Annotated in this window: 45 protein-coding genes, 1 tRNA gene and 2 pseudogenes; 8 read left to right on the top strand and 40 right to left on the bottom strand. The window is 66.7% G+C overall.

Features of this window, described 5'->3' with window-relative positions; genetic code table 11:
• From U9983_RS05095 to U9983_RS05070, 6 genes are all read right to left on the bottom strand, one after another.
• A partial coding sequence (locus tag U9983_RS05095; protein WP_322752906.1) for a WD40 repeat domain-containing protein occupies positions 1-2,589 on the bottom strand: 2,589 nt, incomplete at its 3' end.
• 108 nt (positions 2,590-2,697) lie between these two features.
• Complete coding sequence (locus tag U9983_RS05090; protein WP_322752905.1) at positions 2,698-3,669, bottom strand: effector-associated domain EAD1-containing protein; 972 nt, start codon at positions 3,667-3,669, stop codon at positions 2,698-2,700.
• A gap of 125 nt (positions 3,670-3,794) precedes the next feature.
• Positions 3,795-4,523 (bottom strand): flavodoxin family protein, encoded by a 729-nt coding sequence (locus U9983_RS05085; protein ID WP_322749949.1) that lies wholly within the window; start codon positions 4,521-4,523, stop codon positions 3,795-3,797.
• 199 nt (positions 4,524-4,722) lie between these two features.
• Positions 4,723-5,637, bottom strand: a complete 915-nt coding sequence (locus U9983_RS05080; protein WP_322752904.1) for a hypothetical protein — start codon at positions 5,635-5,637, stop codon at positions 4,723-4,725.
• 326 nt (positions 5,638-5,963) lie between these two features.
• Positions 5,964-6,770 (bottom strand): hypothetical protein, encoded by an 807-nt coding sequence (locus tag U9983_RS05075; protein ID WP_322752903.1) that lies wholly within the window; start codon positions 6,768-6,770, stop codon positions 5,964-5,966.
• Positions 6,771-7,051: 281 nt separating this feature from the next.
• Positions 7,052-7,564: an NUDIX hydrolase gene (locus U9983_RS05070; RefSeq protein WP_322752902.1), complete on the bottom strand. Its 513-nt coding sequence runs from the start codon at positions 7,562-7,564 to the stop codon at positions 7,052-7,054.
• Between the two features lie 167 nt (positions 7,565-7,731).
• Between U9983_RS05070 and U9983_RS05065 the strand changes: the two genes are divergently transcribed.
• Together U9983_RS05065 and U9983_RS05060 are read left to right on the top strand one after the other, a co-directional pair.
• On the top strand, positions 7,732-9,912 hold the full coding sequence (locus U9983_RS05065; RefSeq protein ID WP_322752901.1) for an MMPL family transporter: 2,181 nt from the start codon (positions 7,732-7,734) through the stop codon (positions 9,910-9,912).
• Between the two features lie 114 nt (positions 9,913-10,026).
• The gene (locus tag U9983_RS05060) at positions 10,027-10,692 is read left to right on the top strand and encodes a phosphate signaling complex PhoU family protein (protein ID WP_322752900.1); all 666 of its coding nucleotides are present in this window, start codon (positions 10,027-10,029) and stop codon (positions 10,690-10,692) included.
• On the opposite strand, the gene U9983_RS05055 is transcribed toward U9983_RS05060, so the two are convergent.
• The 13 genes and pseudogenes from U9983_RS05055 to U9983_RS04995 form a co-directional block, all read right to left on the bottom strand.
• Positions 10,689-11,114 carry a carbamoyltransferase C-terminal domain-containing protein gene (locus U9983_RS05055; RefSeq protein ID WP_322752899.1) on the bottom strand — a complete coding sequence of 142 codons (426 nt, stop codon included), beginning with the start codon at positions 11,112-11,114 and terminating at the stop codon, positions 10,689-10,691. The two genes, U9983_RS05060 and U9983_RS05055, sit on opposite strands and share 4 nt — an antisense overlap.
• Entirely contained in the window at positions 11,111-11,674 is a 564-nt protein-coding gene (locus U9983_RS05050) for a hypothetical protein (protein ID WP_322752917.1), read from the bottom strand. Before U9983_RS05050 ends, U9983_RS05055 begins: the two co-directional genes overlap by 4 nt.
• A pseudogene (locus U9983_RS27720) lies at positions 11,643-11,891 on the bottom strand (ATP-binding cassette domain-containing protein); the annotation flags it as partial. The pseudogene U9983_RS27720 and the gene U9983_RS05050, both read right to left, overlap by 32 nt.
• Complete coding sequence (gene nodC, locus U9983_RS05040; RefSeq protein ID WP_322752898.1) at positions 11,888-13,204, bottom strand: chitooligosaccharide synthase NodC; 1,317 nt, start codon at positions 13,202-13,204, stop codon at positions 11,888-11,890. The pseudogene U9983_RS27720 and the gene nodC, both read right to left, overlap by 4 nt.
• Before the next feature lie 59 nt (positions 13,205-13,263).
• The gene (locus U9983_RS05035; RefSeq protein WP_322752897.1) at positions 13,264-14,043 is read right to left on the bottom strand and encodes a hypothetical protein; all 780 of its coding nucleotides are present in this window, start codon (positions 14,041-14,043) and stop codon (positions 13,264-13,266) included.
• A 349-nt stretch (positions 14,044-14,392) separates the two neighbouring features.
• Positions 14,393-16,303, bottom strand: coding sequence for a N,N-dimethylformamidase beta subunit family domain-containing protein (locus U9983_RS05030; protein ID WP_322752896.1), 1,911 nt, complete (start codon positions 16,301-16,303; stop codon positions 14,393-14,395).
• A gap of 15 nt (positions 16,304-16,318) precedes the next feature.
• Positions 16,319-16,546: a hypothetical protein gene (locus U9983_RS05025; protein WP_322752895.1), complete on the bottom strand. Its 228-nt coding sequence runs from the start codon at positions 16,544-16,546 to the stop codon at positions 16,319-16,321.
• 123 nt (positions 16,547-16,669) lie between these two features.
• Positions 16,670-17,479, bottom strand: coding sequence for a helix-turn-helix transcriptional regulator (locus U9983_RS05020; RefSeq protein ID WP_322752894.1), 810 nt, complete (start codon positions 17,477-17,479; stop codon positions 16,670-16,672).
• Positions 17,480-17,757: 278 nt separating this feature from the next.
• On the bottom strand, positions 17,758-20,979 hold the full coding sequence (locus U9983_RS05015; RefSeq protein WP_322752893.1) for a type I polyketide synthase: 3,222 nt from the start codon (positions 20,977-20,979) through the stop codon (positions 17,758-17,760).
• A gap of 434 nt (positions 20,980-21,413) precedes the next feature.
• Positions 21,414-22,511 carry a hypothetical protein gene (locus U9983_RS05010; protein WP_322752892.1) on the bottom strand — a complete coding sequence of 366 codons (1,098 nt, stop codon included), beginning with the start codon at positions 22,509-22,511 and terminating at the stop codon, positions 21,414-21,416.
• A 210-nt stretch (positions 22,512-22,721) separates the two neighbouring features.
• Positions 22,722-23,279, bottom strand: coding sequence for a TetR/AcrR family transcriptional regulator (locus tag U9983_RS05005; RefSeq protein WP_322752891.1), 558 nt, complete (start codon positions 23,277-23,279; stop codon positions 22,722-22,724).
• Complete coding sequence (locus U9983_RS05000; protein WP_322752890.1) at positions 23,276-23,740, bottom strand: nitroreductase family deazaflavin-dependent oxidoreductase; 465 nt, start codon at positions 23,738-23,740, stop codon at positions 23,276-23,278. Before U9983_RS05000 ends, U9983_RS05005 begins: the two co-directional genes overlap by 4 nt.
• A 243-nt stretch (positions 23,741-23,983) precedes the next feature.
• Positions 23,984-24,907, bottom strand: coding sequence for an AEC family transporter (locus U9983_RS04995; RefSeq protein ID WP_416211275.1), 924 nt, complete (start codon positions 24,905-24,907; stop codon positions 23,984-23,986).
• A gap of 173 nt (positions 24,908-25,080) precedes the next feature.
• Here U9983_RS04995 and U9983_RS04990 point away from each other — a divergent pair, with 173 nt between their 5' ends.
• Positions 25,081-25,782: a DedA family protein gene (locus U9983_RS04990; RefSeq protein ID WP_322752888.1), complete on the top strand. Its 702-nt coding sequence runs from the start codon at positions 25,081-25,083 to the stop codon at positions 25,780-25,782.
• 271 nt (positions 25,783-26,053) lie between these two features.
• Here U9983_RS04990 and U9983_RS04985 read toward each other — a convergent pair whose 3' ends face one another.
• The 13 genes from U9983_RS04985 to U9983_RS04925 form a co-directional block, all read right to left on the bottom strand.
• Positions 26,054-26,269: a hypothetical protein gene (locus U9983_RS04985; protein ID WP_322752887.1), complete on the bottom strand. Its 216-nt coding sequence runs from the start codon at positions 26,267-26,269 to the stop codon at positions 26,054-26,056.
• Between the two features lie 84 nt (positions 26,270-26,353).
• A complete protein-coding gene (locus U9983_RS04980) occupies positions 26,354-26,785 on the bottom strand; it encodes a hypothetical protein (protein WP_322752886.1) in 432 nt (143 codons plus the stop codon).
• Positions 26,786-27,642: 857 nt separating this feature from the next.
• Positions 27,643-27,840, bottom strand: a complete 198-nt coding sequence (locus U9983_RS04975; RefSeq protein WP_322752885.1) for a hypothetical protein — start codon at positions 27,838-27,840, stop codon at positions 27,643-27,645.
• Positions 27,841-28,124: 284 nt separating this feature from the next.
• Entirely contained in the window at positions 28,125-28,328 is a 204-nt protein-coding gene (locus U9983_RS04970; RefSeq protein ID WP_416211274.1) for a hypothetical protein, read from the bottom strand.
• Between the two features lie 312 nt (positions 28,329-28,640).
• A tRNA-Ala gene (locus tag U9983_RS04965) sits at positions 28,641-28,713 on the bottom strand.
• A gap of 1,290 nt (positions 28,714-30,003) precedes the next feature.
• The gene (locus U9983_RS04960) at positions 30,004-30,135 is read right to left on the bottom strand and encodes a DLW-39 family protein (protein WP_322750450.1); all 132 of its coding nucleotides are present in this window, start codon (positions 30,133-30,135) and stop codon (positions 30,004-30,006) included.
• A gap of 113 nt (positions 30,136-30,248) precedes the next feature.
• Positions 30,249-30,791 carry a YbhB/YbcL family Raf kinase inhibitor-like protein gene (locus U9983_RS04955; protein WP_322752883.1) on the bottom strand — a complete coding sequence of 181 codons (543 nt, stop codon included), beginning with the start codon at positions 30,789-30,791 and terminating at the stop codon, positions 30,249-30,251.
• Positions 30,792-31,448: 657 nt separating this feature from the next.
• On the bottom strand, positions 31,449-31,853 hold the full coding sequence (locus U9983_RS04950) for a DUF4232 domain-containing protein (RefSeq protein ID WP_322752882.1): 405 nt from the start codon (positions 31,851-31,853) through the stop codon (positions 31,449-31,451).
• A 375-nt stretch (positions 31,854-32,228) separates the two neighbouring features.
• Positions 32,229-33,932 carry a serine/threonine-protein kinase gene (locus U9983_RS04945; protein ID WP_322752881.1) on the bottom strand — a complete coding sequence of 568 codons (1,704 nt, stop codon included), beginning with the start codon at positions 33,930-33,932 and terminating at the stop codon, positions 32,229-32,231.
• A gap of 97 nt (positions 33,933-34,029) precedes the next feature.
• Complete coding sequence (locus tag U9983_RS04940; RefSeq protein ID WP_322752880.1) at positions 34,030-34,305, bottom strand: hypothetical protein; 276 nt, start codon at positions 34,303-34,305, stop codon at positions 34,030-34,032.
• 12 nt (positions 34,306-34,317) lie between these two features.
• Positions 34,318-35,100 (bottom strand): hypothetical protein, encoded by a 783-nt coding sequence (locus tag U9983_RS04935; RefSeq protein WP_322752879.1) that lies wholly within the window; start codon positions 35,098-35,100, stop codon positions 34,318-34,320.
• A gap of 413 nt (positions 35,101-35,513) precedes the next feature.
• Complete coding sequence (locus tag U9983_RS04930; RefSeq protein WP_322752878.1) at positions 35,514-35,738, bottom strand: hypothetical protein; 225 nt, start codon at positions 35,736-35,738, stop codon at positions 35,514-35,516.
• 85 nt (positions 35,739-35,823) lie between these two features.
• Positions 35,824-36,096: a hypothetical protein gene (locus tag U9983_RS04925; RefSeq protein WP_322752877.1), complete on the bottom strand. Its 273-nt coding sequence runs from the start codon at positions 36,094-36,096 to the stop codon at positions 35,824-35,826.
• Between the two features lie 379 nt (positions 36,097-36,475).
• On the opposite strand from U9983_RS04925, the gene U9983_RS04920 reads away from it, so the two are divergent.
• Positions 36,476-37,984, top strand: coding sequence for a peptide deformylase (locus U9983_RS04920; protein ID WP_416211276.1), 1,509 nt, complete (start codon positions 36,476-36,478; stop codon positions 37,982-37,984).
• Positions 37,985-38,199: 215 nt separating this feature from the next.
• Here U9983_RS04920 and U9983_RS04915 read toward each other — a convergent pair whose 3' ends face one another.
• The 3 genes from U9983_RS04915 to U9983_RS04905 all read right to left on the bottom strand — a co-directional run bounded on the left by U9983_RS04915 (position 38,200) and on the right by U9983_RS04905 (position 40,987).
• Positions 38,200-38,403, bottom strand: a complete 204-nt coding sequence (locus tag U9983_RS04915; protein WP_239310293.1) for a cold-shock protein — start codon at positions 38,401-38,403, stop codon at positions 38,200-38,202.
• Positions 38,404-38,669: 266 nt separating this feature from the next.
• Complete coding sequence (locus U9983_RS04910; RefSeq protein ID WP_322752875.1) at positions 38,670-39,596, bottom strand: thioesterase family protein; 927 nt, start codon at positions 39,594-39,596, stop codon at positions 38,670-38,672.
• A gap of 59 nt (positions 39,597-39,655) precedes the next feature.
• Positions 39,656-40,987, bottom strand: a complete 1,332-nt coding sequence (locus U9983_RS04905) for a diacylglycerol/lipid kinase family protein (protein WP_322752874.1) — start codon at positions 40,985-40,987, stop codon at positions 39,656-39,658.
• 203 nt (positions 40,988-41,190) lie between these two features.
• On the opposite strand from U9983_RS04905, the gene U9983_RS04900 reads away from it, so the two are divergent.
• Entirely contained in the window at positions 41,191-41,892 is a 702-nt protein-coding gene (locus U9983_RS04900) for a DUF4232 domain-containing protein (protein ID WP_322752873.1), read from the top strand.
• Between the two features lie 59 nt (positions 41,893-41,951).
• Here the strand turns inward: U9983_RS04900 and U9983_RS04895 are convergent, their stop codons facing one another.
• Positions 41,952-42,437, bottom strand: a complete 486-nt coding sequence (locus U9983_RS04895; RefSeq protein WP_322752872.1) for a hypothetical protein — start codon at positions 42,435-42,437, stop codon at positions 41,952-41,954.
• Positions 42,438-43,131: 694 nt separating this feature from the next.
• Between U9983_RS04895 and U9983_RS04890 the strand changes: the two genes are divergently transcribed.
• Positions 43,132-43,998: a helix-turn-helix transcriptional regulator gene (locus tag U9983_RS04890; RefSeq protein ID WP_322750159.1), complete on the top strand. Its 867-nt coding sequence runs from the start codon at positions 43,132-43,134 to the stop codon at positions 43,996-43,998.
• An 85-nt stretch (positions 43,999-44,083) separates the two neighbouring features.
• Here the strand turns inward: U9983_RS04890 and U9983_RS04885 are convergent, their stop codons facing one another.
• Entirely contained in the window at positions 44,084-44,320 is a 237-nt protein-coding gene (locus tag U9983_RS04885; RefSeq protein WP_322750160.1) for a DUF397 domain-containing protein, read from the bottom strand.
• 726 nt (positions 44,321-45,046) lie between these two features.
• Here U9983_RS04885 and U9983_RS04880 point away from each other — a divergent pair.
• Positions 45,047-45,778: a GAP family protein gene (locus tag U9983_RS04880; RefSeq protein ID WP_322752871.1), complete on the top strand. Its 732-nt coding sequence runs from the start codon at positions 45,047-45,049 to the stop codon at positions 45,776-45,778.
• Positions 45,779-45,787: 9 nt separating this feature from the next.
• Here the strand turns inward: U9983_RS04880 and U9983_RS04875 are convergent, their stop codons facing one another.
• The 3 genes from U9983_RS04875 to U9983_RS04865 all read right to left on the bottom strand — a co-directional run bounded on the left by U9983_RS04875 (position 45,788) and on the right by U9983_RS04865 (position 47,339).
• Positions 45,788-45,934: a hypothetical protein gene (locus U9983_RS04875; protein WP_322752870.1), complete on the bottom strand. Its 147-nt coding sequence runs from the start codon at positions 45,932-45,934 to the stop codon at positions 45,788-45,790.
• 250 nt (positions 45,935-46,184) lie between these two features.
• Positions 46,185-46,889, bottom strand: coding sequence for an exonuclease domain-containing protein (locus U9983_RS04870; RefSeq protein ID WP_322752869.1), 705 nt, complete (start codon positions 46,887-46,889; stop codon positions 46,185-46,187).
• Positions 46,890-47,072: 183 nt separating this feature from the next.
• The gene (locus U9983_RS04865; RefSeq protein WP_322752868.1) at positions 47,073-47,339 is read right to left on the bottom strand and encodes a SemiSWEET family sugar transporter; all 267 of its coding nucleotides are present in this window, start codon (positions 47,337-47,339) and stop codon (positions 47,073-47,075) included.
• Positions 47,340-47,669: 330 nt separating this feature from the next.
• Here U9983_RS04865 and U9983_RS04860 point away from each other — a divergent pair.
• Positions 47,670-48,513, top strand: a pseudogene (locus U9983_RS04860) (YncE family protein); the annotation flags it as partial.

The following is a 48,513-nucleotide window of genomic DNA, read 5'->3' as shown; positions in this document are numbered from 1 at the left end:
CGCCCACCCCACCGACCAGACCGGGCTGGTGTGGCCGGTGAGGGTGTGCAGGGTGTGGCCGGTGGTCGGATTCCAGATCCGCACCGTGGCGTCGGCGCTGCCTGAGGCGAGTAGTAGCCGGCCGTCGGGGCCGGTCGCCCACCCCACCGACAAGACCGGGCCGGTGTGGCCGGTGAGGGTGCGCAGGGTGTGGCCGGTGGTCGGATTCCAGATCCGCACCGTGGCGTCGGCGCTGCCTGAGGCCAGTAGTAGCCGGCCGTCGGAGCCGGTCGCCCACCCCACCGACCAGACCCAGGCGGTGTGGCCGGTCAGGGTAGCCGATGGTTCGGTGACGACGACGTCACCCGGCCCCCACGGCTCGTCCGACCGCGGAAGATCCCACCGGCGGATCTGGCCGTCATCGCCACCGGTGACGATGATCGGAGTGCCATCGTCGGCGGTGGACGCCGCGACCGTGAGGACGTCGGTTGGGTGGGAAAGAATGTCGATCTGGTCGCCTGCGTCGGCGTCCCAGATCCGGACGTTGCCGTCGTTACCGCCGGAGGCTAACATCCGCCGGCCGTCCGGCCATGGCACCCAGCACACCGTCCACACCGGCGCCCCGTGACCTTCCAGCGTCTGCAGCAGCCGTCCGCTGATGACATCCCAGATTCGCACCGTATGATCGTGGCTGGCCGAGGCTAGCAGCAGTTGGGCGCCCTCGCCCGCGGCGAATGCCAGCGATGTGACCCACCCGGTATGGCCGTCGAGTTCCGCCAGAGGCTCCCAGCCTCGTGCCAGCCTCGGGCTGTCTTCTGGATCCCAGTCCGGCGGGGACCACAGCCGGATCGTCCGGTCGAGCCCGCCGCTCGCGAGCACGGGTTGGCCGTTGACTGCGACCCCGAAAGCGAGTGCCAGCACCCGGTTGTCGTGGCCGGATAACTCACTCGGCATTCCCGTGCGCCATCCATCCACCGTCGATGTCGCCGGCAGCATGTGCTGTGTGTGCACGATGGCGCTGTCCCCCGCGTACGCGAGCAACCACGAGCCGTCCGACTGCCGTGTTGTGGCGACCGCTCGCAGCGCGCCGCCGAGCCAGTCCTGGGTTGGCGCCGCGTCGCCGTCGATGACGGTGACGCGGTTCGTCCCGTCCTCGGACACGGACGCCACCGAACCGCTGCGCCCCAGTTCACAGGCGGCGATCGCGCGCACCTGGGACTCATGCCGGGTAATGGTTCGCGACGCACCGGACCCCTGGGTATCCCACATCATCACAGCGCCGTCGGCACCGCCGGAGACCAGTTGGCGGGAGCCGTCGGCATGATCCACGAACGCCAACGACCACACCTGGCCTACGTGCGACCCGACGACCCGCGGCCGGCGGGGCGTCGGATCGGTCGCGGGAACCGCGGGCTTGTCACCTGTGGTGACGGCGGCAGCCGGTAGCGAGGACGTGACCTCGACATCCCAGATCCGGACGGTCCGGTCGGCGCTGCCGGAGGCGAGGAGTAGCCGGCCGTCGGGGCCGGTCGCCCACCCCACCGAGTTGACCCAGTTGGTGTGGCCGGTCAGGGTGTGCAGGGTGTGGCCGGTGTGCGGATCCCAGATCCGTACCGTGGCGTCGGCGCTGCCTGAGGCGAGGAGTAGCCGGCCGTCGGGGCCGGTCGCCCACCCCACCGACCGGACCGTGCTGGTGTGGCCGGTGAGGGTGTGCAGGGTGTGGCCGGTGTGCGGATCCCAGATCCGCACCGTGGCGTCGTCGCTGCCGGAGGCGAGTAGCAGCCGGCCGTCGGGGCCGGTCGCCCACCCCACCGACCGGACCGTGCTGGTGTGGCCGGTCAGGGTGTGCAGGGTGTGGCCGGTGTGCGGATCCCAGATCCGCACCGTGGCGTCGGCGCTGCCGGAGGCGAGGAGTAGCCGGCCGTCGGGGCCGGTCGCCCACCCCACCGACAAGACCCGGCCGGTGTGGCCGGTCAGGGTGTGCAGGGTGTGGCCGGTGTGCGGATTCCAGATCCGTACCGTGGCGTCGGCGCTGCCTGAGGCGAGGAGTAGCCGGCCGTCGGGGCCGGTCGCCCACCCCACCGACAAGACCCGGCCGGTGTGGCCGGTCAGGGTGTGCAGGGTGTGGCCGGTGTGCGGATTCCAGATCCGTACCGTGGCGTCGGCGCTGCCGGTGGCGAGTAGTAGCCGGCCGCCGGGGCCGGCCGCCCACCCCACCGACCCGACCCAGCCGGTGTGGCCGGTCAGGGTGTGCAGGAGGTGGCCGGTGTGCGGATCCCAGATCCGCACCGTGTCGTCGTAGTTGCCGGTGGCGAGTAGTAGCTGGCCGTCGGGGCCGGTCGCCCACCCCACCGAGTAGACCAAGCTGGTGTGGCCGGTCAGGGTAGCCGGTGGTTCGGTGACGACGATGTCACCCGGCCCCCACGGCTCGTCCCACCGCGGACCCGGCCCGGCCGGCCGCGCGCCGCCCGGCCACGGCGGCATCCCCGACGGATCACCCGTGCGGCCCACGGTGCGGGCATGGGCGACCGCCCAGGCACGCAAGGCACCGTCCACCGGCTGGGCGTTGCTCGAGAAGGCCCCCGAACCGGTCCCCCGTTGCTCGTCCACAACCGCCCCCGTTGCTCACCGGCGTCCCGTCGGCGTCCCACCGGCACTGCCCTGTGACGATCAGCGTAACCCCGCCGACCACACAGCCCACCCGATATCGGGGGCCGGTCAGTGGGCGGCGGGGTCGACGCCGTATCGCTGCGCCAGCAGGCGGAAAACCCGGTTGTGGGGCTGGTCGCGCAGGGCGGAGGTCAGCAACGCCCGGAACGGCGTCGCGACCGCGCCGTTCTCCAGGTCGATGAGAATCATGTTCCAGATCTGCTCGGGTACGGCATTGGCAAAGCCGGGACGCCGCGACCGCGGATAGCCGATACGGCTCAGCATCCGCTCGGCCGCCATGTCGGTGGTGAAACTCTCCGCCAGGGCGGTCAGCAGCGTCTCCCGGTCATCCCGGCTCAATGAGATGTCCACACCGGCCGATCCCGAGGCCGCCCGTGCCGCTGCCGCTGGCTCGGGCCGGTCATCCACCGCAACCGCCTGAAGTGCTCCCGGGCCGGGACGTGCAGGCAGCAGCGGGGGATTCCCCAGCGCAGGTTCGATCTCCAGCGGCCGACCGAGCAGGACCCGCAGGATGGTCTCAAGCCCGGCATCGGAGATCTCATCCACCTGGTAGTGGGTGGTCGAGTAGGGCCGGAGGAACAGCGGGATGTCATCGGCGGTCGCGTCCGGGAGCACGACCGGCAGAACCCGGAGCAGGCCCGCACGCTGGTCGCGGTAGATGACCTCGCGGACCAGGCCGGCCTCCCACTGCACCCCACGACCGTCGTCGGCGGCGGCATCCCCGTCGGCCCGACGCCGATACGCGGGTGATGCGATCACCAGGATGAAGTCGGCCGCGCGGATCTCCCGCTCCATCCACAGGGTCCAGTCCTGCCGCCGCTGGGACGCGGGCAGGTCGCACGTCGCGTCGATCCCACGCATGCGCAGAAACCAGTAGAGCTCCCGCACGGACTCGTCGTGTCCCGCGGACTCCTGCGTCCCGCCAGCGTGCGCGTAGGAGATGAACACCCTCGGCGGACGTTCTGTCCCCGCGTCGACATTGGCACCGGCTTCGGCGCCGGCACTGGCTTCATCGCTCACGCACACCTCCTGCTGCGGACAGGCAGGCAAATCGTAGCCATCACCCCGGCTTCATCTGCTCCCTCGCGTCCCTCGCGGAAGGCACGTGGCTCCGGCCGCTGGAGGTCAGGCCGGCGGTAGTCGGGTTAGCGGTAGTCGGGGTTGGGGTAGTCGTCCCGGCAGCCGGCGTCCCAGGCCGAGCGTTGGTTGCCGTGCGTGGGGATGCCGCCCGCGTCCTTGAGCATCTTCGCCAGGTGCAGCAGGTTCCAGGTCATGAACGCGGTGTTGCGGTTGGTGAAGTCGTTCTGCGGTCCGCCCGAGCCCGGATCGAGATAGGACGGCCCTGGTCCGGCCTCACCGATCCATCCCGCATCGGCCTGCGGCGGGATCGTGTACCCGAGGTGCTGCAAGCTGTAGAGGACGTTCATGGCGCAGTGCTTCACGCCGTCCTCGTTTCCGGTGATCAGGCAGCCGGCAACCCGGCCGTAATAGGCGTACTGGCCCGCTTCATTGAGCAGATGCGAGCAGGCGTACAGCCGTTCGATCATTTTCTTCATCACGGAGCTGTTGTCGCCGAGCCAGATCGACCCGGCCAGCACGAGGATGTCGGCCGCCAGAACCTGCTGGTAGATGGTTGGCCATTCGTCACTCGGCCAACCGTGCTCGGTCATGTCCGGCCACACCCCGGTCGCGATATCGTGATCAATCGCGCGGAGCACCGTGACCTCGACACCGCGCTCACCCATCAGGGCGGCGCTGCGATCGATCAGACCCCCGGTATGGCTGAGTTCGGGTGAGCGCTTGAGCGTGCAGTTGATGAACAACGCCCGCAATCCGTCGAACCGCCATGTGGTCTCGTCGCTGTTCGTCGTCATGGCACGCTCCCCGGTCCCCGTATGGCGCAGCGACGCCACGGTGGGTCGCAGCCGTCGGTCCACCGTGATCTAACCACCGCCGCCGGCAGTCGACCAGACCGCGCGGACCTCCCAGCCTGCGCGGACCTCCCAGACCGAGTCGGGAGAGCGGATCATGCAGTAAGGATGTGAATTAGTTGCTACTACAGCAGCACTGGATTCACATCGTTGAGCCGCTGCTCGTGGACGGACTGCTGGTGGCCCAGCCGCTGCTGGTGCCCGCGGTCAGTGGGGGGCCGCCCCAGCCGCTGCTGGCGGACGGTCGCCACGTCGGGAACCGCAGGATCAGACGGTCCTGGAGCACTCCGAGATTCTGGCGGGCCAGGTCATCCCACCATTGCCGGGCTTCCCGGTGTGCGGCCCCGTCGATCTCCACCCAGACCCGCCATGGCTCGTACCAGACGTCCAGGTAGCGACGACCGCCCAGCTCGACCATGTGCTGGCGCCGGGCGGGCGGCAGCCCGTGGCGACGTTCGATTCGGCGGTACAGCATCTCCGCCACTGACTCAGCGCCAACATCAAGATCTGCCAACGTGTCGACGATCAGGCGGCGACGCCGCGCTCGCCCGCGCTGGTCCAGCGCAGCCCGCACTTCCCCGACGCTGACCAGCCGTTGCTGTACGGAGGCAGCGAGCGCGGCCCTGGCGTCGTCGTCCCGGGCCGCCCAGCCCGCCATGTCGACGACCGAGCGGGCGAGCCTGGTCCGCGGGGGAACGCGGACCGGATGGACGTCGGCTGAGGTGAGTTGGCTGCTGCGGTGCACCACGATCCCCTGATGCCCGGTGAGCTGCCGGTCTGACGGCACAGTGACGAACACGGTCGCCGCGTCGAACCCCCGCAGACCGTCGAGCGTGGCCGCTGTGGACCCGGCAAGGACGGCTCCCGGCCCGGCCCGTTCCAGCGCGCACCAGAGCCATTGGAGACGGGTCAACGGCCCGGAGTGGGTGACGACGACTCCCCGTAGCGGCCGTTGCCACCGACCTGTGCTGACCCGCCACCGCAGTTCCCCGGGGCGCAGGCCGCCCGCGATCGCGTCCCGCACTGCCATCACGCCGCTGCGATCCCGGGCGATCATCTCCCATCCGCCGTCGTGCGGACCTGCGGTGGACGTCACAACTATGAACGGTGACAGGGCACACGCCCGAAGTCGTCACGCTGGCGTCAGCTGTGGATAACCGTCGGCCCGCCGGCCGAAGGATGTGAATGTGCCGTTGCTGGAGTGGATAACCGTCGGCCCGCCGGCCCATCGACCGAGGGATGTGAATCTGCTGCTATGGGAGCAGCACGAAAGTCACATCGTTCGGACGACGCTGGCCCGCGGCCTCGGACGAGGCTGGTGCGGGTGGGGGTTCGGACGACCGCAGGCCCGGAACCCGCTCCAGCGGCGGCTTTCACGGCGGCTTACGCGGCGGTCAGTCCCGATTGCCGGGCGACCTTCCCGGCGACCTGACGGGTGAGGTTCTGCTCGCGCGTGGGGTCTGGCAGTCCGTTCACCTGGATGACCAGAAGGGAGCTCTCGACGCGGCCGGACATGATGATGATTATGTCGATCGTGACGGGGACCCGTTTACCGTTGGCGGTCACCGTCACGCTCATGCGTATGGCACCCGTGGCACCGGTGGGCGGGGTCAGTGAGCGGGTCGAGTTGAGGGTGGCATGCGCGCCGGTGGTCGCGACCCCTTCCTGGAACGACTGGAAGAAGAGCTGGCCAAAGCATGTGGGTGCCTGGGCGCGGGTGAGGATGGCCGCATCACGGGTCACGTCGGCCGCTGGGGCGATCTCCGCCTGCGAGGCGACCGTGGTCAGTCCGTCGGTGCTCGAGAAGTAGGGGCCGTCCGTCATCTCGGTTGCGTGGTCTTGGATGTCGGCGAGCGGTACGCCCAGGCAAGACGCGATCTTGCTCTCTGCTATCTGCGGATTCGCCTGTTTGTCGGGGGATGTGTCAAGGATGAAGCCGGCCGTTTCGGGGCCTTGGGTAAGGACGAAGTCGCCCGCATGCAGGATCGGTGCCGCGGCGGCTGCCGGCGCGCTGGCCTGCGCGCTGGCTGGCGCGCCGACCGGCTTGTCGGCCGGCGCTCCGGTCGACGTCCCGGTCGGCGCTCCGGCCGGAGCACCAGCTGATCCGCTGGCCGGAGCGCTGACCTTCCGACCCGAGGCCGTGCCGCCGCACGCAGCCAGGCTCAGCAGGCCAAGCAGGCTGATCCCCACGACGGCTGCCTTTGATAAGCCTCGATGTTGAAACGATTGCCGCAGTTCCATGCTTCTCCCCGCTTTTCACTGGTCTACGTTGCGTGCCGGTCGACGTTGCGTGCCGGCCGACGGATCCACAGCGCCATCTTGTGACCTCTTGTGACCTTTTATGACCACAAATGAACCATACGGAAGTGTCCAGTATGGACGGAGCACCGGCCACGGGTCGCGTCAGTCATCGTCTGGATGCTCTGCGGGATGCTCTGCGGAATGCGCGCGGGGGTCGGCATCGTGGGCCGTCAGCCCGATGGTGCCCGGCGCGACCAGCCGTGCTGCAGGTAGGCGGTCTGCCCGGTGCGAAGTGCGGCCACGCACGCCTGGATGCGCCGGGCCACCCGTGGGAGGAGCAGCGTGTCGCACTCGGTGGGCGCGCACAGCCGCCAGGCGGTCAACTCGTCCGGCGGTAGGCGCACGCTGTGTTCGGCATCGGTTTCGGTGAGTGTTCCGCCATCAAAGATGAAGTGGATCAGCGGCGGTCGTCCGTCGTCCTGGGCGGGGACCCAGTCGACGCCGAGCAGCCGCCCCGGCTGCAGCGCCAGCCCGATTTCCTCCCGGACTTCGCGGCGGGCCGTCTCCCACGGGTACTCGCCCGGATCCATGGCGCCACCGGGGAGCAGCCAGGTGTCGGTGCGGTAGGTAGGTTGGACGAGCAGGACCCGGCCGCCTGGATCGCGAAAAAGCGCCCCGGCTGCGGCGAGCACCCGGGGAAGGGTTGCGTAGAAATCGGCGGGTGGCAGTTGTGCGTTGCTCATATCACCTCTGATATCTCCGGCGTTCACACCCGACCGTTCACGTTCGCCAGTTCACGTTCGCCAGTTCACACCCGACCATTCACGTTCAACGTAAGTTTCCGTGCATCCGTCGGATAATCAGGCGCTCCGGCGGGTATGTGACCATGATGGAACGCTGGACGCGCGCGATGATCCGTTATCGGTGGGCTGTCGTGGCGGTCTGGGTGGTTGTCTTCGTCGTGTCGAGCGCTGCCGCGTCCGGGCTGAGTCGCCTTCTGACGAATCGCTTCTCGCTGCCGGGTACCGACACACAGCGAGCGGAGCGCGTCCTCGATGATCATTTCGGTCAGAAGAGTACCGGATCCTTCATGATTGTCGTGCGCGGCGCGCCGGGGTCTGCCCCGCAGCTCCTGCCCACGGTCGATCAGGCGGCGCGCAGGGCGGCCGGCGTTCTTCCCAGTGGGGAGGTCGCATCGGTTCAACCGGTGTCCGACTCCATCGTCAACGCCCGCATCGTGTCGAATCTCGAGCCGGCCGACGCGAAAGGCTATACCGACAGGATGCGGGCAGCGGTCGGCACGGTACCGGGTGCTCATGCCTACGTCACCGGCCAGGCTGCGATCGAGCATGACCTCGATCCCGTGTTCAAGCACGATCTCAAGGTCGGCGAACTCTACATCGCCATTCCGATCGCGCTCGTCATCCTCGCGTTCGTTTTCGGGACGTTGGCCTTCCTCCTGCCTTTGATCTTCGCTGCGGCCGCGATCCCGACGACCCTTGCGATCATCTGGGTTTTCGCGCACTACATGGAGCTGTCGACGTATCTGCAGAACCTGGTCACGCTGATCGGCCTGGGTATCGCTGTCGACTATTCGCTGCTCATCATCTATCGCTACCGGGAGGAGCTCCACAGCGGTAAGGCGACGCAGGACGCGATCGTCGCCACGATGGCGACAGCCGGCCGCGCGGTCGTGTTCAGCGGCACGGCGGTCGCCATCGGTCTCACGCTGATGCTGGCCATGCCCCTGCCGTTCATGCGTGGTTTCGGCATTGGCGGCCTGTTCATCCCGATTATTTCGGTCGCCTGCGCACTGACCCTGCTACCCGTCCTGCTGTACTTCCTGGCCGCGAAGCTCGATCGGGTGCGGCTCCTACCGCGCTCCATCACCGAGCGCCGAGAGGCGGAGGAGAACGTCTGGGCTCGTCTCGCATGGACGATCATGCGCCACCCGGCGGCCATCGCGGCGGGCAGCACGGCACTGCTCGTCGCGCTTGCGCTGCCAGTGCTGGCCCTCGAGCTCGGACCGGGCTCGAACAAGGGCATCCCGCGCACTCTCGAGAGTGTCCAGGGCCTTGACATCCTTTCCGATGCGGTCGGCGCGGGCGCCCTGGCGCCGACGACGGTCGTCATCGACTCCCACCGGCCAGGCGGGGCCGATGACGCCCAGGTGCAGGCCGGGCTGACGCGGCTCCAGCACAGTCTTCGTGCCGATTCGCAGGTCGCCGCGGTCATCTTCGACCCTGCCAGCACGCAGTTCGTCGACCCGTCCCGGCGTTACCTGCAGCTACAGGTGATCGGGAAGAGTGAGTACGGGACGCCCGTGTCGCTCGACTTCGCCCACCGCCTGCGCCAGGATCTCGTCCCGGCGGCCGGGTTCCCCACCGGGGTCGCCGTCTACGCCGGCGGCGGCCCTCCGAGCGGGGTCGACTTCCTGCACCTCACCTATAGCGCCTTTCCCTGGCTGGTGCTCGGGGTGCTCGTCCTCACGTATTTCCTCCTGCTGCGGGCTTTCCGTTCGATCATCCTCCCGCTGAAAGCAATCGTCCTGAACCTGCTTTCGATCACTGCCGCCTACGGCCTGCTGGTGGTCTTCTTCAAGTGGGGCGTGGGTGGCGCGCTCGGGCTCATTTCCTTCGACCAGATCGAGGGCTGGATCCCGGTCTTCATCTTTGCGATGGTGTTCGGTCTGTCCATGGACTACGAGGTCTTCCTCGTGAGCCGGATGCGCGAGGAGTGGGACGCCGGCCGGGACAACGAGACCGCGGTGGCGCTCGGGCTGGCCAAGACCGGGCGCATTGTGACCGCGGCCGGCCTGGTCATGTTCGCCGCCTTCATGGGCTTCGTCGCCGGGTCGATCGTCGGTCTGCAGCAGTTCGGGTTCGGGCTCGGCGCGGCGATCATCATCGATGTGACCATCATCCGTGCACTGCTCGTTCCGAGTGCGATGGCACTGTTCGGGCGCTGGAACTGGTGGCTGCCGCACAATGTCGCGCGGGTCTTCCGGGTCAGGAACTCGCCGCTGGCACCCAGAGCACCCAGCGCACCCAGCGCACGCCCGGCGCCCGGTCCGAGCAGTGTCGGTGGCTGACGTCCACGTGGCGCATGCTCCCGACGGGCAGGGTCGCCGGGATGGCGCCACTATCGGACTATGGAGGTTCATCGGACTATGGAGGTTCATCGGACTATGGAGGTTCATCGGATTATGGATGTTCCGGGACCGCACCGGTTTGACTACACCGCCGAGCTGGACCGGGTCCGGGTGGCACTCGGCGAGCTCGCCGCTGAGGCGAGTCGGATCGTCACAGCCGCCACCGCCGCTGTGGCCGGCCCCGATGCCGGCCGGGCTGATACCGCTGCGGTCCACGCCGCCCTGCAGAGCCTGCAGGTCCGCAGCCGGAAGCTGGACGACGAGCTCGTGGTGCTCCTCGCCTGCCAGAATCCGGTGGCCGGTGACCTACAGCTTGTGGTCGCCTGTCTGCGGATAGCAACCGGGGTGGAACGGATGGGCGAGCTCGCCGATCACATCGCGGCCACCGCCGACCTCCGGCGGCCCGCCCCGGTGGTCCCGGCGCCGCTGCGTCCCACCATCACCCATCTCGGCCGGCTGTGCGGCGACCTGGCCGACCAGCTCGCCGCCGCGATCCGCAAGGATGACCGGGAGGCGGCCCGGCAGGTGGAGGACGCCGACGACCAGATCGACCAGATTCACCGGCGGCTGCTGGCAACCCTGACCGATTCGGCGTGGCCACACGGGATTCAGAGCGCCGTGGACCTGACGTTGCTTTCCCGCTACTACGAACGGTTCGGCGACCAGGCCGTCACCGCGGCCCGTCGGCTCGCCGGCATCCACCCGGCGACAAACCGCTAGGTGTGGGTCGAACCGAGCTCGCTGCGCTGATACCAGCTGTCCCCGACGATAACGTCTGAGATGTTCTTCGCCTCGCAGTAGCCGATGAGTTCCGACATGCGGTTGATGAACCCGTGCCCGGAGAAGTTCAGTGAGGTGTTGCACAGGACGCCGTAGCCCGAAACAGCCCGAAATGATTCCAGCAGCCGGTACAGAGTGGGCTCGTCGCTGGATCGCACCGACTGGACCCTCGCCATTCCGTCGACATGGGTGACCGCTGGCAGAGCATCGGTCCGGACGTGACTGAAGTACAGCATGTACGGGTCCTCGACCGGGTTGTCGAACCAGAGGCCCATGTCCTCGGCAATGCAGCAGGGCGCTATCGGTCGGTACCCTTCGCGCTTTTTGATCGTGTTGAGGAGGTCCTTCGCCCCGGCGGTCAACGGAAGGTCTCGAACAGTCGGTTGGTCAGATACCGGGCGGCGGTGTGCAACAGCGGACTGTCGACACCGCAGTTGTACAGGGCGGAGTCCTGGAAGGAGATCTTCTCAAAAGGCTCAAACGTTTTTCCGGGTTTCATGAATTCCTCGACAACCTCTTTCACCTCGGACCGGGGTTCGGAGCCGGCTGCATATGCGGTGAGGGCCATGATCTTTCCCGCGTCCTGCAGCCGGGGTACGTCTCCGGAGTCCCAGAAGGTGGGGTCGGCGAGAGCGAAGAGCGCGGCGTAACGTGAGCCGGGCTCCGCCAGAACCGGGAGCGGTGTGATCTTCGCTCCATAATTCTGCCAGTGGTAGAAGGCGCCGATCTCGCCCTCCCACACCAGAATCATGCACTCGCGTAGCGGAGCGGCCGGAGCCATCGCCGCGACCATGAAAAGATGCTGTGACAGATAACCTGGCAGCGGCTTGTGCCAGCCACCGATGGCCAGCACGTCCGGCTGCCCGGCTGCCATGTCCATGGCCTGGAGAACCAGCGACGCCGAGATCCCTCCGCACGTCATACGGTTGCCGGACCACGTCGAAACCGCCCACCCACGCGCGTCCGCCGGCTGGCTTCAGCAAGGTGGTCAGTACCCGGACGGTCGTGGTCTTACCGGCGCCGTTCGGACCGAGCAGGCCGAGGATGGTTCCTGGCTGGACCTCCAGATTCAGCCCGTCCAGAGCGTGCGCGTCACCGTAACGCTTCACCAGACCTTCGACAGCAATTGCTGGCTTCATAGTGGTACAACTTCCTCATGTGTTCCCCGGGAATCGGCGTGCGCCGGGAACACGGTCGTCGTGATGATGTGCTGCGTTGCGTTCGTGTGCTGCGCCGCAGGCAGAGCGCGTGAACCCCAGGTCGTGTTGCTCAGGGTGCAGAGTGCATAGACCTTCAGGGGAAGGATCAGGCCGACGTTGATGAATTCGTGGAAGGCAAACCCGAAGAACGCCAAGTTCCTGGCGCGCCAGGCACCATAGATGCAGCGCAGTAACGCGAGCCCTGCCATAGCGGCGACCGACCACCACGGCGGTGGAGCCGCGGACACAGCGACAAGAGCGAGTCCTGTGATCATTGACAGAAGGAGTAACAACGACGCCAGATTCTGCCCGATGACGTCAAGGGTCAGATAGCGGTGCAGGCGGGGAAGGAGCCTGATGGCAAGGAGGGTGTCCCGATAGGTACTGCGGGCCCACCGGAGCTGTTGGCGCAGGTAGGGGCGAATCCGCTCGGGGACGACGGTCGCGGCCGTCGCGTCCGGGATATAGACGGTGCGCAGGCCCGACCGCAGTATGAGAATTGTCAGGTGGCGATCCTCTCCGAAGTCGCTCGGTCGCCCACGAAACATCTGGGTCTCGTAGTCGTCGAGGACGGTCGTGAGCACGGAGCGCCGGTAGATCGCGCACGGCCCGCAGCAGCACATCACCGCTCCGAAGACGGACTGAGCGGCCCGTTCCTGGTTGCAGGCGATCCAGTACTCCATGTTGACCAGTCGGGTGAGCCAGGTCGCCCGACTGTTACTCGCCACCATGTGCCCCATAGCCGCACCCACCCCGGGGTCGGCCATCGCCGCCGCCAGTTTGCCTACGACGTCGGGTTCGATGGTCGTGTCGGAGTCGATTGCCACGACAAGGTTGCCAACCGACTGACGGATGGCGGCTACCTGGGCCTTCCGTTTTCCCACGTTGGCTGTCAACGGCAGGATCACAAATCGTCGGTCGCGACCGAATTCATCGTAAACGGCCTGGAGCTGCTGGCGGTTCCGTGAGCCGTCGTCGACGACGTACACCGTGAGAAGGCCTTCGTAGTCCTGGTTTGCGACGGAGCGCAAACAGGATGCGAGTACCTCCGGTTGTTCGTTGAAGCACGGAATGATCACATCGACGCTGGGTAGTGCGGTGGCGGGTCCGAAGTTTCCCGGGACGGTTCTCCGTCGCCGATACGTCCGGTGAGCGAAGCGAATCTGCGTTACCAGGTAGCCGATGGTGAGAAAGGCATAGGCCGACAGCACGCCGGTGAAAAGAATCCGTAAGACCACGATTGTCGTATGCATGGAGTCCTCTGTTCCAGGAGTCGGGCGGCCCGCGCGGCCGGTAGAAACAGGGTTGGTGGTCAGGCTGCCAGCGCGAGGCGACGCTCGGTTGCCAGGGCCCGCCGCAGGTACAGGCCGAGAACGGATCCATAGATCAGATGTCCGGTGAGAGAGAGTCCGAGGGACTGCACGCTGAGCGGGAAGAGCAGCTCTGCGCCGCGGGCAGACAGGGCGATGGTTCCCACCAGGCCTGACCAGACGAAGATGCCGTAACCGATGCCCAACAGGATCGGACGCCGGGCAAGAGCCGGAAACCGCCACAGACCCACTGCGCCGCACAGCACGAAGAACGCCATTCCGATGCCACCGCCGTCACCGATGTAACGCCAGGCATAGCCGACCGGAATATTCGTGGATACATCCCCGATGATCCAACCACCGAGTCGCGGGATGAAGTCCGGCCAGATCCTGGTGAACACCATCGGCATCCGCAGGGCATCATAGGCGGTGACGGCGATCAATCCGGCGGCGAATCCCCGGACCGCCCATCGTGCCTCCAGCGACCGGTGTAGTGCCATCGCAATGACGATGACGGCGAGCGGCAGTACCAGGAAGCGGGCTGATGCGCTGATGGGGAGGAGGTTGAAGACGTAGAGCGGAATTGACAGCACCGGTAGCGCGCCGGCGGTCATTAATATCCCGACCCTCGCGAGCGACACCGGCCGCCGCAGCAGCCCGGTTCCGGGCGCAAGCAGGATGCGGGTACCAGGCCATGGCGCGGCAACCGCGCGGCCCTGTGTCGGCATGGACCGCGAAGCATCGATCCCGGCCCGGTGCGTGGTCACAGCTGTAGTGCTCATGTCTTACTCCCGTTCTGTTTTCTGTGCTGGTCGACGGGCAGCGCAAAATAGTCGCTCGCGAATACTGAAGGATGCTCATGATCGCAAATCTGGAAATCATGCTCAGTGCATCCTCCGGTACTTTCTCTGGTGTCTGATACCAGTTTCTTCGCCCGGACCCGGCGGAAACAGACCGTATATGTACAGGTATTCCTGAAGTGTGGGTACATGACGAATGGACCCGTGGTGCCAGGCGTGGTGAACCTGGCACTGGCAGTGCCAGGTTGAGGCCGGCCGCAGATATTGAGACGCGCTACACCGAAAATAGGAGCTGCAACAAGAGGCGTCCCGGCTCAACTGTGCCCGAGCGTCAACGGACGGCGTCGCGCCACCACAGCCGATTGCAGACGGTGCTGATGATCAATTTTCCGGCATGGCCGGCCAACCCGGTGGCGGGTGCCGGGACAGTTCCGATCGCCGTCCAGGCGACGTCGTGCAGGACCGGAAGCCGCATCCAGAGGGTCTGATCCCGGGTGACGCAGTAGAGCCGGCCGCTGGTACTGGTCATGGCGATGACGTTGTCGGCGGGACCCACCCGGGTCCAGACCTGGTCCTGGCCGATCCGGTCGAAGCGGAGGTGGACGAGATCGCCGTCGGCGGTCGCGCCGAACAGCCCCTCGAAGCACGCCGCGAGCGCGACCACCCCCGGTGCGGTCCCGATCGGGACCCAGCCGACGTCGCGGCGAACGGGCTCGCGCTGCCACAGCTGGTCGTCGGTGGTCACGGCGTACAGGCAGACAGGTTGGCCGCCGGTGGCCTCGCGTGGGCTGGCCATCGCGCGGACACGGCCCGTCTGCCCGATCCGGGTCCAGACGAGGTTCTGGCCGACCGGGTCCCGGGCCCACAGAATGTTCCCGGCGGCGGCGAACACGGTGTTCTCGCAGGCGACGAGTGCGGTCACCGTGCTCGCGCGACCGATCCGTTCCCAGTGCGCGGCCGGCCACGGGTTGCTCAGCCGGGTGAGGACATTACGGGTGATCCGGTCGACCCTCGGATCCGGGGAGGTACCGAGCCCGCCACCCCATCCGGTCGTGGCGACGTTGAACACTGTGCCGCCGCCGGATGCCCGGAACACGCCCATGGTTGCGGCACCACCCTGCCCCAAGCGGCGCCAGTCGGACAGGTCAGCCGTGGCGAGGACGACGAAGGTCGTGGGGGTGCCGTCCCGGCCGGTGACACGAGGGACACCATCCTCCACGACCACGTCGGCGGCGTCGGTCTCATAGCCGACCGTCCCGATCCCGAAGGTGTCACCGTCAGCCAGTCCGGTGCCCTCGAAGGCCCAGTGATCGGCGAATGTGACCGTCCAGGCGGTGCTGTCCATCACGCTCATGTCGCCCCAGCAACCCGCGCCACGGCGGAAGCTGGTACCGGTGAGAGCGTTCTCCGGGCGGTTGACCGGCGAACTGGACCACTCGACGGTGACGCGGGCGTTGTCAATCCCGGTGAGCGGGTCTTCAGCGGCGTCGCGATGACAGACGAAGGTGCGGCCATCGTCCTCAAGCCGGAACTGCCACCAGCAGGTGTTGCCCGTGAGGAATGCGATGTTGCCGCCGGCGGCCAGGAACTGCTCGGCGGTGTCGCGCATCTCGGCCGTCCAGTATTCGTCGTGCCCGACGCTGACGAGCACCTGGTAGGCGCGCAGCAGGTGCGGGTCGTCGCGCGGGTCATCGTGCAGGTCGAAGCCGGAGCAGTAGTCCACGGCGAACCCGCTGGTGGCGAGCCACTGCAGGATCGAGACCTCCCAGCCCGGGCCGCTCGAACTCGGCCGGTGCAGGCTTACTCGCCGACCACGGTCGGGTTGCTCGGTCCAGTACGGCGAGGCGCCAGCTGTGCCGCACCAGGCATAGGCATGAAAGGTCGGGAACGGAATCGACACCAGTATGTGGGCGTGAACACCAGGTTCGGCCGAGCGCACCACGAAGAAGGCACGGCTCTGGCCCGGCGTTCCCGGGGTGAGATCGACGGCGTACAGGCCGCTCGGCCAGGACTGCGGAACATCGAGGGTGAACCCGACGGGCCAGCCTCGGTCGGCCGCGGGGTCGCCAGGGGTTGGATGTGCATCAACATGCACGGTGAACCGTGCCATTTCGTTGCCGCTGACGAACTCGGTGACCACCACGGTCGCGTCGGTTCCGGCGCCCGAGTCCGCATTGAGATGGAGATCGAGACTGCCGCCCTGTGGGACCGATGTCTCCGCAGAATACACCTGTACACCCATCACGCACCCCGTTCGCTATGCTGAACCCGGGAGCGTTGCGGGTCCGGGAAGCTGCGAAGGCCGGTCGAAGGTGAAGCCCTGACGGCGCAGGTCGGGAATGAGGAGCCGCAGCGCGGTCACCGTCTGGTCACGGATGCCGAACGTCGCGATACCGGGTCTCTCGACGGGCAGGCACCCGTCGGCCAGGAGGATGGTTCCTCCTGGCCGAAGCCGGTCTCTGACCGCCGCCACGATCGCGTTCACCCCGGGCCTGGACCTGTCGCGCGGATCCACCGTCCATCCCAGGGGGTGAAGCCCGTATTCGGCGCCGATCCGTCGGTCGGTGCGATCTTCGCCGAGGTCGTGACGAGCCCTGCCGGCCGCAGCCTACACATCCTCGTCGTCCGGGACGGGCAGATGGAAGGCGATTCCGATTCCGTCTATACCGGCCGGATAGGCGACCACGAGGTTCATCGCCCGAACCCCGAGCTGCGGATGCCGCAACCACCGGACCCGGGGCGCCTGATTGCGTATCTCGTGGTCGGACCACCATCGCCGCATCTCCGGGCTTTCCTTCATGAGATCGGCGATCAGTTGGCTCAGCCGTCGGTCTCCGGGCCTGACTGCCGAGACGGCACGCAGCCGGCCGATGACGTCCTTGGCCTCGTCGTCCCACATCACCAGACGTTCGCGTGCTTCCGGTTCCATGAGCGTCCACCACACGGTGTTGCGATGCTCGTCCGGCAGCTTGGCGAAGTCGGTGTACCACTCGGTAGCGGCCGTGTTCCAGGCCAGTACGTCAGCAACCTGGTTCGCGATGTAAACGGGGTTGGGCGTGTACGCGTCGGCGATCTGCCAAAGGATGGCCTCTGTGTCGGCCTCGCGTAACGGACTGTCTTTGACTGGTCGTTGGCCGTAAGCGAGCTGGTAAATGTAGCTGCGTTCGTCGTCGTTCAGCTGCAGCATTCGGACGAGGCTATCCAGAACCTCGTGCGATGGATGAATGTCCCGACCCTGCTCAAGGTATGTATACCAGGTCGGACTCAGGCCCGCGAGAACCGCGACTTCCTCTCGTCTGAGCCCGGAGGTTCGTCTTCGTCGCCCCGTGGGCAAGCCCACCGTCTCGGGGTTGATACGTTCTCGGCGGCTGCGTAGGAACGCACCCAGCTCGCGACGGCGATGTTCGTTATCCGTCACGTGACACCTCACTGTCGGCAAGCAGATATTTACGCCGTAAGGGCTGACTGGTCAGCATAGTCCGAACTTTGTTGTGGTGCCCCTTTTGCGTAAGTCGCGGTTCACGGTGTCGAGTGTCTGTGCAGGTAGGCCGCTTGTGGACCCCTGAGACGGGACTGCCGGCCCCTCCCGCTGGGGCATCGCGTACGGGAGGGGCCGGCGGATGTTCGGCAACGTGCGGTTCTCGTGGGTACTTCCGAGTTCTCCCGGCATCAATTCCGCTTCTGGCGGGCCGTCGGTCAGGCGACCCTGCTGTGATGATTACTCAGGGCGGTGGGAGGTGTGACGTTCAGCTCGTTGAAGGTTGGATATCCTCGCTCGAGGCGCGCCCATATCTCCCTCGCGAACTGTTCAAGCGTCGCTCCCTGTAGTAACGCGGACACTGGCATCTTGATGTCGAGGTTCTGTTTGATCCGGGCGTGCAACTCGGCCGCGAGCAGCGAGTCGAGCCCGATCCTCGTTACCGGACGCTGCGTGTTCACGCTGTCCGTTGCCAGGCCCAACACGATGGCGACCTGTTCCACGAGGTATTCGCTGACAGCTTCGAGGGAATGCATCCGCTGCCGTGCCGTACCGGGAGTCACCGCGGCGTCGACCTCGTCGTCCGTCGGCTGTCGTTGCTCCGGCACGGTGTCGACCACAACGGGGTGGAGCGGCACAGACCGGAGCGGCACAGACCGGAGCGGCACCGAGTGGAGCGGCACCGAGTGGAGCGGGCGGACCTCCGGGTCGCGAAGGCCGCCGCCGCCGCCGCCACCGGCCGAGGCCGAGGCCGAGGCCGCGAGCGCATCGCTGATCCAGAAGCGGCGCCGTTGCCACGGATAGGTGGGCAACGAGACGAACTGGCCCGTGCCACCGCGCAGCGCCGTCCAGTCCGGTTCGTATCCAGTTGCGTAAAGGGTCCCCACCGTCGTAAGGATCGCTGTCCAGTCCGCGGCGTTCCTGTTCAGCGAGGCGATCACGGTGCCGGCCCCCTCGGTGCCGTCGATGATCTCCCTGATCGCATTGGCCAGCATCGGATGGGGCCCCATCTCGATGAACACCGTCTCCCCTTCGTCAAGCATCGCGTGCACCACATCAGCGAAGCGCACCGGCTCGCGAAGATTGCGGACCCAGTAGGCGGCGTCGAACTCCTCGCCGGTCGAGCGCCGGCCTGTCACGGTCGAGTGGATCGGGGTGTGGCCGGCAAGGGCCTGGACGTCGGCGAGGGCGCGCATGAGCTCCGCACGCAGCGGCTCCATCTGGGGGCTGTGCGAGGCGACGTCGACCTGGACGGGCCGGCAGAAGACCCCGCGCTCCCGTAGCGGTCCGATCAGCTGTTCCAGCGTTTCGGGATCGCCGGAGAGCACTACCGAGGAGTCGCTGTTGGCGACCGCCACCGACACCCGGTCTTCGAACCCTTCGATGGCACGTTCGGCCTCGGCCATGCTCAGCGCCAGCGCGACCATGGCGCCCTGACCGCTGACCGAGCGCAGAATCCGACTGCGTCGGCAGATGACGGCTGCGGCGTCGGACAGCGTGATCGCTCCCGCAACAACGGCGGCGGCGACCTCACCCATGCTGTGGCCGATCACGACGTCGGGTTCGACACCCAGCTGCCGCCACATGGCGGCCAGCCCAACCTCGACCGCCCACAGCACCGGCTGGATGACGTCTATACCGGACAGCGGCTCGTCCGCGGTCAGGCGCTCGATGACCGACCATCCGGTTTCCCTGCGCACGGCGGCATCGCATTCTTCGACCGCCGCCCGAAAGGCCGGTGCGGACCCAAGCAGCTCGCGTCCCATACCCACCCATTGGGATCCCTGGCCGGGGAAGACGAACGCGATCCTGGGGCGGCTACCGTCGGCGTCGTGGCCGATGGACACCCCGTCGGCGCCCGTGCCGGCCAGGACCGCCCGCAACCCGTTGGCGATCTCGGCGCGGGTCCGGCCGACAACGGCCGCGCGGTGCTCGAGGTGGGTACGCCGGACCCCGGCACTCCAGCAGGTGTCCGCCAGTGACGGCTGGACGCCGACGCTGTCGCAGTCCATGCGGTCGAGGTAGGCCCGCGCCAGGTCGGACAGGGCGTCGGGGGTTGCTGCCGACAGCGGTAGCAGCACCGGCTGGTCGTCCTCGCCCCGGCCGTCCCCGCCCCGGTCGGGAGACCCGCTCGTGGCATCGGTGTCACACGGTGCTTCGGCAAGGACGACGTGCACGTTGGTCCCTGACAGTCCGAACGCGCTGACGCCGGCGAGGCGCGGCCGGCCGCGCTCCGGCCACCGGCGCACGGTCGTGGCGAGCTCGATCGGCAGCTCGTCCCAGGGCACCGCCGGGTTGGGCTCGGCGATATGCAGGCTCGCGGGGATGGTGCGGTGGCGCAGGCTCAGCGCCACCTTGATGATTCCCACCATCCCGGCGGCGCCCTCGCTGTGACCGATGTTGGACTTCGCCGATCCGAGGAAGCAGGGCCGGTCGCTGGGCCGGCCCTCGCTCAGGACCTCGGCGATGGCTGTGAGCTCGATCTGGTCGCCCATGACCGTTCCGGTGCCGTGGGCCTCGATGTAGTCGATGTCGCGGGGTTCGACGCCCGCATTGCGGTAGGCGGTGCGCAGCATCTCGGCCTGGCTTTCCACACTCGGCGCTGTCACGAAGCCCCCGCTGCGGCCGTCGTTGGTCACACCGCTTCCCCGGATGACCGCGTAGACCTGGTCGCCGTCGGCCCGAGCCTGCTCGAGGGACTTCAGGATGACGACCGCCACGGCCTCGCTGCGGACGTAGCCGTCCGCGGCCGCGTCCCCGAACCTGGAGCGCCCGTAGCGCGACAGCACCCCGGCCTGGGACAGCGCGATGGACAGGTCCGGGGTCAGCATGATGTTGACGCCACCGGCGAGCGCGAGCGTGCTCTCCCCCGAGCGGATGCTCTGGCAGGCCAGATGAATGGCGAGCAGGGACGACGCGCAGGTCGCGTCCAGTGCCATGCTCGGGCCGCGCAGGTCAAACGCGTAGGACAGGCGCCCGGCGGCGGTGCCGCGGCCCTCCGCTCCGATGGCGCTGTGCATGTCGCAGATTCCGGCCTCGCGCAGCAGCTCGGAGTACTGGGTGGAAAGGTAGGCCAGGAAGACCGAGGTGCGGCTGCCGGTCAGGGATCCCCGTGTCTGGCCGGCGTCCTCGAAGGCCTCCCACGAGGTTTCCAGTAACAGGCGTTGCTGGGGGTCCATGCGGGCCGCCTCGCGGGGCGAGACGTCGAAGAAGTCGGCGTCAAAGGCGTCGATGTCCGTCAGGAACCCGCCGGCCCGGCTGGCGATCCGTCCCGGGGTGCCCGGTCGGGGGTCGTAGAGCGCACCGAACGCGCGGTCCGCGGGAATCTGGGTGACGGTGTCGGATCCCGTCCGAAGGACGCGCCAGAACTCGTCTGTGCCATGAGCTCCGGGAAGTCGGCAACCTACACCGATGATGGCGACTGGCTCGGGGGCTGGCATCCCCGATGCCGTTGAAACTCCACCGTACCGGTGTCCGTTCTGCGCTGGCAACCCTGTCATGGCTGGCGTGCCCTTCCCTTCGCAATGATCACATCTTGCTAGGTGCCGTGCAAGCAAAGAGTGTGACCAATCCAACAATCTATCCAGACCGTGTTGGCACTGGCACCGCGAATACCTGGTCCGACGACCGTCGTGGTGCGGGTATCGGTTGCCTGGCACTCGCCACCGCTGTCATGCGGGTACTGCCACTACCTGCAACCACTACCTGCAACCACTACCTGGAAGGCGGCAACCTGGCCGTCGCGGTCGGCCGAGCCATGCGAGTGGCTTGCGCGGGCACAGACAGCAGCCCGCGGGCACAGACAGCAGCCCGCGGGCATGGGAGGGCCGAGATCGGCACCGGCGACCAGACTCCCGTTATCGTTACAATATCGTTACAATGGTGAGAAAGCCTGCGACATCTTCTCCGCGGACGAGTCAAGGGTGTTGACGAGTGCCTCGAAGGGCACCTCGGGCATCAGCTCGCCCACCGGCAGTCCGTCCTGCACGCACATGAGGTCTGACAGTGCGGCCGTGTACGGTGCGTACCTCGACCGCCATCGTTGGAAGGTCGATCGGGCCGTCCGGTAGTCCCGTTCGGCGTGGATTCCGGCGTCGGTCAGTCTCGCGATGCTCGTCCAGAAGGACCGCTCCTCCCGCCCATGCAGGCTCAGCGTCGTGCGGACCGCGCTGACCTCCAGTTCCCTGGCCATCTCCTGGACGAATGCACAGCCCGCGGCGAGCAGTGGGCGTGTCGGTGGCGGTTCGGTCCCCGGTGCGAGGGCATCGATGAGTGCCGCCACGTCCATGAGGACCAGAGTCGCGTCCAACCAGGACAAATCGGGCGAGGATGGCAATGTGAGCAGCTCGGGATAGCTCGTGTGACTGAACCGGAGATCCGCGATCCAGAGCTGCCAGGTGCTCATCATGCGATCCAGGGAATCCGGTGTTCCACCACGCATGTGGGCGACGATGACATCCTCGGCATCGAGACACGACCGTGCTTCGCTGGCCAGCGCCCAGACGAACCGTTCACGCCGCTGGTAGGCGGACGCGAGTGCCGTGATCCGGGTCGCCAACCCGATGAAGATCAAAATGAGGCAGCCGTACACCGCCAACGGGACACCGTGGCCGGCCCATTTCGGATCATCGAGCTGGCCCAGCGCGTATTCCACCGCACGAATGTCAGGGGGGGCTGCCCCAACCGACGCCGCCAGCAGTGCCGTCCCGACAACCGTGCCCGATCCCCATATCAGCGGCGGGAACAAAACCGCCACCGGGCCGATCATCCTGATCACCAAGCGATGAATCCGCCGGCTCGGGACAGCCCGGTTGATCTGCCGTGAGATCCGGAGCAGTACCTGCACTGTTGTGAATACGAGTCGCGACGGCCGCCTGCGGGGCGCCACCGCGGTCCCGAGCACGCCGCGGCCGGTTACGGCCAGGACGACGAGCCCGCCCAGAAAGCCCGTGGTCGCCACCCAGGTGCTCACCGTCGTCTCCCCGGTCCACCCGTGCCGGGTATGCAGGGAAGCGGTGTATCCCTGTTTCTTCTGACTGCCATTCCGATCGCCCTCCTGCGGCCTCGATGCACGATGCAAGAACCAGCTTGGGCCGCGAGCCCCGGACGAAACAGAACGAGTTTATGCTGGTAGTGCGAGTGCCAGACCGGGCGGTGCCAGTGCGCCGATAAAGAAACCGGCTTACTGCCGGCACGCTGACGCGAAGGCGTCGGCGCCCGCGTCCCAGGTCCGGCGCAGGTCGGAGCCGTCAGGATAGCGCTGGTCGAGCTCGAGGATGACCATACCGTGAGCAAAGGACCATAGCGCCTGTGCCAGGTTGGGGTCGCAGGTCGCGAGGAAGAACGGTTCGCCGGCCCACTCCTCCAAGCCCGGCGTCATCGCGGCGCGGGGCAGGCGGGAGCCGGTGGCCAGCCGGTACAGGTTCGGGTGGGCAAGGCTGTATGCGCGGTAGGCGGCAAGAATCGCCGGGATAACTCTGTGCACTGTGCTGTGACGCACCGCCTCGTGCAGGTCCTGGCCGATCTCGGTCAGCGCATCCTCGAGCAGGGCCAGCTCAAGCGCGTCCTTGCCGGGTAAGTGCTTGTAGATCGACGGCGCCTGGATGCCGAGCTCGGCGGCGAGGCGGCGCATGGTCAGGGCGTCCGGCCCGTCGGTTTCGAGCAGTCGCCGGCCGACTGAAATGATCTCGATGGCGCGCGGGGTGAAGGCCCGCTGCCGGGCGGGCGCGGGTCGGGTCATGAGACCGGGTCGAGGACGAACACGGGATGTTTATGGACGATTTGGGCGATTTCGTCATCGGACGAGTCCGCGCTGACACCGTCGAAGAACACTCCCACCTCAGCCTTCCAGCGGCGAAGATACGCACGCAGAATAGGCGTCTTGGCCACATCGGCAACCTCGTGGGCGCTGCGGTGTTCCCGGCGGCGGCCGAGTAGGAGGTCGAGCTGGCCGTCGGCGGCGCGTAGATTGCGCACCCACTGGCCTTCACCGCGTGCCGAGACCAGATACTGCCTGCCGTCATGGGTGAGCACGTTGACGGGCACCTGACGCGGCTGCCCGCTGGTTCGTCCCCGCACCTCCAGGATGCGGCTGCCCCAGATGCTGACCCCGGCCCGGGTAAGGCGCATGACCAGGTTGTTGGCGATGTGTTGGGTGAACCATCCGGGCTTGCGGTAGTGGGCCTTGGACGTCTCGGACACAGCGGGACTCCTTGCTCTCGAGCCATCGTGCGAGCCATCGTGGCGTGGCTAACACCGTTAGCAAGACGGTAGCTAACGGCGTTAGCTTGGTCAAGGTGGTCATGTCCACGCCGGCAGTCGTCCCAACCCCGTGCGCCGGCGGTCGTCCCAACGATGTGACTTTCGTGCTGCTCCCATCGCAGCAGATTCACATCCTTCGGAGGCCAGACCTGCGGGTATCCACTCCAGTGGGACGGCGCGGCGTCAGCCCTGCAGGATCCAGGACCAGATGGGCAGCGTGAGCAGGGATGCCGGCACCCCGACGCCGACCATCAGACTGGGCAGCGGTGTCGCCAGGTCGTAACGGGTGGCAATCATCGCTCCGGCGACCATCGGCGGCATCGCGGTCTCGAACAGCGCCACCTGCACCCCGTGGTCGTCCAGGGAGCCGGTCAGAGCGTAGGCCCCGAACACCAGGGCGGGGCCGATGACGAGCTTGACCAGCAGGCCGATCGCGAGCTCCCGGCGCCAGGTTCGCAGCGCGCCGATGCGCAGCTGCAGGCCGATCGAGAACAACGCCAGCGGGGTGAGCGTCGCGCCGAGGGCCGTCAACGCCTCGGTGAGCCAACCCGGAAACGCCACCGGACGCAGGATCAGCCCGGTCAGCAGCGCGATCAGGGCGGGCGCCGTGAACAGCCGACGGGCGATCTCCATTCGGGTGACACCGGCCCCCGAGGCCGTGGCCGCCACCGCGATGACCACCGTCCCGACGATGACGAACGAGCCGAGCTGGTCGACGAGAAGCGCGACCGGTACCGAGTCCGCCCCGAAGAAGGCCGTGACCATCGGTATGCCGACGAAGGATGTGTTGGCCACAGCGGCGGTGACGATCAGCGCACCGACGACGTCCCGGCGCAGGCGCAGGACACGGCCGATGCAGAGAAACAGCGTCGCGCCGACGACGAACAGCAGGTACGGGCCGGCGATGATGAGCAGTAGGTTGGCTGGGAACACCACGCTGTGTAAGACGCGGAGCGCCAGGGCGGGAAGGGCGACGTCGAGGACCCAGAAAGTGACCATCTGATGGGCGTCATCGGCCATCTGGCCGCGCCGTCGTGCCGCGCTGCCCGCCACGATGCCCGCCATCAGACCAACGACCAGGACGAGTAGGGCGGACACGTCCGGCATCCTGTCAGGCGTTGGTCGGAACCCCACAGCGGGCCGTATCCGGCCACGCCGGCGTTGCTGGATACGCTCGTTGCCGTCTGCGAAGAGTGCCCGGTCGAGGTGGGAACCGAATCGGCCGCCAGCCGCCTTTGCGTCCCGAGCCGCTCCGGAGGCCCAGCACAGTGTCTGCTTCAGTGTCCACGATCGCCTCGAACACCCTCGCGCTCGGCCCGAGCTTTCTGGATGCGCAGCATCTGGCCAAGGCGGGTCTGATCGTCGTCCTATTGATCGTTTTTGCCGAGTCCGGCCTGTTGGTCGGGTTCTTCCTGCCCGGCGACTCGCTGTTGTTCACAGTCGGTCTGCTTGTGTCCAACCACACGTTGTCCACTCCGCTGTGGCTCGCCTGTCTCCTGATCTCGATCGCCGCGATCCTCGGCGACCAGACCGGTTTTCTGTTCGGACGCAAGGTCGGCCCCACCCTGTTCCGGCGTCCCGACTCACGGCTGTTCAAACAGGAGAACGTGGAGAAGGCCCGCGACTTCTTCGAGCGCTACGGACCCCGTTCGATCGTTCTAGCCCGTTTCGTGCCGATCGTCCGGACGTTCACCCCGATCATCGCGGGCGTCAGCGGCATGAACTACCGGCTCTTCAGCACCTTCAACATCATCGGTGGGCTGCTGTGGGGTAGTGGCGTCACACTGATCGGATATTTCCTCGGCAAGGTCCACTTCGTGGCGGACAACGTGGAGGGAATCTTCATCGGGATCGTGCTGCTCTCGGTCATCCCGATCGCCTTCGAGCTGCTGCGGGCCCATCGCCGGGGAAACCGGCCAGCCCAGAACTCGGACGCACCTCGACGCACACCACAGTCGCGTCCGCTGGGCGATCGGGACTGACACCGGCTACCCGCGGGCTGCGCAAGGACGGACTTGCGGTTGGAAATCGGGTCAGCCAGGCCCGTCGAACCGGCCCGGCGGCAGAGGTTCGGGCGGCCCGGGTTCCTCGTCCCGGATGGCATCAGGGCCGCAACCAGCGGCCCACACGGTCCGACACCGTTCGCAGTCCTCGGCCGCGCGGATGCCCTTGAGCGGATTACCTGGCCGACGTCGGGCGCGGCGGTGATCGGGACAGCGTAGTGAGACGAACGTTGCCAGAACGGGGGTCGCGTCAGCCACCGATCGTCCCTTTCCCTTGGCACACGGTGCAGTCGACTTCGTTCGAGCCGGTGAAGCCGCCTTCCTCGTCACGCTCCAAGGTGTCCTTGAGTACCTTGCCGGTACCGCGGCAGGTGTCGCAGGTCCGCAGTCCAGCTTCCCGGCCGTCTTGCTGCCCGCGTCCGCCGAGCTCTCGTTTGCGCCTCTCGCGGCCCTTGTCCTGTGCCACGGCCGCCTCCACGGGTACTCATCGCCGTGACCGCCACGTTACGGACGGGGCAGGACGCTAGCAAGAGTGCACGAGGCCCGCGTTCTACGTGTCTCGTGTCGTGCTTGCGTGCTCGTCAGCTTGCTTTGGAGCGAGTAGCGAACTGGTCGAGCAGGGCGTCGATCTCTTCGACATCACGGAGTGCGGGTGGCAGGGCAGGATCCCCCATACCCGCTCCACTTCTTTGCTGCTCATCAAGCCAGGCCATGCGGCAACGGAAACATTACTCCAGTGGGGGCAACCTGTACCCCAAGTCATGACAGGTGTGGTGCGGGCCCGCCAGGAAAGCTCCCCATCGGGGTCGAGGAGTTCGGTGGGAGTACCGACAAGATCGGTGACGATGGCGTGGAACCGGGCGTCGAACCACGCCTGCTCGGCGGTGTCGTCGCCGGGTTTGCCATCCGGATCCTTGTCGGACGGGCGGCGTTCGTTCCACAGATCCACGAAGCTGTCCCAGGACCGAAACAGCGCCGACACCGCATCCCACGCCTTCGCATCCCACGGCCTGTTCTTGATCCCGCTGTCCGCGAGCGCGGCCTCAATCCCGCGGGCACAGCTCCGGGCCGCACCCCCACGCAACTCCGCTGGCCCGGTAGTCGGACCCCGGTACCGCCGCCGTATCCCGCAGCAGGGTGGCAGCCTCGTGCCGGCCACGAGGCTTCACCGGCTGCCATGTGATGCCGCCGGTGAACAGAATCCGGGTGGTGGGGCCGGGGTGCGTAGGTCGTTAAGGCCATCCTGATGACCGGAACCACCTACCGTTCGGCCGAATGTCGTCCGACAGTAGGTGGAATTGGCCGTTATGATGACGTTTTCTACCTAAGATGTCATTGCATGCGATAAATCTGGCCGATGGGCCGGGTACACCTTTAAGGATCTGGAGTTGCCGTAGGGCCGCGGTATGCAGTCTCGACCCACCTACCGCTGCGACCTCTCCGACGACCGCTGGGCACTGATCGAACCGTTCCTGACCGCTTGGCGGGCCAGGAACGCCGGACTCTGCGCAGCAACCTACGGCCACACGATCACAAACATATATATAAAGTAACATACTGTGACAAAATCGGCGTCAATGTTCCAGAAGATCGAAACTCTTCCCGGCCCCGGGCGGTACTCGCGGGAGCCCTCTGCTACCTGATCGACATCTGCACCGTGTTCGCCAGGCTCGTCCACGACAGCCAGGCGACCGGTGCGTTCCGCGGAACACAGAGCCCGGCAACGGCCGGCCGTTCGGCACTGTTCCGACTGACGGCAAGCAACGTGGTGGCCGGACCGGCCCCCGGTACCGCCGCCGTATCACGGACCAGATCGATCTCGGGATTGTTCTGCCGGTTTCACCATCCGCCGACGGCCTCGACCTCCGGCCAGCCGACCTCATCGTGGGCAAGGGCGGAAAGAGCCAGATCGCCACGCTGGTCGACCGAACCAGCCGGTTCGTTGTGCTCGTCCGCATCCCCTACGACCGCACCGCCGAGCGGGTCGCCATTCAGCTGTCCCAGCAGGTGAAGAAGAGGACCCGCGACAGCGGGCACCTTGCCGGCGGCCTACCCGACTTGGCGGGCCGGGATGAAAAACGGGCGGGAAGAAGTAAAGTTAGCGGAATCACGAGACACTACACCCGTCGGGCGGCTCCGAGGGGCCACAAACCTTCATCCCACGCAGCACCGTATCGAGCAAGGTTTGCCCACCTGACAACTTGAATAATCTTCCCGGTGCTGTTCAATTCCCCCCGGTTCGGTTGTCCGGGAACCGTGCTGGTATGTCATCGCGGCCCGCGGTCGGATGGTTCTCAGCCGTTCATCGGGTCGACCCGGGGCTACACCGTCCAACGGTCGGGGGCGGCACCGCCGAGCCAACGGTCGATGTCGGCACGCCGCCAGACCCTGGTCCCGCCCCAGGTCGCCGTCCGGTTGACCACCGCGACAGGAGCAGGCGCACGGGGATCGGTCCGCATCCGGTGGTCGACAGCCTGGCGAGTCACCCCGAGGACGGCGGCGATGTCGGAAGACCCCACGAACATCGGCGGCTCGTCCACAACCGTTGACGATAGCCTGCCCACGCGCGACCGCAGACCCAGATCAGGCTCTTCATACGGCAGGGCCGCTTCGCCGCGGCTGTGACAACACAGCGGCGGACCAAGGCCAAGACCAAGACAAAGATCAAGGCAAAGATCAAAATGACGGGTAGCATGCCTTGGCTACACGGTTGGCTACAATCTCCCGGCGGTCGCGCTCGCCGCGGTCGCATCGGGGGTCCGGGGGTTGTCCCCCGGGAAGGCATAACGGCTGGTGGCGAAGCCGACGGCGGTCGGCGAGCAGGATGATTGAGCGAGTGGAGACGAGGGGAATCGAACCCCTAACCCCTGCCTTGCAAAGGCAGTGCTCTGCCAATTGAGCTACGTCCCCTCGAGGGGAAACCCTCCTAAGAGTACGGCACGCAGCCGGTAGCGGGCCGGTAGCGGGCCGGTCACGGATGAGGATCGCACGGGGCGCGGGTTGTGTTCCGCGGAGCACAACCCGCGCCCCGTCCCTACCCGGTGGCCTGTCGTGTCAGGAGTTGCAGGATGCAAGCCCCAGTGCCCTCAGGAGGGATCCGGCAAAATTCGCATCCTCCAGGCAGGAGGGCGTCGGTGCGGGTTGCGGCGACGGCGGGCTGGCCGAGTCGCCACCCCGCGTCAGCTCGGCCGTGCCGGCTGTCGAGGCGGACTCCTGGCCGGCTGAAGGCGAAGCCGCCGGATTGGGCGCATTCGCCGGTGCGGCGGTGGATGGCCAGGTTGACGCCGCGGCCACAGGCCCCGCCGGATCGCCGGTGGGCGGACCAACACCGCCCGGAGCCGCTGACGCTCCGACCGGGTCAAGCACGGACGTGGTACCGGCAGCCACCAGCCGCGGGTTGTTGCCCGATGCTGCCGGCGGCCGCCTGGGAGCAGCCGTCGCCGCAGCCGAAGCGGTGGTCACCCCGTCCTGTGCGTCCCGCGCGTCCTGCCCGGAAGGACCCACGATGCCGGGTGACGTCGTCGCCGCGCTGGCCGGCCCGTCACCCGACGTGCCTGGACGGACCACGGTCGTTTCATGCTGTCCGCCGCCCGAGAGCACAGCCGACACAACGAGCAGAACTATAGCTACGAATCCGCCCAAACCAGCACCCACGGCAACCTCGCGAGGCCGAGGAGTGTCGTCATCCGACCCGCTGGCGCCGATCAGGTGCCGTGATTCGCCGACGGGCACGCCGCTGTCGCTTGTCATCCGTCCCCTTCATGCCCGGAGCCACCTTCCAGGCGCCCGGACCGATCCCGGGCGTCCCCGTCCGACAGCCAGCTCTCACAACGCTTCGCCTACAACTTAGACACAAACGGTAATGAGACACATAGGATGCCAAAGGGAACTCAACCACAACCCCACTACTGGCGGGTTAAGCCCTCGGAAAAGGGCATGGGAGCTCAGGATTGAAGATCTTTAACGATCAGGGCATGCGGGTCTACCGGAGACTCCACGCAGCCGGAACCGGCCAGGCATCACAGCGGGCCGGCGGGTCGTTCACCGCCGACAGGCGCACAGGCGCACAGGGTCCCCGGTGGATGGTCAGAGGTCGAACCTGAACCATCCACCGGGGATCACACGATCACAGGGGTGACCGATACCTCAGAGCTGAGAGAGGAACACACGGCCTGACAGGACAGCCCTGCGGGCGGGACGTCAGTTCAGGTTGATGGCCGTGGTCGCCTCGTGCCAGAGGTCGACTTCGTCCTTACCCCGCCGACGGCGCACGACCGTCGCCACGGCGCCGGCGCCGGCGACAACTGCGAGAACTACGAGCTTGCGAATCATGTAGGCCAACCTACCCGCGTCGGGCGATGCTTGCCCACCCGCCTGGTGCGACCCGTTGTGGGCAGCTGTGGGCGGTCGCGGCTACTCGATTCTCAACAGGCGCCGGGAAAAGGTCAGCGCTGGTAGGTGGCCCGAAGGACCCCGCGGGCGAGGGTGTGGAACGTCAGGTTGCCCCCGACCACCGCCGGTGAGACGGAGTCGGGGATCCCGAGCGAGGGGACGTCGACCGCATGGACGGCAAAGACGTACCGATGTGGACGGTCACCCTCCGGAGGTGAGGCGCCACCGAAATCGACTGTTCCATAATCATTGCGGACGTGGAAGGAGCCCACGGGTAGGCCGGAAAGGTCACCGCTGGCCACTCCGTGCGGCAGTTCGGTGACCGAGGCTGGAATGTCGACCAACGTCCAGTGCCAGAAGCCGCTGCCCGTCGGTGCGTCCGGGTCGAAACAGGTGACAACGAAGCTCTGCGTCCCCGGCGGGAAACCCGTCCACGCAAGGTGCGGCGAGAGGTTCTGCCCGCCTGCGCTGGTGTGGACAGCCGTCAGCGGGAGCGTGGCACCGTCGGCGACGTCGTCACTGGTGAGGGTGAACAACGGCGCGGGGGGGAGAGTATCGAAGGGGTCCGGGGACGTGCCGCGATCGAGCAGAGACATCAGCCAGCCTCATTTCCATTGTCAGGTGATTACCGTCGTGCTGTGACATCTGTCGTGCTGTCGCATCTGTTGGGACACGACTTCTGTTGTGACACGACTGTTACGTGTCCGGCACGGCATTTCTAATACAACCTCGGCGCGACGTGGCTCACCGGGTCCGTCGGGTCCGTCGGGTCCCAGGCGGTGTTGCCCATCCACACGCAGCCACGACGCGTGTCACCTGGAAAGTTACGTTACGTTAACCTAACTTTGAAGGGATTGGCGGCGTCGCCGCACTCGACACCGCGCCCCGATGCCGATAAATGATCATAAATAGGTTCCTGAAAAGGACCTTACGGGCACGGTGGTGCGTGGTGGGCGCCCGCAGAAAAACTCGGGCTCGTTGCGGGTTTTTGGGTGCCAAGTGGGACGCGCGGGCCTCCGGCCCGCTACCCTGGGAGCGTCCCGGTGGGGTGACTACCGACTCCCCCCGTGTTGGTGGTTTCCCACCGGGGCGCTTCCCCTCGGCGCAGTGGCGCAAGCGCAAGGTAGGGCCTTGGGTCCGCAGGTGGGTGAGTTGCCTCCGACACGCCGGGGCGACGTCCGGGCAGGGGAAGGCGTCCATCGCCGTTGCCGCCCGCGCAGGCCCTCGCGCATGCCTTCGGGACAGGTACGCGCTTACGCTCCGGGCGTGAGGGCCATGATGTAGGTGCCGGGATGCGTCGCGCCTTCCTGGTTGACGATCGGTCCGTATGTCCACGGCAACACGGTGGAACTGCGCTCATCGGGTGGCGTGATGCCGAGGCGCGTCGCGGCAAAATCGGAGCTGTTGGCCGTGTCATCGGCGAGGTAGGTCAGCGTCGCGTGCGCGTTCGCGCCCGGTGCGAGAACGATCCTCGTGCTGCTGACGAGCGGGGATCGCGGGATGTCATACGTGGCTCCGTTCGCGGACAGCAGCTGCGCGCCCGGGAATCCGTACATGCTGCATCGGGTCGCCGACCGGTTCGTGAACGTCACGGGGATCTGGCGTTGTGACGCGGCGACGGTCGTGACCGTGCCCAACGTGACGGTGAGGCCCGCCATGGTGCACCGCGTGATCTCCGCAGGTATGGCAGCCTGGCCGTTGGTTGCCGTCGACGGCGTCGATCCGGGGGAGACAGACGTCGATCCGGCGGAGACTGCCGATGACGGAGTGGCCGCCGAATGCACGGCACCGGCCGAGCCACTGCAGGACGCGGCAACGAGCGGTAGCACGAGCAGCAGTACTTTCCGGCGCGGCACCCGATCGAGGTGTCGATGCATGTAGCCCCCAGGGCAGGTGCGCGGTTTCGGATGGAACGCGCGTGTTCCGCCACTATGTCGTACACCGGCGTCGCCGACACCGACCCACGTCGCCCGTGCTACCCACCAAATCGAGTTTGACAGGTTTCACACTGCCACAGTAGCAACGAGTGATCGTTAATATCTGCTCAACATGGCGGTGGCCGCGGGGTGCGAGGTGTCAACGGAAAAGTTCCCGGGACTGTAGTAATACTCCCAGCGCAATGTGCCGTCAGACTGCGGGTACAGCCGGATCTCTCCGTTGTCCGCGCATCGCGATCCGCCGTCGATGATCTTCTCCTGTACTCGGGTCTCGTCGCCGCCCACAATCAAGGTCAGTGAACCACCGCACGGGAAGGTCGGATAGGTGACGGAGCCGACGACCTCCCCTATCCGGCCGTTTCGGAGCTCCAGCCTGGTCGGGTACTTGTCGGGATGGCCGCCGGGTTGGCTGACCACACCCTCCCAACGGCCGACCAGCGTCGCGGGCACAGACAGCATCCGGTCGGTATGTTCAGTCGCTGGCCCGCTCGTAACGGCTGTCGCCGTGGGCTTGTTGGAAGCAGGCCCCGTGTCAGTCCCACTCCGAGTGGTGGCTGAACGATTGTTGGTGGCCGTGTTTCCGGTGGCCGTGCCCGTCGTGGCGCCGCTGTGACTCGCCTGCTCCGACGGCGTGTTGCCGAGGGTCGCGAGGAACACGATCACGGCTACGAGTGTGAGTGCCGCGGCGCCGAGCCCGACGATGAGCCAGGGTGACCCTTTGCGGTCTGGGGGGCGGGGCGGGTCGGGCGACCACGGTGCGGGCGCTGGAGGCCGAGGGTGCTCCGCTTTGGTCTGCTGTAACGGCGGGGGCGGTTTTGGTGGGGTGAGGCTGTAGCGGGTGAGGTCCGCGGTCACGGTGGGGGGTAGCCAGCCTTCGCCGATACGGAGCCGCTCGTCGGTGGACGCTGCCCGGCACAACTCGATGAGTGCCGCGGGGGTGGGGCGGCCCGCCGGGTCCTTGTCCACGCAGCGTTCGAGGACGCTGCGGACCTGCTCCGGGCAGCGGTCCCAGTCGGGCTGTTCGTACACGATACGGTGGAAGACGGCGGCGTCCCCGCCGAACGGCAACTCGCCGGTGATCGCGTAGTAAGCCGTGGAACCGAGCGAGAAGATGTCCCCGGATGTGTTGAGGGATTTTCCGCGGACTTGTTCGGGGGCCATGAACGCGGGTGTCCCGATCCGTACCCCGGTCTGGGTGAGTGCCGCCGAGGAGTTCTCGACCGCCCGGGAGATACCGAAGTCGATGACGCGGGGGCCGTCAGCGGCGAGGATGACGTTTCCCGGTTTGAGATCGCGGTGGATCACGCCAGCGGCGTGGATGGACTGCAATGCCTCCGCGACCCCGGCGAGCAGCACCAGGACGGTCTCCGCCGGCAGCGGGCCCTGGCGGGCGACGCTGGCGGCGAGGGAGGGTGCGGCGACGTAGGCGGTGGCCAGCCACGGTTGCGGGGCATGGGGGTCGCAGTCGATGACCGGCGCGGTGTACAGGCCCTGCACCCGTTGAGCGATCGCCACCTCTTTTTCGAAACGGCGGCGGAACTCTGGATCGGCGGCGAACTCCGGTCGGGCGATCTTGAGTGCGACCGGCCGGCCGCCGGGGGTGTAGGTCAGATAGACGGCGCCCATGCCGCCCTCGCCGATCCGGGCCCGCAGCAGGTATCCGCTGATCTCGCGGGGGTCCTGCGGGGCTAGCGGCGTGAACACCGCCCCCCATGCCGGTTCCGACCCGCCGGGTGCGCCCGGGGGTGGCACGGGCCGGTCTATACGGGTGCGATCGGCTCCCCGCGGCGTGTTGTTCATCGTCCCCCTGCCTGGTTCGGTGCCGGTGTCCGTTGAGATGCGGGCCGGAACCAGGTCCGATTCTGACAGTGTGCATGATTCTGGGTGCGGCAGCTGATCAGGGTCCGGTGAGCCCCTCTCGGACTGCGATGCCGGCGAGCCGGTCACCCTCCAGGTGGAATTCGATCAGCCATTTCGCCGAAATGAGCGGCCACCGCCCCCGCGCGGGTGCCGAGCACCGGATGACGCCGCCGACTGCCTCCGAACACTCCACATGCTGCGCGGCGGCGAAACTCCGGATGGCCGACGAGTCGCTTCCCAGCGGAAGGGCTTCCAGCAGCCGAGTGCGTACATCGGCAGCGGTCTTCAGTCGCTTCCACCGGATTCCGGCCATCGGGGTGCTCCGTCAAAGAATCTGGCCCCATCCAGGGGCGATCATCACTGGCTTGTTCTCGGGCACACCACTCTTGTTGAGGATCGTACGCGCGACGGAGTTGCTGTTCGGTCCGGTCGGCTGGTACGGAATCGCCGCCGCGTCGATCCGGCTCAGCTCCCTGGTGAAAGAGGCGTCCTTCCCGTGCGCGGCCGGGCCCGCCATGACCGTCGTCGACGGGGCACCGGGCTCCCAGTCGATGGTGCCCGGTGTGTACGGGCCATGATCGCATTTGATGGCGCCGTATCCGCCCGGACCACCCCGGCCGCTCGGTCCGCCCCGGAAGAAATAAGGGGTTCCGGAGGCGTCGATATAGATCACGAACAGGTGGTAGACCGGCAGTCCGGCCAGCCCTCGGATCTTGGTGGCCCGAACGTCGATCTGGCCGGAGGGCGGGGCCGCCGCCCGCTCCTCACCCGAGCCGGTATCCGCACCCGCGTCATCGGGCTGGGTGTCGACACCCGCGATCGCTCCGGCGTCATGGATATCGCGGTCCACGTCCTGGCCACCGTCCTGCTCGCCGTTCTGGGCGGCGTCCTGGCCGGTGTTCTGGCCACGGTCTTCATCCGAGGAGGACGATGACCACTGGCGCTGAACCTGGGGCTGCAGGGTTGTCAGGAGGCTTGTCATCGCGCGGTTGCCCACAGTGCTCTGCAACGCCAGCAGGCCGAGGCCGCCAACTGGTGCCGGGGACACCTTGGACGGCCGGGCCTGAGCCCGCACCGTTGGGGCGAACTCGGGGTCCACATATCGCATGCGGAGTCCTCCTACCAATCCCGCCTTGGAGTAAACCGTGCCGCCATAGGCGCTGGCGAGCGCTCAGGGGCAGCCTTTCGGGCAGTCGTACCGGCAGTCGACATCACGTACAACCGTGGGAGCAGGGCACGGAGTGCTTACCGGCGGTCCTGGGCGAGCCCAAGGCGCGGCTGCTGCGGTTTCACGCCGGCCTCGGCGTCGGGACACGTTGACTACGATGCGTGACACTTGGTTTGTGGACATATGGGGCAAGACCCTCTATGGGGAGCGGCCACGTCGTCCTGATGCACGCGGGACGTGGGAGGCAAGACCCGGCTGAGGTCGCCCACAACAATGCCCATGATGCCTGCCACCACCAGTGGGACATTCGCCGAACCCTCGACCAAGTGGGTCCTGCTGACCAGCGGTGGCGATCAGGCGCTGTGATCAGGCGCTGCGGGAAGGTGTTCGTCGCCGTCCGCGACGATTTCACGGGCGTAGGCGTCGAATTCTTCCAGGCTGCGGAAGGCGGTCGTGCGGCCCGTCACGATGTCCTCGTCGGCCTTACGTTCGCCGGCCTGCCAGGCTGATGTCCAGAACCACGCCTGGTCGGGGGGAGGGTCGTCACATGGGGTGGTGCCCATCGTGAACTCGATCATCGCACCGGTATCCCTCGCCATGGCTCGTCAGGCGCCGCGCTGTTGGCTGCCACCAACGGTCTGGAGAGCGTCAAACCGGCTCAGGCTACAGCAGAGGACCAGCTTCGGGGTCATCCAGCGGGCCCCGGACGGGTGGGATCCTCCGGAAGCCCGACGAAAGATCATTTGCTTCGTCGCTCATCTCGGTTACCGGTCCGGCTTCGGCGGGCCGCTGGAAGATCGAGATGAATTCCACATCCCCGAACGCCTCGGTAAACCGCACATCGTCCGGCAGCGACGCCCACATCCGGATCAACTCAGCCGGAGATGCCATTGGCCGGATCGTCACCACGTAGTGCTCGGCTTCGTCGTCCGCCATCCCGTTCTGTCCCGATCCCGTCGGTTGTTGGGCGCCGGCCCGGCCCTGCGGAGACCGTTCGACACGAGGCGGGGCCGGCTGACAACAAGCCTGACGGTCAACAGGGCGGCCGCGGAACGCCGAGGTGGCATGGAGTCACGGCATGGGTGCCGAAGCCCGATGAGGGCAGCCGACCGGTTGCCGAACGATCGCCGGCCGCTGCGGAAGCCCTGCCGCACAAGCGGATATACCGGGGCGGCATGGCCGCGCTACGCTCAGCGTGCCGGCATGTGCACGCGGCTGCGGTCAGCCATGCGGCTACCCCTGAGACGGCGGAGGACCGGTGCGAGAACCCGCTCCCCCCTACACGGTCTCGCCCGCCTTGCTGGTCCGGGACGACATGCGCGCCGCCCTCTACGCTCACGATTTTGCCGCCGCCTTCCTGCTGATGCGTAAGTGGGACCACGCCAGCCAGGACCGGATCGCCTCGCCGATCGACGGCTTCAGCCAGCCGCGGATCAGCCGGATCGTCCGCGGCGAGGAACGGATCCAATCCCTGGAGGTCATCGAGCGGATCGCCGACGGCCTTCGCATTCCCGGCGCGTTCCTACGGCTCGCCCCGCGCCCCTGGGAAGCCGACACACCAGCGGGCGCCGCGCACCCGCAGACCATCGACCCGGCGGAACCGGAGACCTCACCCGGCCGGGACGTCGGCACCGGCGGTCTGGTGGTTGAGGAGGACTTCGCCGAACTGCGTTACGACGGCGGGGTCTACTACCCGCAGCAGCGCCGCCGGATCACTAACGTCGGGTCCGAACCGGTCACCCGCTACCTCATGCGGATCTCCGTCGACCGGTATCCGGGCGACCCGGAACGGTCCGCGCGGCTGTACCGGGCGAACCCGCTGCGTTGGGATTTCCTGCGTCTGGCGGCCCGATGCGACGGGGAGGAGATGTCCTGGACGGTGAAGACCGACTGGGACGCTCTCAAGGAAGTCTGGCTGCTGTTCGAGAACGTCCGCCGTCGGTTTCCGCTCTACCCCGGGGACACCGCGACCATCGAGTACGCCTACCAGGTCCGTGAGGACAAGTGGGGGCAGTGGTTCCAACGTGCCGTGCGCACGCCTACCCGGCATCTGTCGGTCAGCCTCGACTTCCCCGCCGACCTTGATCCGGTGGTGTGGGGAATGGAGACGTCCACGACAGCCGACGCGTTTCCGTTCCGAACCGCGATCCGGCGGGAGGGTACCGGTGACCGGCGGATCTTCTCCTGGGAGACGCACCATCCGCCGCTGCACACCCGCTACCGGCTGGAGTGGAACTTCCGCACCGCAGCCCCCGTCCCGAACGAGTCCATGAGCCCGAGCAGTCAGATGGCGTCGGTCGGGATCGTCCAGGACGATGCCGAGATCCTACGACACCCGGCCCGCTCATTCGATCTTCCTATGGAGGACGAGGATGCCCGCCGCGTCATCGCGGAACTGGTCTCGGCCATCGCCCGTGTCGCCGCCCTGCATACCTTCGGTAAGGGGATGGGGATCGCGGCACCCCAGATCGGGATCAACCGTGCCGCCGCGATCGTCCGAGCTCCGAACGGGGAGACAGTCACCCTGCTCAATCCCCGGATCGTCGAGGAGTCCCCGGACAGCGACGAACAGTACGAGGGATGCCTGAGTTTCTTCGACGTCCGGGGCCTGGTACCTCGCCCGCTGACGATCCACGTCGAACATACCGATATCGATGGGACTCGGCACATCACCGTCTTCGACCGGGGTCTCGCCCGGCTTGTCGCACATGAGATCGACCATCTGTGCGGCCATCTCTACACCGACCGGATGCGGCCGGGTGTCGGGCCGATCCCGGTGGAGCAGTACCGGGGTACGGGATCAGCCTGGACCTACAACCAGTAACAGGCACACGCTCCACGGCCAGGAAGCGTCGTTACGGTCATGCCGCGTCCGTCGCCGTGCGCCGGCTATGATCTTCCGCCGGCGATGCTCCTGCACGCAAAGAACGACCGCCAAAGGCTATGGCCAAAGCGGTCGGACGTTGAGGAAATGCCAAGCTTTGTAGGACGTACCGGTGTGGAGCACCCGCCGACGGCGGGCGCTCCACACCGAACGGGTCAGACCGGGCGGACGTGCTCGGCCTGCGGACCCTTCTGGCCCTGCGTCACCTCGAACTCGACGCGCTGGTTCTCTTCCAGGCTGCGGTAGCCTGCGCTGTCGATGGCGGAGTAGTGGACGAACACGTCGGGACCGCCGCCGTCCTGGGCGATAAACCCGAATCCCTTCTCGCCGTTGAACCACTTCACGGTGCCCTGAGCCATGTGTCGTCTCCTTCGTGGGGCTGGACCAAGCCCGCCCACTGCGAATACCAGGTTGCCGCGGTGGGACCGTCCCACTACCGGAAAAGACCGGAGAAACGAAAAACGCCCGCTGTCAGACTCCGGGGCGTTTGAGCGTTCGAGGAAGCTCCAACTGCAACACAGCCAACGTACCAGGCTTCACGAGGATGCGCGGGGTGAGGGTGCGCAACAGGTGAACTCCCCGACAGGCGGTGCGGATCATGAGCATGATCAATTAACTGGACGGCTCAGGATGTTCGAGGCGGGAGCAGTTTGGCTGATTGATCCGCCGTTGTGATCAGTTGTCCGTTTTCGTCGAATATCCTGGCGCTGACCTGGGCTACGCCGCCGATCACGGCCTCGACCTGGGCGTCCACCAGCATCCAGTCCGTCTGGGCCAAGCGCCCGACCCGCAGACTGTTGTCCAGGCTGAGGGTGTAGACGGGTCGGCCCACCGCATCGATGACAGCGGCCGGCGCCAGATCCGCGAGGATCGCGACCGACGCCGTCGAGGTCGCCATGGGCTGATTCAGCCGGGCCCACAGGATGGCGCGGCCCGAACCCGGGCTGCCATCGAGCGTTGACCGTGGCGGGCGGGCCCAACGCTGTTCGATCCGGGCGAGCATGCCCCCCGCCTCGGCCACGCTGCGGCCGCTGCTGGTGTGGGTCCGCGGCGGGCAGTCCGGCGGGCCTGGCACGTCATCCGGTGGATCGGCGAACTGCACACCGCCGTCCACTGTCGGGCCGCCATCCGTCGAGCTGCCATCCGTCGAGCCGCCGAAGGTGCCCGTGGCCAGCAGGGCGAGCCGGCCGTTGATCATGCCGCGTACCGCGACCTGGGACAGGTTCCGCCCGTGCTGGCCCACCTCGAGCTGAAGATTGAGACACGCCCCGGCCTGGATGGGAGAGACGTACTGGACGGTCGCCCACACACAGCCCCGATCGAGGATGCTCTCGGTGACCGCGATCGCCGCGGCCAGCCCACAACCGCCCCACAACGTCCTGCCGGAGTTGAGCAGGTGCGGGCCGACCACGAGGCTGCCGCCGCCGGCCTCGGCATCGACGCTCAGCCCGAGAAACCCGAGAAGCCCGCGCAGGTCATGCGTGGTGCCTCCGGATGTCCCTCCGGCGGTCCGGTCGGCGCCGTCCATATCCATCCTGAACCCGGTGCTCATGTCCCCATGCTCGCAGGTTGCCCCCTACGGCCGCTCTGTGCGCGATGGGCGCCGGGCGACTATCGCGGCGAATGTCCGGCGACGATGCGCACCAGCGCGGGCAGTGTTCCCAGCATGCCCGGCCGGGTCGGCGGGACGCCGGGCGCATGCGGTGGTACCCGCACCCGCAGAGCCACCGGCAGGCAGCGGAACTCCAGCGGAGGGTCCAGTTGCATGGCCTCGCCGTCAATGCCGATGTTCACCGGACCGGTGGAATCCACCCGCAGCGTCGGGGTCGTCCACCGGTGGAATCCCCGGAAGCGTTCCAGCGCTCCGGCTGACTCGAGCGCCATCAGGGCCGGCACGTCGTGGGCACGGTCGACGAGCACGGTGACGACCCCGAGTTCCCCGCCATCGAGCTTCGGCCGGGTGCCCAGCCCGCCGAGACTGCGCAACTGGTAGGCGTTGTTCGACACGAGCAGGACGTCCGCCGTCGGTGTGAGTTCACCGTCCGGGCCGGTGAAGCGCAGATCCGGTGGGGTGGCCCGCGGGCCCAGCAGATCCGGAAGCATCTCGGTCGCCGTGCCGATCTTGGAGTTGCGGTAGTCGTCGGACTGCACGATCTCGGCATAAATGCCCAGCGAGGCGTTGTTGACGAACACCCGACCATCGACCTCACCGAGATCGATTCGTCGTTCCACGGCGGTGATGAAGCCCTCCAGTGCCCCGGCGACGTCGCTGCGATCAAGGCCGAGGTCGGCGGCGAAGTGGTTTCGGGTGCCGGCCGGGATGCAGACGAATGCGACATCGTGCCTGCGGGCGACATCGGCGACAAGGGCCTGCGATCCGTCACCGCCGGCCATTCCGATCACGTCTGCTCCGCCTGCGACGGCGTCTTCGGCGAGCGCGCGTAGGTCGTCGCCCGGTGTGAGCGTGATGGTCGCGATGCCGCGCTGCCGCGCCTCGTCGACCAGGTGGTGACGTTCGGCGGCACCCCCGCCCGAGCGCGGGTTCACGATGAGGACGCCATGGCGGGCAGGTCCCACAGCGACCCCGGACGGGCGGTGACGCCCGAACGCGGTCCGGGTCGCAGCTCCGGATGCGGCGATCAGAATGATGACGATGATCGCGGTGGTGATGCCGGCGACGTCAAGGGCCAGGACCAGCACGACGAGCGCGACAGCCGCGACAGCGGTCCCCAGGAGGCGGCGCAGGCCGCGGTTGACCAGCGCACTTCCGACGGCGAGTCCGGTGATCACGAATGCCGGGATGACGATCAGCAGTGTGCCTGGATCGTCCACCAGGCTCCAGATCCCGACGACCATGGCGGCCGCGAAGCACAGCAACGCCGCTGTCGCCGCGGCTCGCCGTGACAACGAGGGCCGGGCGACCTCCGAATGCTCATGGGCCATGCCACTCCGTTGCGACTGGTGTCCGTTGTGACTGGTGTCCGTTGTGACTGGTGGCCGCTGTCAGGACACCGGCCGGGTGAACTGTTCCTTACCCCGTGGTGTGACCGTTACCACTGCGAAGGCGTGGCATGGCCGGTGACCCGGCTGCGGCCGGTCATGGGCCGCAGCCGGTGGATGGACGACTGGTGCGAGACTTCTGCCTTATGGTGAAAAGACCCCGGACCCGTGCGAGCCGGTTCATCGCGATCGGAGCCGGGCTGGTGGTCCTCGGCGCCGGTGCTGGCGCATGCAGTTCCGGTGGTGCCGCGCCGGCAGCTGACGCAACGCCGACGAAGATCCAGGCTCCGCTCGGCGCGGAGGCGGGTATCAGGGCGCAGACCGGCAGTGACCAGGGCTCATCCCCCCGCCCGTCGCCCGTGCCCGGCGGCCAGCTGACTCCCGCACCCGGGTCACCGCCGGTGTGTGGCGAGTCCGAGCTACGGCTTGATGCCGGTCCGATGACAGGCGCCGCGTCCGCTGAACGTCAGGGGTTCGTCGTTGTCCTCACCGACATCGCAGACCGGCCGTGTTCGTTGATCGGCTATCCGTCCGTGGTCGCGTTGAACAGCGAAGGCCGCCAGGAGCGGTCCGCCGCCCGGTCCGAAGGCGGCAGCCTGTTCAGGGTGGGCCCACCGGGAACAGTTGTCCTTCAGCCACAGCACAGCGCGTCGTTCGGGGTCGAATGGACAGCCGTTCGTTCCGCGGGCACATCCGATGCCAAGGACGCATGCTTGCCGTACGCGAGTTTTGTGATCATCCCGCCGAACCAGGGTGGCGGTCGGCACGTTGATCGCCAGGTAGCCATCTGTGACGCATTCCAGGCGCATCCCGTGGTCGCCGGAACCACGGGAACACGGTCGCACTGACCGACAGTTACGACCGACGACCGACGACCGACGACCGACCACTACCCACTACCCACTACCTACGACGATGCCCGGAAACCCGCGATGCCACGCAGACGTGGGACGGCACCCATCCGTTGGGGATTCCACCCCAGCTCCGAATACATGTCATTGTCCTGCCATCGGGCCAGCGCCTCCCGGTCCAGGGCGGCGAGCGACTCCGGCAGGGCGTCCAGATGGTGCCACTGAAGGCGGCCCGCCCGCTGGTCCCGGCCTGGCGCTGGCATGCCGCGCCAGTGGGTCAACCGGAAGAACAACCCCACCCGTTCACCGGTATCGCCGTAATGGTGATGCGCCACGTGCGCGAGCCACACATGCGCTGCCATCGCCATCACCGACACCGTGTCGTCGGCGATTCGAAGCACGGCCTCTATCGCCGGTTCATGCCCGTGTAACTCGCCCCATGGCAGCCGCCACGGTGAATCCGGCTCGCCGGAACAGCCCAGCAGAACCGACCCGTCCGCGCGCCACATCAGCACATGGACATCGATCGGCAACTGAGTCACACGGTCGCTATCCGCGCGGTCGATATCCGTGCGGCCGGCATTCGCACGCTCGGTATCTGCGCCGTTGGCGTTGTTGCCTATCACCACAGCCCCCCTCCGGGGGTGTCGTCAGCAGTGGGGTGGATGCGCGGATGAGCCTGCGCTGTACTCCAAGGGGATCGCATTGCGACCCCCTTGGCCCCCCGCGCCCGGCCGGTTACACCGTTGGCACCGTCGGAAACCGGCCCGTTAGCCGGGCCGGCAAGCGCCCGCCGGTCAGCCGCGTTCCAGATGACGGTGAGCTGTTCCGTGGCATCGACGACCGATAACCACATCTGCGCGCCCATCATGTGCCTGACCACCAAGTTTACGAACCGGTTCATACGACGCACCCCTGCAATCACGCCGCCGGAACTTCGACAACGAGTAGTCGTTACCTGACCATCCGCTGTCTGTCTGAAGCCCCGCCTCGCCGACGCTTCCCCCCTGCGAGCCGTCGCCATCGCGAAGTAGGTGAGGCGGACGCCGTGGGTTATCATCACGGCCTCCCGGGATCCCCACTTTCGCGGCGTGAGTGAGGGTGCTTGCACATCATGGCGCTCGTAGTGTGCAAATGCAAGGTCCGGGTGCACGTGCATGTGGCGTGGGCGTCTGTGGGGCGATGGAAGATCGGATGGCATACTCTTGCCCTGACCGATGTTGAGGGGGACTGATCGTGACGACCGCTGAGTCCGGAGGTGGTCCGACTGTGCGTCGGATCCTCCTTGGTTCCCAGCTCCGCCGGCTACGTGAGGACCGGGGCATCAGCCGCGAGGATGCGGGATACAGCATCCGGGCGTCTGAATCGAAGATCAGCCGCCTGGAGTTGGGACGGGTCAGCTTCAAGGAACGCGACGTGGCTGATCTGTTGACCTTCTACGGTGTCACCGACGAGGCTGAACGGGCGCCGTTGTTATCGCTGGTCCGTGAGGCCAACCAACCTGGGTGGTGGCACAGCTACACCGATGTCCTACCAGGTTGGTTCCAGTCCTACATCGGGCTGGAGGAGGCCGCGGCTCTGATCCGCACCTACGAGGTCCAGTTCATTCCGGGCCTGCTCCAGACCGAGGACTACGCCCGCGCCATTATTACTCAGGGTTATAAGGGGATGCCGGCCAAGGCCGTCGAGCGTCGGATCAGTGTACGGATGAATCGACAGAGACTGCTGATGCGGCCAGATCATCCTCGGTTATGGGTGGTCGTGGATGAGGCCGCACTACGGCGGCCGATAGGTGGGCCCAAGGTGATGCGTGCTCAGCTCGAGTACCTCACGACGCTCACGGAGCGGCCGAACCTCACTTTTCAGATCATGCCGTTCCTCTTCGGCGTTCATGCCGCTGAAGGCGGCGCGTTCAGTATCCTGCGTTTTCCCGAAGAGGATATGTCGGATGTCGTTTACCTGGAGCAGCTCGGCGGTGCCGTCTATCTGGACAAGCGCGAGGACGTCGACCGTTACCTGGAGGCCATGAACCGCCTCTGTCTCGACAGCTTGCCTCCGGCCAGCACCGCTGAGGTCCTCAGCCGGATCCTCAGCCAGACCTGAGGCACGGTGGGCAGCACGACCGTGCGGTTCTTCGCGCCCCAGGAGGCGCGAAGCGCCCTGGCTGCCTCGGGTTCATCCGAGGTTTCTACTGGAACAGGTTGTCAAAGTCACCGTCCTTGGCCCCGAGGATGAGCGCCTCGATCTCGGCGCGGGTGTAGATCAGTGCGGGACCTTCCGGATGCCTGGAGTTGCGGACCGCGACGGAGTCCGCTGACAGTCGGGCCATCTCCACGCAGTTTCCCTGCGAGTTGCTCCGCCGGCTCTTCTGCCAGGTGACCTGCGGCAGAGCGGTCGCGGACATTCCGTTGTAGATCTCGTGCACGGTGGTCTCCCTCGATTTTACGAGCCGTCGGCGACACGAGAAGGTCATAATTGTGTCGCCATTGGCTTTTTGTGTTGTTTTGCCATTTTGGTGATAAATAAAGGTCATAATTGTGTTTTCGCTGACGGACGGGGCTTGCGAGTCCGTGCCGTGCCGTGCCGTGTTCCCGTGCGGCTCGCCGCACCCGCGCTCGCACCCGCGCGGACTCGAGTCCCGTCCCGTCTCCGGGCGCGTGAACGGACCGACGGCAGAGCCCACCCCCTCCCGCTTCGCAGGAGCCTTAGACCGTGCAAATGCACGTACTTCGTGCGCAGGATATAGCACGGGCATCCGCACGTGCATCGGAACCGTACGAATTACTTTAGGAAGTAAAATAATGACGAACTGTATGCAATAATTGCGAAAAGCATATATAATGCTACGTAGTGAAGTTATTTGATAACTACAGGGAACGGATCCGTTGCCCGTCTGCTCGGGCAGCGCCTGGCGGTAGGCGCGGCCGGCCACGCCAGAACGCCGCGGCCTCGTCGAACATCGAGATGATCGTCGGCCCGGTCCGGCCGCGCGGTGGTCCGGCCGCGCGGGTGACCCACCCGTGGACGCTGCGTCACCTGGTTCGGGCGAAGCCGTATGAACAGCGGGACCATACGGTGGCCATGGAACGCTTGGCGGACCCGTTCAGCGCAGGTGCGCCCGATATCGAGGGGTCCGTGAAGGGACGTCGTGGTGAGTAGTGCGCTGCCACTGGCGCTCGCCGCCGGCATTTATCCGCTGGGACTGGCCATTGTTCTGCGCTATCTCGGCGAACCAGCCTCGATGCGGCATGCGTACGCCTACCTTGCCGGCACCGCGACCGTCACCTTCGTAGCGGGTGTGGCGATCCTGCTCACCCTGCGCGGCTCCGGGTTGACCGAGCGGAAGCATCCCACGCCGAGCGGCGGCATTCAGGTGTTCCTCGGGGTGGGACTGCTGGTCGTGGCGGTCTTTCTGGCCCGACGGCGAAAGCCGGCCGCTGCGGACGGGCCCGACGCTGCGGACGGGCCAGACGCGGCTGATGCGTCCAGCCCGGCGGACAAGCCTGCTGGGCCGGATCAGACTGACAAGCCCGATGGGGCGAATGCTGTACCCGGGCGTCATCCGGGACTCGGTCGTGTGTATCTGTTGGGGGTGGTCACATATCTGCCGTCCCTGCTCTATGTCAGCGCGATCAGAGACCTCGCGAACACCGACATGAGCGATTCGGCCACCGCGCTGCTCCTGGTGCTGTGCGGTGTGTTGGTGCTCCAGATGGTGGAATTGCCGATAATATTGCGACTGACCGCGCCGCGACACACCGGGGCGATTCTCGCTGCGTACAACGGCTGGATGCACCGGCACGGGCGGGATCTGGTCATCCTGCTTGCCGCCGCTGGTGGCGTGTACGTCCTCATCAGTGGGGTCACGACCCTGGTGGACTGAGTCGGAGGTTCAATGGCATGGAATAGGTGGAACGGCATATTTCCACCAGGCTGCGGACCACTCGCCGTAGGTTTTTCCGGTCGCGGACGACACTGCGGCAATGGCCAGCGCCACAGCCCCCGTCGCCGCCGTCACCAGCTGTCGGACGATTCTCATGACGTCTCCTTTACGGCCATGCCCGATATTCCGGGCCAGGCGGCAGGAGGCATCCTCGTGACATCTCCTCCCGGCGTCGGGTCGGTTGGGAATACCGGCCAGCCAACACCGCAGAAACATCCCGGTCAATGACCCGAGTTGCTTTCGCGTATGAGAACGAATCCGTCGCGGGATGGTATTTCCCGCGGATTGGTGCGGCGGGCGTGTCAACCCGAAATAGAAGGACGGAGGGTGTGTCGGAGAACGTGGGTTACGTGCCGGTGGTCTCCGTCGCGCTGTTCTTCGGGAGTTCAGGCCGAAGGAGACGTGCCGGACGTGCTGCCCACCGTCCGATATCGGGTGCCGGTGCCGGTGCCGGTGCCGGTGCCTCGGCGTCGCATGTCACCAGCGGCAGGTCCGCGCCCCGGTTGGCGGCGAGGCGCAGAAGTTCAGGCAGCAGTGTGGCGAGTACCGAGGCGTCGTCGTCGGCCTCATGGGCCCGACGTTGGGGAACGCCCCAGTGGGCCGCGAGGGTCGCCAGTTTCAGGTCGGGCAGTTCGAGGTTGAGCTGGCGCGCGAGAACCCGCGTGCACAGTCGCCGATCGATCGGTAGGCGCAGGTCGAGCCGCTGAGCCTCGGCTGAGATCATCTGCCAGTCGAACGTCGCGTTGTGGGCGACGAACACCCGCCCGGCAAGCATGGACACCAACGGATCGACGATCTGGTCGAACGTCGGGCTGCCGGCGAGTCGTTCGCGGGTGAGTCCGTGAATATGGATCGGTCCGGGGTCGCAACCCGGATCGAGCAGGGTCGACCAGCTGCCTTCGACGGTGCCGTCCGTGGCAACGTGGACAACGGCGACCGACAGCACTCGGTGTACACGCGGTGACAAGCCCGAGGTTTCGACGTCCACCACGGCGTACCGGTGCGGAAACACGGCGGCGAACTCACGGCCCGGGACCACGATGGTTGTCACAGAACGGATCTTGCCGGACCGCTGCGCCGGGACCGCACCCATATGCACATGAGAGAGACAATTCTTACACTGTGGATGGCGGTCGGCAGGTCGGCAGGTCGGCAGGTCGGGGATCCGGGTCCGGTACATCCATAGGTGGCGGCGGTACCCACCCGGTGGTCGAGTCCATTTTAGATCTTTCGGTCAGGCTGCTTCCCCGGATTCGCGGTCGAACGAGGCTTTCAGGCCGGCGAGGATGGCGATGGCACCGGCAGTCGCCGCATTTGCGATGACGAGCGCCATGTCGCCGTTGAGGAGACCGTAGCCCAGCCACAGACTCACGCCGAGCCCGAGGATTCCGAGATAGATCCAGGAGATGTCCCGGACGGAGCGGGTCCGCCAGGACCGGAACAGCTGCGGCAACCAGCACCCGGTCGTCAGGGCGCCGGCCAACAGGCCCAGGATGGTCATCCGCACCTCTTTCTCGTCGATCCGAGGATATTTCAGACTTGGGTGGCGAGACATCGGGGAACAACCTGTTCACAGGGAGTTATCTCTCATCAGTGCAGACATCAATAGTTGTAATTATACGATCGCTTTCTGTGTTCACGGTGACGCGGATTGATCGTGACCCGATCGGAGGTGTCCGTGATCGATCGGATCCACCCCGCGCCCCCACTGCCATCCGCATTCAGGCGGTGTGCATACTGTTACCCTTCGGTGTTGTTGTCGCCCGTCGGGACTCGGAGCAGATCTGTGCACATATCTCGCGGGAATCGATCACAGCGGTTGTCTCGCCTCGTGTTGCTCACCGCCGTGTGCGCTCCCCTGTTGGCTGCATGTGGCAGCGGTGCGGCTTCGTCCAGGCCGTCCGTTCAGCCACGCACGTCGGCGCGGGATGTCCCGGCGGCGCTCGGGTCCATCGCGTCCCCGGGCACGGCGTCCCCGGCCACCGCAGCGCCGTCGCCGGTCGAAACCCCGCCGGTGTCACCGCGGAACCTATACGCGTTCGACGGGGCAAACCAGTTCAGCCCAGCCGTCCGCAATGCCAGGACCCTCGTCTATGTTCCGAACAGTGACAGTAATACCGTTGATGTGATCGATCCGGCGACTTTCACGGTGATCGACCACTACGTGACCGGTGCCCGTCCTCAGCACATCGTCCCATCCTGGGATCTGTCAACCCTGTACGTCACCAACAACGCCGGAAACAGTCTGACCCCGATCGATCCGACCACCGGGAAGATCAAAGGGTCGAATATTCCCGTTGCCGATCCCTACAACATGTACTTCACCCCGGACGGGACATACGCGGTGGTCGTCGCCGAGGCGCTGGAACGCCTGGACTTCTACGACCCGCACACCTGGCAGTTGCGGACCCAGTTGAAGGTCGACTGTCCCGGTGTCGACCACGTCGACTTCGCCGCTGACGACTCGTTCCTCGTCGCCACCTGCGAGTTCTCCGGCAAGCTCGTCAAGATCGACCTTCGCGCGCCGGCTGTCATCGGGTACCTGACCGTCGGGGGCATGCCGCAGGACATCAAGATCGATCCGCGCGGAGAGGTACTCTACGTGGCCGACATGATGACCAATGGTCTCCATCTCGTGGATCCGGTTCGCTTCACCACGATCGGATTTCTGCCGA

Source organism: Protofrankia sp. Cas3, assembly GCF_963555955.1.
Lineage (GTDB): Bacteria > Actinomycetota > Actinomycetes > Frankiales > Frankiaceae > Protofrankia.
This window is presented reverse-complemented; position numbering and strand designations above follow the sequence as displayed.

Excerpts from the sequence above, each read along its gene's own strand:
- U9983_RS04900 (WP_322752873.1), top strand. The coding sequence starts at position 41,191 with ATGGTGAAAAGACCCCGGACCCGTGCGAGCCGGTTCATCGCGATCGGA.
- U9983_RS04915 (WP_239310293.1), bottom strand. The coding sequence starts at position 38,403 with ATGGCTCAGGGCACCGTGAAGTGGTTCAACGGCGAGAAGGGATTCGGG.
- U9983_RS05080 (WP_322752904.1), bottom strand. The coding sequence starts at position 5,637 with ATGATCGCCCGGGATCGCAGCGGCGTGATGGCAGTGCGGGACGCGATC.
- U9983_RS04925 (WP_322752877.1), bottom strand. The coding sequence starts at position 36,096 with ATGGCGGACGACGAAGCCGAGCACTACGTGGTGACGATCCGGCCAATG.
- U9983_RS05050 (WP_322752917.1), bottom strand. The coding sequence starts at position 11,674 with ATGACGTGCGGAGGGATCTCGGCGTCGCTGGTTCTCCAGGCCATGGAC.
- U9983_RS04950 (WP_322752882.1), bottom strand. The coding sequence starts at position 31,853 with ATGGCGGGCCTCACCGTCACGTTGGGCACGGTCACGACCGTCGCCGCG.
- U9983_RS04935 (WP_322752879.1), bottom strand. The coding sequence starts at position 35,100 with ATGCGATATGTGGACCCCGAGTTCGCCCCAACGGTGCGGGCTCAGGCC.
- U9983_RS04945 (WP_322752881.1), bottom strand. The coding sequence starts at position 33,932 with ATGAACAACACGCCGCGGGGAGCCGATCGCACCCGTATAGACCGGCCC.
- U9983_RS04905 (WP_322752874.1), bottom strand. The coding sequence starts at position 40,987 with ATGGCCCATGAGCATTCGGAGGTCGCCCGGCCCTCGTTGTCACGGCGA.
- U9983_RS05015 (WP_322752893.1), bottom strand. The coding sequence starts at position 20,979 with ATGCCAGCCCCCGAGCCAGTCGCCATCATCGGTGTAGGTTGCCGACTT.
- U9983_RS04875 (WP_322752870.1), bottom strand. The coding sequence starts at position 45,934 with ATGAGAATCGTCCGACAGCTGGTGACGGCGGCGACGGGGGCTGTGGCG.
- U9983_RS05065 (WP_322752901.1), top strand. The coding sequence starts at position 7,732 with ATGATCCGTTATCGGTGGGCTGTCGTGGCGGTCTGGGTGGTTGTCTTC.
- U9983_RS04930 (WP_322752878.1), bottom strand. The coding sequence starts at position 35,738 with ATGATCGAGTTCACGATGGGCACCACCCCATGTGACGACCCTCCCCCC.
- U9983_RS04955 (WP_322752883.1), bottom strand. The coding sequence starts at position 30,791 with ATGTCTCTGCTCGATCGCGGCACGTCCCCGGACCCCTTCGATACTCTC.
- U9983_RS05085 (WP_322749949.1), bottom strand. The coding sequence starts at position 4,523 with ATGACGACGAACAGCGACGAGACCACATGGCGGTTCGACGGATTGCGG.
- U9983_RS04960 (WP_322750450.1), bottom strand. The coding sequence starts at position 30,135 with ATGATTCGCAAGCTCGTAGTTCTCGCAGTTGTCGCCGGCGCCGGCGCC.
- U9983_RS04940 (WP_322752880.1), bottom strand. The coding sequence starts at position 34,305 with ATGGCCGGAATCCGGTGGAAGCGACTGAAGACCGCTGCCGATGTACGC.
- U9983_RS04865 (WP_322752868.1), bottom strand. The coding sequence starts at position 47,339 with ATGACCATCCTGGGCCTGTTGGCCGGCGCCCTGACGACCGGGTGCTGG.
- U9983_RS05030 (WP_322752896.1), bottom strand. The coding sequence starts at position 16,303 with ATGGGTGTACAGGTGTATTCTGCGGAGACATCGGTCCCACAGGGCGGC.
- nodC (WP_322752898.1), bottom strand. The coding sequence starts at position 13,204 with ATGCATACGACAATCGTGGTCTTACGGATTCTTTTCACCGGCGTGCTG.
- U9983_RS05070 (WP_322752902.1), bottom strand. The coding sequence starts at position 7,564 with ATGAGCAACGCACAACTGCCACCCGCCGATTTCTACGCAACCCTTCCC.
- U9983_RS04995 (WP_416211275.1), bottom strand. The coding sequence starts at position 24,907 with ATGCCGGACGTGTCCGCCCTACTCGTCCTGGTCGTTGGTCTGATGGCG.
- U9983_RS04920 (WP_416211276.1), top strand. The coding sequence starts at position 36,476 with ATGCGCGCCGCCCTCTACGCTCACGATTTTGCCGCCGCCTTCCTGCTG.
- U9983_RS05035 (WP_322752897.1), bottom strand. The coding sequence starts at position 14,043 with ATGAGCACTACAGCTGTGACCACGCACCGGGCCGGGATCGATGCTTCG.
- U9983_RS05060 (WP_322752900.1), top strand. The coding sequence starts at position 10,027 with ATGGATGTTCCGGGACCGCACCGGTTTGACTACACCGCCGAGCTGGAC.
- U9983_RS04910 (WP_322752875.1), bottom strand. The coding sequence starts at position 39,596 with ATGAGCACCGGGTTCAGGATGGATATGGACGGCGCCGACCGGACCGCC.
- U9983_RS05005 (WP_322752891.1), bottom strand. The coding sequence starts at position 23,279 with ATGACCCGACCCGCGCCCGCCCGGCAGCGGGCCTTCACCCCGCGCGCC.
- U9983_RS04970 (WP_416211274.1), bottom strand. The coding sequence starts at position 28,328 with ATGTTCGTGGGGTCTTCCGACATCGCCGCCGTCCTCGGGGTGACTCGC.